This is a genomic window from Rugamonas brunnea (assembly GCF_014042345.1).
Lineage (GTDB): Bacteria > Pseudomonadota > Gammaproteobacteria > Burkholderiales > Burkholderiaceae_D > Rugamonas > Rugamonas brunnea.
In genome coordinates, this window is the sequence record NZ_JACEZT010000015.1 from 54,856 (window position 1) to 112,526 (window position 57,671).

Annotated in this window: 49 protein-coding genes (2 of these 49 only partly in view); 10 read left to right on the forward strand and 39 right to left on the reverse strand. The window is 64.5% G+C overall.

Translation table 11 applies throughout. The features are described from left to right. On the forward strand, positions 1–11 hold the end of the coding sequence (locus tag H3H37_RS19975) for an NAD(P)H-dependent flavin oxidoreductase (RefSeq protein ID WP_182165796.1). 967 nt of this gene lie to the left of the window's left edge; only the last 11 of its 978 coding nucleotides appear in the window; its start codon lies off the left edge, out of view; the stop codon is at positions 9–11. 12 nt (positions 12–23) lie between these two features. Here H3H37_RS19975 and H3H37_RS19980 read toward each other — a convergent pair whose 3' ends face one another. The 3 genes from H3H37_RS19980 to H3H37_RS19990 form a co-directional block, all read right to left on the reverse strand. Further along, positions 24–665: a methyl-accepting chemotaxis protein gene (locus H3H37_RS19980; protein ID WP_229218929.1), complete on the reverse strand. Its 642-nt coding sequence runs from the start codon at positions 663–665 to the stop codon at positions 24–26. Positions 666–872: 207 nt separating this feature from the next. Further along, the gene (locus H3H37_RS19985) at positions 873–1,709 is read right to left on the reverse strand and encodes a class III extradiol dioxygenase family protein (RefSeq protein ID WP_182165798.1); all 837 of its coding nucleotides are present in this window, start codon (positions 1,707–1,709) and stop codon (positions 873–875) included. A gap of 3 nt (positions 1,710–1,712) precedes the next feature. After that, on the reverse strand, positions 1,713–2,069 hold the full coding sequence (locus tag H3H37_RS19990) for a protocatechuate 4,5-dioxygenase subunit alpha (RefSeq protein WP_182165799.1): 357 nt from the start codon (positions 2,067–2,069) through the stop codon (positions 1,713–1,715). A 248-nt stretch (positions 2,070–2,317) separates the two neighbouring features. Between H3H37_RS19990 and H3H37_RS19995 the strand changes: the two genes are divergently transcribed. Next, the gene (locus H3H37_RS19995; protein ID WP_182165800.1) at positions 2,318–3,214 is read left to right on the forward strand and encodes a LysR family transcriptional regulator; all 897 of its coding nucleotides are present in this window, start codon (positions 2,318–2,320) and stop codon (positions 3,212–3,214) included. A gap of 75 nt (positions 3,215–3,289) precedes the next feature. Here the strand turns inward: H3H37_RS19995 and H3H37_RS20000 are convergent, their stop codons facing one another. From H3H37_RS20000 to H3H37_RS20030, 7 genes are all read right to left on the reverse strand, one after another. Next, positions 3,290–4,624, reverse strand: coding sequence for a porin (locus H3H37_RS20000; protein WP_182165801.1), 1,335 nt, complete (start codon positions 4,622–4,624; stop codon positions 3,290–3,292). Between the two features lie 157 nt (positions 4,625–4,781). Then, positions 4,782–6,146: an MFS transporter gene (locus H3H37_RS20005; protein ID WP_182165802.1), complete on the reverse strand. Its 1,365-nt coding sequence runs from the start codon at positions 6,144–6,146 to the stop codon at positions 4,782–4,784. 163 nt (positions 6,147–6,309) lie between these two features. Continuing rightward, positions 6,310–7,179 (reverse strand): amidohydrolase family protein, encoded by an 870-nt coding sequence (locus H3H37_RS20010; RefSeq protein ID WP_182165803.1) that lies wholly within the window; start codon positions 7,177–7,179, stop codon positions 6,310–6,312. An 84-nt stretch (positions 7,180–7,263) separates the two neighbouring features. Then, complete coding sequence (locus H3H37_RS20015) at positions 7,264–9,123, reverse strand: feruloyl-CoA synthase (RefSeq protein ID WP_182165805.1); 1,860 nt, start codon at positions 9,121–9,123, stop codon at positions 7,264–7,266. An 80-nt stretch (positions 9,124–9,203) separates the two neighbouring features. Then, complete coding sequence (locus H3H37_RS20020) at positions 9,204–11,102, reverse strand: acyl-CoA dehydrogenase (RefSeq protein ID WP_182165807.1); 1,899 nt, start codon at positions 11,100–11,102, stop codon at positions 9,204–9,206. A gap of 111 nt (positions 11,103–11,213) precedes the next feature. After that, the gene (locus tag H3H37_RS20025) at positions 11,214–12,668 is read right to left on the reverse strand and encodes an aldehyde dehydrogenase (protein WP_182165809.1); all 1,455 of its coding nucleotides are present in this window, start codon (positions 12,666–12,668) and stop codon (positions 11,214–11,216) included. A 66-nt stretch (positions 12,669–12,734) separates the two neighbouring features. Further along, on the reverse strand, positions 12,735–13,568 hold the full coding sequence (locus H3H37_RS20030; RefSeq protein WP_220456511.1) for a p-hydroxycinnamoyl CoA hydratase/lyase: 834 nt from the start codon (positions 13,566–13,568) through the stop codon (positions 12,735–12,737). A gap of 178 nt (positions 13,569–13,746) precedes the next feature. Here H3H37_RS20030 and H3H37_RS20035 point away from each other — a divergent pair, with 178 nt between their 5' ends. Further along, positions 13,747–14,250: a MarR family winged helix-turn-helix transcriptional regulator gene (locus tag H3H37_RS20035; RefSeq protein ID WP_182165811.1), complete on the forward strand. Its 504-nt coding sequence runs from the start codon at positions 13,747–13,749 to the stop codon at positions 14,248–14,250. A gap of 39 nt (positions 14,251–14,289) precedes the next feature. Then, positions 14,290–15,195: a LysR substrate-binding domain-containing protein gene (locus H3H37_RS20040; RefSeq protein ID WP_182165813.1), complete on the forward strand. Its 906-nt coding sequence runs from the start codon at positions 14,290–14,292 to the stop codon at positions 15,193–15,195. A gap of 163 nt (positions 15,196–15,358) precedes the next feature. Here the strand turns inward: H3H37_RS20040 and H3H37_RS20045 are convergent, their stop codons facing one another. Both H3H37_RS20045 and H3H37_RS20050 read right to left on the reverse strand, forming a co-directional pair. Then, complete coding sequence (locus H3H37_RS20045; protein WP_182165815.1) at positions 15,359–15,820, reverse strand: cache domain-containing protein; 462 nt, start codon at positions 15,818–15,820, stop codon at positions 15,359–15,361. A gap of 80 nt (positions 15,821–15,900) precedes the next feature. Next, entirely contained in the window at positions 15,901–17,601 is a 1,701-nt protein-coding gene (locus tag H3H37_RS20050; protein ID WP_182165817.1) for a tannase/feruloyl esterase family alpha/beta hydrolase, read from the reverse strand. A 490-nt stretch (positions 17,602–18,091) separates the two neighbouring features. On the opposite strand from H3H37_RS20050, the gene H3H37_RS20055 reads away from it, so the two are divergent. Continuing rightward, positions 18,092–18,730, forward strand: coding sequence for a PEP-CTERM sorting domain-containing protein (locus H3H37_RS20055; RefSeq protein ID WP_182165819.1), 639 nt, complete (start codon positions 18,092–18,094; stop codon positions 18,728–18,730). Between the two features lie 100 nt (positions 18,731–18,830). Then, a complete protein-coding gene (gene cueR, locus H3H37_RS20060; RefSeq protein WP_182165821.1) occupies positions 18,831–19,298 on the forward strand; it encodes a Cu(I)-responsive transcriptional regulator in 468 nt (155 codons plus the stop codon). A 78-nt stretch (positions 19,299–19,376) separates the two neighbouring features. Here cueR and pntB read toward each other — a convergent pair whose 3' ends face one another. The 4 genes from pntB to H3H37_RS20080 are packed head-to-tail and all read right to left on the reverse strand — an operon-like array spanning position 19,377 to position 24,328. After that, on the reverse strand, positions 19,377–20,804 hold the full coding sequence (gene pntB / locus H3H37_RS20065) for a Re/Si-specific NAD(P)(+) transhydrogenase subunit beta (protein ID WP_182165823.1): 1,428 nt from the start codon (positions 20,802–20,804) through the stop codon (positions 19,377–19,379). 17 nt (positions 20,805–20,821) lie between these two features. Next, complete coding sequence (locus tag H3H37_RS20070) at positions 20,822–22,405, reverse strand: Re/Si-specific NAD(P)(+) transhydrogenase subunit alpha (protein WP_182165825.1); 1,584 nt, start codon at positions 22,403–22,405, stop codon at positions 20,822–20,824. Positions 22,406–22,448: 43 nt separating this feature from the next. Continuing rightward, entirely contained in the window at positions 22,449–23,219 is a 771-nt protein-coding gene (locus tag H3H37_RS20075; protein ID WP_182165827.1) for an SDR family oxidoreductase, read from the reverse strand. 32 nt (positions 23,220–23,251) lie between these two features. Then, positions 23,252–24,328: a phosphotransferase family protein gene (locus H3H37_RS20080; RefSeq protein ID WP_182165829.1), complete on the reverse strand. Its 1,077-nt coding sequence runs from the start codon at positions 24,326–24,328 to the stop codon at positions 23,252–23,254. A gap of 228 nt (positions 24,329–24,556) precedes the next feature. Here H3H37_RS20080 and H3H37_RS20085 point away from each other — a divergent pair, with 228 nt between their 5' ends. Continuing rightward, a complete protein-coding gene (locus H3H37_RS20085) occupies positions 24,557–25,486 on the forward strand; it encodes a LysR family transcriptional regulator (protein WP_182165831.1) in 930 nt (309 codons plus the stop codon). A 215-nt stretch (positions 25,487–25,701) separates the two neighbouring features. On the opposite strand, the gene H3H37_RS20090 is transcribed toward H3H37_RS20085, so the two are convergent. The 3 genes from H3H37_RS20090 to H3H37_RS20100 all read right to left on the reverse strand — a co-directional run bounded on the left by H3H37_RS20090 (position 25,702) and on the right by H3H37_RS20100 (position 29,312). Beyond that, positions 25,702–27,474: an AI-2E family transporter gene (locus H3H37_RS20090; RefSeq protein WP_182165833.1), complete on the reverse strand. Its 1,773-nt coding sequence runs from the start codon at positions 27,472–27,474 to the stop codon at positions 25,702–25,704. Positions 27,475–27,556: 82 nt separating this feature from the next. Continuing rightward, positions 27,557–28,207 (reverse strand): hypothetical protein, encoded by a 651-nt coding sequence (locus H3H37_RS20095; RefSeq protein ID WP_182165835.1) that lies wholly within the window; start codon positions 28,205–28,207, stop codon positions 27,557–27,559. Positions 28,208–28,331: 124 nt separating this feature from the next. After that, entirely contained in the window at positions 28,332–29,312 is a 981-nt protein-coding gene (locus H3H37_RS20100; RefSeq protein ID WP_229218930.1) for an AraC family transcriptional regulator, read from the reverse strand. 148 nt (positions 29,313–29,460) lie between these two features. On the opposite strand from H3H37_RS20100, the gene H3H37_RS20105 reads away from it, so the two are divergent. Then, positions 29,461–30,954 (forward strand): flavin-containing monooxygenase, encoded by a 1,494-nt coding sequence (locus H3H37_RS20105; protein WP_182165839.1) that lies wholly within the window; start codon positions 29,461–29,463, stop codon positions 30,952–30,954. After that, the gene (locus tag H3H37_RS20110; RefSeq protein WP_182165841.1) at positions 30,951–31,844 is read left to right on the forward strand and encodes an alpha/beta hydrolase; all 894 of its coding nucleotides are present in this window, start codon (positions 30,951–30,953) and stop codon (positions 31,842–31,844) included. The genes H3H37_RS20105 and H3H37_RS20110 overlap by 4 nt, the downstream gene beginning before the upstream one ends. Before the next feature lie 2 nt (positions 31,845–31,846). Here H3H37_RS20110 and H3H37_RS20115 read toward each other — a convergent pair whose 3' ends face one another. The 20 genes from H3H37_RS20115 to H3H37_RS20210 all read right to left on the reverse strand — a co-directional run bounded on the left by H3H37_RS20115 (position 31,847) and on the right by H3H37_RS20210 (position 57,068). Beyond that, positions 31,847–32,506, reverse strand: coding sequence for a TetR/AcrR family transcriptional regulator (locus H3H37_RS20115; RefSeq protein WP_182165843.1), 660 nt, complete (start codon positions 32,504–32,506; stop codon positions 31,847–31,849). After that, positions 32,487–34,070, reverse strand: a complete 1,584-nt coding sequence (locus H3H37_RS20120) for a methyl-accepting chemotaxis protein (protein ID WP_182165845.1) — start codon at positions 34,068–34,070, stop codon at positions 32,487–32,489. The genes H3H37_RS20115 and H3H37_RS20120 overlap by 20 nt, the downstream gene beginning before the upstream one ends. A 27-nt stretch (positions 34,071–34,097) precedes the next feature. Continuing rightward, positions 34,098–34,505: a type 2 periplasmic-binding domain-containing protein gene (locus H3H37_RS20125; RefSeq protein WP_182165847.1), complete on the reverse strand. Its 408-nt coding sequence runs from the start codon at positions 34,503–34,505 to the stop codon at positions 34,098–34,100. A 10-nt stretch (positions 34,506–34,515) separates the two neighbouring features. Beyond that, the gene (locus H3H37_RS20130) at positions 34,516–35,556 is read right to left on the reverse strand and encodes a hypothetical protein (RefSeq protein WP_182165849.1); all 1,041 of its coding nucleotides are present in this window, start codon (positions 35,554–35,556) and stop codon (positions 34,516–34,518) included. A 28-nt stretch (positions 35,557–35,584) separates the two neighbouring features. Continuing rightward, the gene (locus tag H3H37_RS20135; protein WP_182165851.1) at positions 35,585–36,214 is read right to left on the reverse strand and encodes a TetR/AcrR family transcriptional regulator; all 630 of its coding nucleotides are present in this window, start codon (positions 36,212–36,214) and stop codon (positions 35,585–35,587) included. Between the two features lie 34 nt (positions 36,215–36,248). Beyond that, positions 36,249–37,205: a WD40/YVTN/BNR-like repeat-containing protein gene (locus H3H37_RS20140; RefSeq protein WP_182165852.1), complete on the reverse strand. Its 957-nt coding sequence runs from the start codon at positions 37,203–37,205 to the stop codon at positions 36,249–36,251. 10 nt (positions 37,206–37,215) lie between these two features. Beyond that, complete coding sequence (locus H3H37_RS20145) at positions 37,216–39,594, reverse strand: efflux RND transporter permease subunit (protein ID WP_182165853.1); 2,379 nt, start codon at positions 39,592–39,594, stop codon at positions 37,216–37,218. Then, positions 39,594–41,501 (reverse strand): DUF1302 domain-containing protein, encoded by a 1,908-nt coding sequence (locus H3H37_RS20150; RefSeq protein WP_182165854.1) that lies wholly within the window; start codon positions 41,499–41,501, stop codon positions 39,594–39,596. The genes H3H37_RS20145 and H3H37_RS20150 overlap by 1 nt, the downstream gene beginning before the upstream one ends. A gap of 13 nt (positions 41,502–41,514) precedes the next feature. After that, positions 41,515–42,867 carry a DUF1329 domain-containing protein gene (locus H3H37_RS20155; RefSeq protein ID WP_182165855.1) on the reverse strand — a complete coding sequence of 451 codons (1,353 nt, stop codon included), beginning with the start codon at positions 42,865–42,867 and terminating at the stop codon, positions 41,515–41,517. A gap of 205 nt (positions 42,868–43,072) precedes the next feature. After that, positions 43,073–43,729, reverse strand: a complete 657-nt coding sequence (locus H3H37_RS20160; RefSeq protein ID WP_311197564.1) for a TetR/AcrR family transcriptional regulator — start codon at positions 43,727–43,729, stop codon at positions 43,073–43,075. Between the two features lie 122 nt (positions 43,730–43,851). Further along, positions 43,852–45,222 carry an NAD(P)/FAD-dependent oxidoreductase gene (locus H3H37_RS20165; protein ID WP_311197565.1) on the reverse strand — a complete coding sequence of 457 codons (1,371 nt, stop codon included), beginning with the start codon at positions 45,220–45,222 and terminating at the stop codon, positions 43,852–43,854. A gap of 11 nt (positions 45,223–45,233) precedes the next feature. Beyond that, positions 45,234–45,962 carry a hypothetical protein gene (locus tag H3H37_RS20170; protein WP_182165859.1) on the reverse strand — a complete coding sequence of 243 codons (729 nt, stop codon included), beginning with the start codon at positions 45,960–45,962 and terminating at the stop codon, positions 45,234–45,236. Between the two features lie 16 nt (positions 45,963–45,978). Continuing rightward, the gene (locus H3H37_RS20175) at positions 45,979–46,635 is read right to left on the reverse strand and encodes a c-type cytochrome (RefSeq protein WP_182165861.1); all 657 of its coding nucleotides are present in this window, start codon (positions 46,633–46,635) and stop codon (positions 45,979–45,981) included. Continuing rightward, on the reverse strand, positions 46,632–48,128 hold the full coding sequence (locus tag H3H37_RS20180) for a flavin monoamine oxidase family protein (protein ID WP_229218931.1): 1,497 nt from the start codon (positions 48,126–48,128) through the stop codon (positions 46,632–46,634). Before H3H37_RS20180 ends, H3H37_RS20175 begins: the two co-directional genes overlap by 4 nt. A gap of 10 nt (positions 48,129–48,138) precedes the next feature. Beyond that, positions 48,139–48,822 (reverse strand): c-type cytochrome, encoded by a 684-nt coding sequence (locus tag H3H37_RS20185; protein ID WP_182165863.1) that lies wholly within the window; start codon positions 48,820–48,822, stop codon positions 48,139–48,141. Continuing rightward, a complete protein-coding gene (locus tag H3H37_RS20190; protein ID WP_182165865.1) occupies positions 48,819–50,315 on the reverse strand; it encodes a flavin monoamine oxidase family protein in 1,497 nt (498 codons plus the stop codon). Before H3H37_RS20190 ends, H3H37_RS20185 begins: the two co-directional genes overlap by 4 nt. A gap of 368 nt (positions 50,316–50,683) precedes the next feature. Further along, positions 50,684–52,093 carry an efflux transporter outer membrane subunit gene (locus tag H3H37_RS20195; RefSeq protein WP_182165867.1) on the reverse strand — a complete coding sequence of 470 codons (1,410 nt, stop codon included), beginning with the start codon at positions 52,091–52,093 and terminating at the stop codon, positions 50,684–50,686. Next, a complete protein-coding gene (locus tag H3H37_RS20200) occupies positions 52,090–55,236 on the reverse strand; it encodes an efflux RND transporter permease subunit (RefSeq protein WP_182165869.1) in 3,147 nt (1,048 codons plus the stop codon). The genes H3H37_RS20195 and H3H37_RS20200 overlap by 4 nt, the downstream gene beginning before the upstream one ends. Before the next feature lie 13 nt (positions 55,237–55,249). Continuing rightward, entirely contained in the window at positions 55,250–56,431 is a 1,182-nt protein-coding gene (locus tag H3H37_RS20205) for an efflux RND transporter periplasmic adaptor subunit (protein ID WP_229218932.1), read from the reverse strand. Positions 56,432–56,501: 70 nt separating this feature from the next. Then, complete coding sequence (locus tag H3H37_RS20210; RefSeq protein ID WP_182165871.1) at positions 56,502–57,068, reverse strand: TetR/AcrR family transcriptional regulator; 567 nt, start codon at positions 57,066–57,068, stop codon at positions 56,502–56,504. Between the two features lie 258 nt (positions 57,069–57,326). Here H3H37_RS20210 and H3H37_RS20215 point away from each other — a divergent pair, with 258 nt between their 5' ends. Further along, on the forward strand, positions 57,327–57,671 hold the 5' end (the start) of the coding sequence (locus H3H37_RS20215) for a LysR family transcriptional regulator (protein ID WP_182165873.1). It continues 546 nt past the right edge of the window; only the first 345 of its 891 coding nucleotides appear in the window; it begins with the start codon at positions 57,327–57,329; its stop codon lies beyond the right edge, outside the window.

Here is a 57,671-nt window from a genome sequence, read left to right on the forward strand (position 1 = left end):
TGGCGGACTGACGCCACCAGCCCCTATTGCGTCACCGCCTGGCTGACCAGGGTGTCGATCTCGCCGGTGATCTCGGACAGCAGTCCCGCCACCACGGCGAACTCGCGCCCGGCATGGCCGGCGCGGGCGGCGACGATCTGCGCGTTGAAGGCCACCATGCGCGCCTGCTTGGCGATCATCATGATGTCGTTCATCATGGTGTTCATGCGGCGCTTCATCTGCAAGGCGTCGCGCTTGGACAACTCCTCGTACACCTGGGTGATGTGGTTCAGCAGCGGCAGCAACGTGCTGGCGTAGCGCACCAGCTCATCGACCAGGCCGGGGACGCTGCGGAAATTGCTTTCGATGGCCTGCAGCGTACGCTCCGCGTGGTCGACGAATTCCATGATGCGCGCGTGCCCCTGCTCCTTGCCGTGGTAGACCCGTTCCAGTTCCTCGCAAAAGATGCCGGGCATGGTGTCGCTGCCATCGACCAGGATGGTGTGGGCGTCGCGGAACGCAGTGAGGGCCTCGCGCGCGGCGACCAGGGCGGCGGGGTCCGGCCTGGCGGCCAGCACGGCGAACAGGACCAGCCGTTGCGAGGTGAAGCGGCGCCGGCCGGACAGGTTGATCAGGGCGCCGAACACTTCGCCGGACAGGGTGGAAGGAGGTGGGGAGGTAGCCATGGTGCGCACTCGCATGGAAGTGGATGAACGCTTAGTAGCCATGCAGGAAGCGTGCCCGTCACTAGCAGGCAGAAACGCACCACGCTTGCGCATCATGCCCGGTTTGCGTGCCCTCCAGGCAAGAAATATTGCCGGATACACACTAGACAGCACCAGGAAGGGGAAGGCGCGGCGGCGGCGGTCCGCGCACCGCTGCCGCCCTCCTGCTTAGACCGGCTCCAGCAGCATGGTCGCCGCCGCCGTGTTCGAGATCGGGATATGGAAGTTGGAATGCACCACCTTCACCGCGCCGGCCACGGTGCCGCGCGCGATCAGCCAGCTCAGTAATTCCACCCCTTCGTTGCCGGCTTGCTCGACCAGGTCCACATCGGAGAACTGGGTCGCCCACTGCGGATCGTTGACCATGCTGTCCATGAACTTGAGGTCGAACTCCTTGTTGATGAAACCGGCCCGCTCGCCTTCGAGCTGGTGCGACAGGCCGCCCGAGCCGATCACCAGCACCTTGGCGTCCTCCGGGAAGGCGGCGATGGCGCGGCCGATCGCCTCACCGAGCTTGTAGCAGCGGCGCGCCGACGGCAGCGGGAACAACACCGTGTTGACGCACACGGGCACGCTCCGGACCGGCCATTTCTGTTCCGGCCACAGCAGCGCCATCGGCAGCGTGAACGCGTGGTCGACCAGCATTTCCTGGCAGGTGACCATGTCGAACTCATCGCGGATCAGCCGGTCGCGGATATGCCAGGACAGGTCTTCGGCGCCGGGGAAGCTGGGCATGGTGGGGATGCCCCAGCCCTCGTCCTCGCTGCGGTACTCGGGCGCGGCGCCGATGGCGAAGGTGGGCTGCTTATCGAGGAAGAAGTTGAGGCCGTGGTCGTTGAAGCAGGACACGACGATGTCCGGCTTGACCCGGTCCAGCCAGGCGCGGATCGGCGGGAAACCGTCGAAGAACGGTTTCCAGTACGGATCTTGCTGAAGGTTTTGGTGGATCGCCTTGCCGATGGCCGGCACGTGCGAGGTGTTCAGGATGCCTACGATTTTAGCCATGATTTATTTCCCCGCCGCTACAAGTTTCGCTTTGAATTCTTCCTTGCTCATACCGGTCTGCAAGGCGCCGATGTCCTGCATGTCCAGCCCGAGCACGCCGCCGGCCAGCTTGCCGAGGAAGTACACGCCGCCGCCCGCGCGGATCAGCGACAGCACGTCGCGTTCGAGGATGGCGCGGGTCTGTTCCTGGTTGAGGCCGAATTGCTGGCAGTAGGCCCGCTCGTCGCTGACGAAGGCGTCGCGGTTGGCCTTGCTGTTGAACGAATAGCACATCTTGTTGAGCGCGTAGCCCTCACGGGCCGCGTCGCTGTCGAAGATGGGCGCGCCCGGAATCGTGCGCTTCTGCTGACGAGCAGTCATGTTGCGATCTCCTGAATTGGTCGAGGTTGGCGCGCTGCCGGATCATGCGCTGATCCCGCATCGCTATTGCATTATTGAAGCACCAAACCATTAAATACATAGATCATTTATGATGCTATTCATGAGAGAATTTGATGCATTAAGGCTTGCGGGGCGCACAAGCCGGCTATCGCGGTCCGGCATAACAGCTATCGCGCCACGGCCAGCCGCGTGATCGATAAAAGCAACAGATTGGGGAGCATGGACGCATGAACAACGTCGATTACCTGGACCTGGACGGCCGGCTGCTGCGCCTGCTGGTCGCCGTCCACGAGGAAGGTTCCGTGACCCGGGCGGCGCAGCGGCTGGGCATCACGCAGTCGGCCGTCAGCCACATGCTCGACAAGCTGCGCGCCATCGTCGGCGACCCGCTGTTCGTCAAATCGGGCCGTTCGGTGGTGGCCACGGCGCAGGCCGGCGAACTGGCGGCGCAGGCGCGGGGGCTGCTCGACCAGTTGCAGCAGTTCAGCAGCAAGCCCGATTTCGCCCCGGCCAGCCTCGACCGCACCCTGACCATCGCCGCCAACGACCTGCAACGCGACCTGCTGCTGCCGGCCCTGTTCGCGCTGCTCAAGCAGGAAGCGCCCCGGTTGCAGTTGCGCGTGATCCCGTCCAACATCCCCGGCAGCGAGCTGCTGCGCACCGACCGCTGCCAGCTGGCCATCTCGCCACGGCCGCCGGCCGGCAGCGACATCGTGCAACGCCGCCTGTTCAACGACCGCTATGTCGTGTTTTACGATCCGCAAGTGCGCGAAGCGCCGCGCAACCTGAAAGACTACCTCGCCGCCGAGCACGTCACCGTGGTGTACGAACCGCAACGCCACCTCGACATCGACGACCACCTGCAGGGGAAAGGCATACAACGGCGCTTCGCCGTCAGCGTGGCCGGTTTCGCCGGCATCAAGCCCTTCCTCAAGGGCTCGGCCTACCTGGCGACGCTGCCGCACCGCCTGGGCGCCAACCAGCTGGCCGGCTTCTCCCAGACCGGGACGCCCTTCACCTGCCCCGAGATGCCGATGTACGCGATCTGGCACCAGCGCTACCAGCACCACCCGATGATGCGCTGGCTGCTCGACAAGTTGTACCAGGTCAGCGCGGCCATGTAAAAAAAAACCGGGGTCAGGTCATGTAGCGTCGCTACATGACCTGACCCCGGTTTACCGTTCAGGCGTTGCTGCGGATCAGAAGCGGTAACGCAGGCCCAGCATCACGGCCGTCTGCGCGCCGCCGGGTGGTGGCGCGACACCAGCGCCGACCGAAGCCGCGTACTGGGCCTTGGCGCTGTTGTTGATGTGCGCCAGCTGGAAGTACGGCGAGAAGTCCTTGGTGACGAAGTAGAACGCGCGCAGCACGTAAAGGTCGGCATCGCGGTCCTGGTCCTTGTTGGTGATGCGGTGGTAGCCGCCTTCCACCGTATAGGTCTCGTTGAAGCGCCATGCGCCTTCCAGGTAGTAGGCATCGGACTTGACGGTGCCCGACGCCAGTTCGGCCTTGCGGCCCAGCCAGCCGATGCCGATCTTGCCGCCGGCGCCGCCGTTGGCGTTGCCGAGGTTGACGTAGCCGCCCAGGTGGCTGCGCTTGTCGCTGTCCTCCGGCCGCGTGAACGCGATCGGCGCGGCGCCGTTGAAGAAGTTGGCCAGCGCGCCGGTGCCGCCCTTTTGCTCATCGTATGCCGCCGCCACGCCGAAACGGGCGTCGTCGTACTTGGCCATGGCCGACCAGCCACGGCAGGCATTGCTGCCCGCGCCCGGCAGTTCACCGGCGCAGGTGCCGGTGCCGGGTGCGCCGCCGGCCGTGTCGCGCGCCAGGCTGTAGACGGCGCCGAACGAGGCCTTGCCGAACTTGCCGCGCCAGGCCAGCGCATTGTCGTAGCGGGCGTTGGGCAGGTAGGCGTCGAGCGAGCCGAGCGCGTAGATGTTCGGACCCAGCAGGTCAGAATCCATGGCGAACACCAGCATCGAATACTGGCGGCCCATGGTGAAGGCGCCATAGGCCGTCTCGACGCCGGCGTACAGCTGGCGGCCGAACAGGCGACCGCCCTGCCCCAGCGTGCCGCTGTCGAAGTTAAAGCCGGTCTCCAACACGGCCACGCCGTTGATGCCAGGCACCAGCTCCTTGTTCACCTTGAAGCCCAGGCGCGACGCCACGGTGCCGGTGATGTTAGGCATGCGGGTCACGCTGCCTTCGACGGCGCCGTTCTTGACGTCGGTGATGCGCTCGACGCCGCCGTCGAGGATGCCGTAGATCGTCATGCCCTGCGGCAGCGCCGAGGCGCTGGCGGCTTGGGCGGCCGGGGCGGCCGGGGCGGCAGCCACTTTCTGTTCGATGCTGGACACGGCCCGCTGCTGGCTCTCCTGCTGGCCCAGCAGCTTCTGGATCAGTTGGCGCTGCTCGGCCAGTTCGCGGCGCAGTGCGTCGACTTCGCTGTCGGCGTGCGCCGGCAAGGCGCCGGCCAGGCCAAAGGCGGCGATCAGTGCGCCAACGATGGGCTTGGCGGGGTGCTGGAATGCGGTCATTACTTATCTCCTGGTTTTATTGTCATTCCCGCTGGACAAAGCGGGGGCATCCCTCCCGGCGGGCCGGGAAGAAATTCGGTATTCAGCTGGCCGCGCTCAGGCGGCCGGCCGGTGGTTGGGGTATGCCCGGGTGGGCTGGAACAGGGGCGCGGGCGCCTCAGGCATCGGCCGGCTGCAGCAGCACCGGCTTGCGCTCCGGATGGGAGCTGTTCTTGACGAACAGGGCGATGGCGGCGATCAGGCCGGGGATGGCCAGCACCGCGAAGATCTGGTCGAAACCGAACTGGCGGCGCTGCAGCTCAGCCACCAGGAACGGCGCGGCGACGGCGCCGATGCGGCCGATGGCCATCATCCAAGCCACTCCGGTGGCGCGACCCGCGGTCGGGTAGAAGTTGGCCGCCAGGGCCGGCATGCTGCTCTGCGTGGTATTCATCACGGCGCCGGCGACGAACACCATCAGCACCAGCCAGCCCAGGTTACCGGCCGCCTGGCCGATGCCGTACACGCAGACGGCGGTGAGCAGGTAGCCAAACATGATGACGCGGTTGGCGTTGAACTTGTCCATCAGCAGGCCGAAGGCGATTGCGCCTACGCCGCCCAGCGGGAACAGCGAGGTCACCAACACGGCCGTTTTCGGATCGAGGCCGCCGTCCTTGAGCAGGATCGGCATCCAGTTGATCAGCGCGTAGAAGATGACGATGCCCATGCCATAGGTCAGCCACAGCATGGTGGAACCGACCACGTAGGAGCGCGACAGGATCAGCGCGACGCCGGTTTTGCCCGTCTCGGTGGCGCCGGCGCCCTGCGCCTTGTCGCCCATGACGAACGCGCTGGCCTCGCCCACCTTGTCCGAGAAACGCGACAGCACGGCGCGGATGCGGTCGGCCGAACGGCCGCGCGCCACCAGGAACTGCACCGATTCCGGCACCAGGAACAGCATGACCAGCGCCAGGCAGATCGGCAGCACGCCGCCCAGTTGCAGCACGCTGCGCCAGCCCCAGGCCGGGATCATCCAGGCCGACAGGAAACCGCCCCAGGCCGCGCCCAGCGGGAAGCCGGTGAACATGGCGCTGGTCAGCAAGGCGCGGCGTTTGCCGGGGGCGAACTCGTTGGCCATGGTGACGGCCAGCGGCATCGCGCCGCCCAGGCCCAGGCCGGTGATGAAGCGCCAGGCCACCAGTTCGTTGAGGCTGCCGGCGGTCGAGGAAACCAAGCTGGCCAGGCCGAACAGGCCCACGGCGCCGCACAGCAGGAACTTGCGGCCCAGGCGGTCGGCCAGCGGGCCGATGGCCACCGAGCCCAGCGCCAGGCCGGCCAGCGCGGCGCTCAGCACGGGCGCCAGTTGCGGCTTGGTCAGGCCCCACTCCTTGAGCAGCGACGGCGCGATGTAGCCGATGGCGGCGGTGTCGAAGCCATCGAGCAGGATGACGAAGAAGCAGATCGCGAAGATCAGGAAGTGGAACCGGGTGAACTTGCTCTCTTCGACCAACTTGCGTATGTCGATCGTGTTATTGGGCGTCATATTGTGTCTCCTCCACTTGCCGTGGGATGTAGTTGAACCGCTAAAAATTACGTTATTGCATATGACTGATTGTGCAGGCCTGCTATATAGGGTGGAAGAGATCGCGGGCACTAGCAGTTATACCCTTTTGCGATAAGCGCGCAAAATGCGCGCAAAAAATGCACTATTTGGCGCCCAGCCCCAGCAGGCGCATGGCGTTCTGCTTCAGAATCAAGGGCGCGACCTCCGGTTTGAAGCCGGCCTTCTCGAAATCGGCCAGCCAGCGGTCCGGCGTAATCAAGGGAAAATCGGAGCCGAACAATATGCGTTCGCGCAACAGCGTGTTGGCGTATTGCACCAACTGTGGCGGGAAGTAGCGCGGCGACCAGCCCGACAGGTCGATCCACACGTTCGGCTTGTGCAGGCACAGCGACAACGCTTCGTCCTGCCACGGCCAGCTCGGGTGGGCCATCACGATCTGCATGTCGGGGAAGTCGATGGCCACGTCCTCCAGCAACATCGGGTTGGAATTGGCCACCCGCAGGCCGCCGCCGGCGCGCATGCCGCTGCCGATGCCCGAATGGCCGGTGTGGAAGATGGCCGGCAAGCCGTATTCGGCGATCACCTCGTACAGCGGCCAGGCGAAACGGTCGTAGGGCAGGAAGCCCTGCACGGTGGGATGAAACTTGAAGCCGCGCACACCGTATTCCTCGATCAGGCGGCGCGCCTCGCGCGCGCCCATCACGCCCTTGTGCGGGTCGATGCTGGCGAAGGCGATCATCATGTCGCTGTTGGCGCGCGCCGCCTCGGCGATCTCCTCGTTGGGGATGCGGCGCCGGCCGATCTGGGCTTCCGCGTCGACGGTGAACATCACTAGTCCGATCTTGCGCTCGCGGTAGTAGGCCACCGTCTCGGCGATGGTGGGGCGCCGGTCCGAGCCGAAATACTTGTCGGCCGCGCGGTCGAATTCATCGCCGAAATGGTCGTGGCCCTGGCAGCAGGACACTTCGGCATGGGTGTGGAAATCAATGGCGATCAGGTCGTCGCAATGCATGGTGTGCTCCTGGATGTGGTGGTGACGGGGCCGGCGCGCGGCGCCGGCCCGGGGTCGGGCTCGGGCCCGCGCTTTGGCTTGGGCTCAGGCGAGGATGACGAAATCGTCCTGGCCGCGATACAGCGCTTCGATCAGCTCCGCGCGCCGGGCCAGCACGGCGCGCTGGTTGATCGAGCCCTTGTCCGTCACCTCGCTGTGGTCGATCGACGGCGGGGTTTCCAGCAAGCGTATCCAGGCGACCCGGTTGGCCGAGCCGGTGGCCGTGCTGTTGACGCGCGCCAGCAACGCCTGGAAGTGGGCGCGCACGGCCGCATGGGTCATCACCTCGAACAGGTCGGCCCGCTCATCGAGGCCGGCCAGTTGCCGGCATTCGGCCGGACGGGCGAAGATCAGCAGGCCGATCTGGTCGCGGTTCATGCCGGCCACCACCACGTCCTGCACATAGGGCGCGCCGGCGGTGATGACCTTGGCGCGCAGCGGACCGACGCTGACGAAGGTGCCCGAGGACAGCTTGAAATCTTCCGCGATGCGGCCGTCGAACACCAGGCCCAGTTCGGGCCGCGCCGCGTCGACGAACTTGAGCGCGTCGCCGGTGCAGTAGTAGCCCTCGGCGTCGAACACTTCCGCGCTTTGCGCCGGATTGCGCCAGTAGCCAGGCATCACGTGCGGGCCGCGCATGCGCGCTTCCAGCTTGCCGTCGATGGGCACCAGTTTGACCTCGCAACCGGGCGCCGGCAGGCCGACGTAGCCGGCGCCGATCACGCCGCCGGTCGAGAACAGGCAGGACGGCGCCGTCTCCGTCATGCCCAGTCCCACCATCATCCGGATCAAATGGCCGCAATGGGCTTCGGTGACGCGGTCGAGCCGGTCCCAGGCCGCCTGCGACAGGCCGGCGCCGGCGAAGAAGAACAGCTTCAGGCGGGCGAAGAATTTTTCGCGCAACTGGGCGTCGTGTTCGAGCACCACGGTCAGGTCTTCCCACGCCTTGGGCACGTTGAAATAGACGGTGGGCGAAATCTCGCGCAGGTTGCGCAGGGTGGCGTCGAAGCGCTTGGCGGTGGGCTGGCCATCGTCGATGTAGAAGCTGCCGCCGTTGTAGAGCGCGATGCCGACGTTGTGGCTGCCGCCGAAGGTGTGGTTCCACGGCAGCCAGTCGACCAGCACCGGCGGCTCCTCGGCGAAGTAAGGCATGGTTTGCAACAGCATCTGCTGGTTGGCGCACAACATGCGTTGCGTGGTCACCACGGCCTTGGGCAGCTTGGTCGAGCCGGAGGTGAACAGGAACTTGGCGATGGTATCCGGGCCGACGGCGGCGTTGGCGGCATCGACCGTCTTCGGCACCGTCTCCAGCAGGTCCGCGAACGCGATGCTGGGGCGGTCGGGCAGTTCGCCCTTGCCCAGCACGATCTCCACGTCGGCCGCCAGCGCGCCGGCGATGGCCTTGGCGAACGGCGCGCCTTCCGCCGCGTACACCATGCCCGGCGTGACCGTGTCGACGATGTGGCGCAGCTTGCCGTAGTCGGTGGCCACCAGCGAATAGGCCGGCGACACCGACGAATAGGGTATGCCGGCGTACATGGCGGCGAACATCAGCTGGCTGTGCTCAAGGTCGTTCCCGGACAACACCAGCAATGGGCGTTCGACCGACAGGCCACGATCAAGCAGCCACTGGCCGATGCGGCGTACGCGCGCCAGCATGTCGGCATAGCTGATGCGGACCCACTCGCCATCCTCGCCGCGCGCCGCCATCAGCGTGCGCTCCGGGAACTGGTGGGCGCCGTCCACCAGGCGGTCGGTCAGACAGCGCGGGTAGTCGCCCAGCGCTTCGAGCGGGCGGATGTGCCAGACGCCGTCGGCATCGCACCGGATCTCCGCCGGCGGATGACCGATGCTGACGGGCCGGTAGTCGGCTTCCACGATAGCCTTGAATGCTGCGGTATTCATCTTGTCTCCTGTAGTCGTATTGTCTGGCGATAGCGCGCGATGTTCAAGCCACCTTGTTCAGCGCGCCACGCCGTTGGAATTCAGGCCCAGAGGGCGGTGTCCGGCGCCAGGCCGACGCAGGCCGAGGCGGCCACGGTGTCGGCGTGGCCGCGCACTTGCGGCGCATAGGTGGCGAACCAGAAGCTGGCCAGCGCCAGCACGCCGCGCAGGTAGCCGGCATCCTCCGCACCCGCGCCCGGGGCGCCCGCCGGGGCCGATTCAGCCGCCCCTGCTGCCCCTGCTGCCGCTGCCACTCCTGCCACTCCTGCCGCTCCAGTTGCCGCTGCGGCCCCTGCCGACGCCGCTGCGGCCAGCCCGCCTTGCGCCGCGCGCGCCGCCTGGGCCACGCGCCAGCCGGCGCACACCAGTCCCGCCAGATGCAGGAAAGGCACGGCCGCCGCCTGCACGGTGGCGGGATCGCTGCTGCCGTTGGCCAGCAGGAAGTCGGTGGCCCGCTCCAGATCGTCCACATTGGCCGCCAGCGCCTTGGCGTGGCCGGCCAGCTCCCGCACGTCGGCCAGGGCCGCGACGTCGGCGCGGATCTCGGCCACCAGTTCGCGCAGCGTGGCGCCGTTCTCGCGCAGGATCTTGCGGCTGACCAGATCATTGGCCTGGATGCCGGTGGTGCCCTCGTAAATGCGCGTCACGCGCCCGTCGCGGTAGTGCTGGGCGACGCCCGTTTCCTCGACAAAGCCCATGCCGCCGAACACCTGGATCGCGTCGTCGCAAACCAGATTGCCGGTCTCGGTATTCCAGCCCTTCAGCACCGGCATCAGCAGGTCGATGTAACGTCGGCTGCGGGCGGCCGCCTCGGGCGATGGATGGTGGCGCGCCTGATCGAACCACGCGGCAGCCGGATAGACCAGCGCCCGCATGGCGAAAATCCGGGTGCGCATCGCCAGCAACTGGCGTTTGACGTCCGGGTGGCCGGCGATAGGCCGGCCGGCCTCGCCCGCCACCTTGCCCTGGCTGCGCTCATTCGCGTAGCGCAGCGCCATCTGGTAGGCGCGTTCGGCCAGCGCCACGCCGTGCAGGCTGACGCCGAAACGGGCTTCGTTCATCATCACGAACATGTATTCGATGCCGCGATTCAGTTCCCCCACGAGGTAACCAACCGCCCCGCCCTGGTCGCCATAGGCCATGGTGCAGGTCGGGCTGCCGTGGATGCCCATCTTGTGTTCCAGCGAGACGGCGCGCACATCGTTCTTCGCCCCCAGGCTGCCGTCGGCGTTGACGAGGAACTTGGGCACCAGGAACAGCGAAATGCCCTTGATGCCGGCCGGCGCGTCGGGCAGCCGGGCCAGCACCAGGTGGACGATGTTGTCCGTCAGTTCATGGTCGCCGTAGGAAATGAAAATCTTTTGGCCAAACAGGCGATAGCTGCCGTCGGCGGCGGCTTCGGCGCGCATGCGCACGGCCGCCAGATCGGAACCGGCCTGCGGCTCCGTCAGGCTCATATTGCAGGCCCACTCGCCGCTGACGATGCGCGGCAGGTACAGGGCCTTCATGGCCTCATCGGCCGCCACGTCCAGCGCCTCGGTCTGGCCCAGCGTCAGTTGCGGCAGCATGGTGAAGGCCAGGTTGGCGGAGAACCACATCTCCCACACGGGCGCCCAGAGCGCCTTGGGCAAGCCCTGCCCGCCGTACTGCTCCGGCAGCGACAGGCCCAGCCAGCCGCCGGCCACGAATTGGTCCCAGGCCTCCTGCCAGCCGTAGGGCACGACCACGCGGTCGCCATCGAGGCGGCAGCCCTGCAGGTCGCCGGACTTGTTGATCGGCGCCAGCACGCCGGCCGCGAATTTGTCGGCTTCCTCAAGAATGCTGTAGACCAGCTCCGGTTCGGCCGCCTCGCAGCCGGGCAAGGCCGCGATACTGTCGATGCCGACCAGATGGTCGAGGATGAAGCGCATATCGCGCAGCGGTGCGCCGTAGGTGTCCATGTGTTATCCCAAACTGTGGGCGCGGGGCGGGCCCGCGCCGAAATGACTCAAATACTGATCCAGCGGGCCGGCCCTGATCAGGGCCGGCCGCCCGCCGCGGAAGCGACTTTCCTACACCGGGTAGTGGCGGTGCGTGGTTTGCACCGTAATCCAGCGCAGGTCGGTGAACTCGGCCATGCCCGCCTTGCCGCCGAAGCGGCCGTAGCCGGACGCCTTGACGCCGCCGAACGGCATCGGCGCCTCGTCATGCACGGTCGAGGAGTTGATGTGGCAGATGCCCGACTCGATGCGCTTGGCCAGCGCCATGGCGCGCCCGATGTCCTTGCTGAACACGGAGGCCGACAAGCCGTACTCGCTGTCGTTGGCCAGCGCCACCGCCTCGTCGTCGCTGTCCACGCGCAGCACCGAGACCACGGGGCCGAACGCTTCCTCGCGGTACAGGTCCATGGCCTTGGTCAGGCCATCCACCAGCACCGGTTGCAGTAGCGCGCCGTCGGCCTGCACCGGGCCGGTGGCCAGCGTTGCGCCCTTGGCCACCGCGTCGGCCACCAGGCGCTCGACGCGCGCGGCCGCCTCGGGGCTGACCATGGCGCCCAGGATGCAGCCCTCGCTGCCCGGCTTGCCCGCTTTCATGCTCGCCACCTTGGTCGCCAGCTTGTCGACAAACGCATCGGCCACGGAACGGGCGACGATGATGCGATCGGTGGACATGCAGATCTGGCCCTGGTTGAAGTAGGAGCCGAAGGCGGCGGCCGTCACGGCTTCGTCGATATCGGCATCTTCCAGCACCAGCATCGGGTTCTTGCCGCCCAGTTCCAGCACGGCCGGCTTCAGGTATTTGGCCGCCAGCTGGCCGATGATGCGGCCAACATGGGTCGAACCGGTGAAGTTGACGCGCTTGACGGCCGGATTGGCGATCAAGCGCTCGACCAGCGCCGCCGCGTCGGCCGGCGCGTTGCTGAGCACATTGACGACGCCGGCCGGGAAGCCCGCCTCCTGGAACACGTCGCCGATCAGGCGGTGCAGGCCCGGCGTCAGTTCCGACGCCTTCAGCACCACCGTGTTGCCGCAGGCCAGAGGCACAGCGATGGCGCGCGTGCCCAGGATGACAGGCGCGTTCCACGGCGCGATGCCGAGCACCACGCCAGCCGGCTGGCGCACGGCCATGGCCAGGTTGCCGTCCACGTCGGACGGGATCACTTCGCCGCCAACCTGGTTGACCATGCCGGCCGCGTCGCGCAGCATATTGGCCGCCAGCATGGCGTTGAAGCCGTACCACACCGGCGTCGACGCCGCCTCGGCCACGCCCATGGCGATAAAGTCGGGCGCCCGGCGGTCCATCACCTCGGCCGCCTTCAGCAGCAGCAAACGGCGCGCGCTGGGCGCCATCGCGGCCCAGGCCGGGAACGCGGCGGCGGCGGCGGCCACGGCAGCGTCGGCGTCTTCCAGCGTGGCGGCGGCGGCCAGCGTCACCACCTCGCCGCTGACGGGGTTCTTGCGCTCGAACGTGGCGCCGTTGGCGGCGGGACGGCTCTCGCCGCCGATCAGCAATGCAATCTTATTCATCGTCTCCTCCTCGATAGGGTTCCGGCGCCTGCAATGGGCTGCCGGTCGGTGTAGGTTGGTGCCGGCTTATTTGCGCTGGTAGGTTTGCAGGCCGGGCTTGAGGGTCTTGTCATCGAGGAATTGCTTCATGCCTTCCTTGCGGCCCTGCTCTGGATCGCGGCCGATGCACTGGTCCAGCTTGGCGTACAGGTAGTCCTCGCACTGGTCCCAATCGAGTTCGCGGCAACGCTTGAAGCCGTTCTTGGCGTAGCGCAGCACCACCGGATTCTTCTCCAGCAACTTGTTGGCCAGCGCTTGCACTTCTTCGCGCAACTGGGCGCGCGGCACGCTCTTGTTGACCAGGCCCATCTGCGCCGCCTTCTGGCCGCCGAACGGCTCGCCCGTCATGATGTAGTACAGCGATTCGCGGTGACCGACGGTGTCGGCCATGGCCTTGCTCACCAGGTTGCCCGGCGGGATGCCCCAGTTGATCTCGGACAGGCCGAAGGTGGCCTCGTCGGCGGCGATGGCCAGGTCGCAGGCCACCAGCGGCGAGAAACCGCCGCCAAAGCACCAGCCGTTGACCATGGCGATGGTCGGCTTGTTGTACATGCGCAGCAGCTTCCACTGCCATTCGCAGGCGTCGCGGCGCGAACGTTCCTGGAAGATCTCGGGCTTGCCATCCGTTTCGCGGAAGTATTCCTTGAGGTCCATGCCGGCTGTCCAGGAGTCGCCGGCGCCGGTCAGCACCAGCACTGCGGCTTCCTCGTCCAGTTCCAGCGTCTGCAGCACATCGATCATCTCGCGGTTGAGCGTCGGGCTCATCGCGTTGCGTTTTTCCGGGCGGTTCAGCGTGACCCAGGCGATGCCCGCCTCGACTTTGACATCCACACAAGTCCAACGTTGTTCGTACTTAGCCATTCTCAGCCTCCTTAATTGGTTAATATCAGGCTACCTGATACATCAATCATAAAGGATAAAAATAAAAACGCAAGCCTGCGTCAAGCTTTTCCGAAAATAATTCCGATGCCGGCCCCGGTTGCGGTAAGATCTGCAACATATATCAGGCAACCTGCCAACCTTCACACACGGAATCACCATGAACGCACTCCTCAACGACACCGCCGGCGACGAGAAAAACCGCCCGCTCGGTGTCTGCTACCTGATCGGCCGGCTCGACCATGCCGTCAACCGCCGCATCCGCGACGCCCTGACCCCGCTGGGCCTGACGGTGAGCCAGTACACGGCGCTGTCATTCCTTGAGTCACATGCGCAGATCAGCAACGCCCAGCTGGCCGAACGCTCGCTGATCTCGCCGCAATCGGCCAACGAGATGGTCAAGCTGATGGAACAAAAGGGCTGGGTCGAACGCCATCCCGACCCCACCCACGGCCGCATCGTGCGCCTGAGCCTGACGGCCACGGGCCAGTCCCTGCTGGACCAGGCGCACGCATTCGTGGCGCGGCTGGAAGCGGGCATGCTGTCCAAGCTGACGGCCGGCCAGCGCACCGCCCTGCACCAGAACCTGCGCCAGGTGCTGCACGCGCTGAGCGCGATCATGATCGACCCCACGCTGGCCGATGAAGTGAGCAAGGGCCAGTGAGCACACCCGGCGATGACGTTGAGTAAGGAATAGCCACCGATGGACTTGAAACAACTGGAATATTTCGTTCGCGTGGCCGAGCTCGGCAGCTTCACGCGGGCCGCGAGCGTGCTCGACATCGTCCAGCCGGCGCTGAGCCGCCAGGTACGCATGTTGGAACTGGAATTCAAGCAGACGTTGTTGGTGCGCAACGGCCGTGGCGTCGTCACCACCGACGCCGGCAAGCTGCTGCTCGAATACGGCCGCGGCATCCTGTACCAGGTGGAGCGCCTGCGCGAGGAACTGGGCCGCGCGCGCGGCGCGCTGGTGGGCCATGTGGCGCTGGGTCTGCCGCCCAGCCTGCTGAAGATCCTGGCCGTGCCGATCTTCCGCGAATTCAAGGAGCGCTTCCCGGCCGCCACGCTGGCCATCCGCGAAGGCATGAGTTCGGGCATGCACGAATCGCTGCTGTCGGGCCGGCTGGACGTGGCCCTGCTGTACAACGCCTCGCCCCTGCCCGATGTGGACCTGACGCCGCTGCTGGAGGAAGAATTGTTCCTGGTCGCGCCCCAGGGCGACGGCGTGCCGGCCACGCCGGTCGCCATCGGCGAATTGCCGGACTACCCGCTGATCGTGCCCAGCCGCCCGAACGCGATCCGCATGCTGATCGAAGGCGAACTGGCCAACCTGGGTCTGCGCCCCACCATCGCCTTCGAAGTGGACGGCGTGAACGCCATCCTCGATCTGGTGGCCGAGGGCTTCGGTTACGCCATCCTGTCGCAGACGGCGGTGGCCAACCTGGCCAGCGCGCGCCAGTACCGGCTGCGCTCCATCCTCGGCGATGGACTCAAGGCCAAGCTGTCGCTGGCCGTCAATTCGCACCGCCAGGTCACGGCCACCCAGCAGGGGCTGATCGACCTGGTGCGGGAAATGGTGGCCGAGCACCTGGACCGGGCGCCGCTCTAGCCGTTCTAGCCGTTCTAGCCGTTCTAGCCGGTCTAGCCATGTAAGCCGCGCCCGCCGTTCGTCCGGGCCGTCCCGCCCGCCATGCCCGTCCTGCCTGTCCTGCCCGCCCTGCCCTTGCGGGCTCAGGCGGGTTCAGGCGGGCGGGCCCGTCCAGAATTGAAGATTACTTGTAGATCCCGGCGCCGATGATGACGTCGTCCACTTTTTCCAGATACGTGGACTTGCTCTCGATGGCGCCGGTGGCCGGGCTCGGCCACTTGTAATCGACCCAGCCCCGGCCCTTGGTTTCCACGGTATTTACATATTCGCGGAAGATCATCTTGCCATCGACATCCTTGATGCCGGGCGTGGATTTGCCGACCAGCTTGGGATTGGGATGGGCCAGGCCCATGCCCGTCATGTCGAAGGCGACGACGTACATATCCTTGACGCGGAACTGACTGCCCTGCTTGTTGAACTCCGCCAGCGCCTTGTCCCTGCCGTTCTGCTTCCAGTAGGCGACCGCCTTCTTCACCAGCGCTTCCGCTTCGGGCGCCGTGCCCCGGTCCTCGCCGGCCAGGCACAGCGCGGGCAGCAGCAGCGCCACGCCGATGCAGGTCTTGATGGATGGAATGATCGATTTCATGTTTTTATTCCTTGTAAAAATGGACACCATGATTCGCTGGCGCGACCGGGCCGCGCCAGCGCACTGTTTCAACTATCGCTTCACTGGCAACTGAAATTGGCGGCGTCCTCGACGCTGCCGCTGCCCTTGTACTTCGCCACCTTCGGATAGGCGCACAACGGCCGGCTGCGGCTCGCGGACCAGCTTGCCGGCACGTCGGCGTTGACGCCGCCGCTGTTGCCGGGGCCACGCACGCTGGCCGTCACGGCGTCCGGCGCCTGGCCCTTCTCGACCCAGTTGACCAGCGGCGTGAGCATGTCGAACTGGTCGGCCGTCGGGCCGCCGCTGCAATGGTTCATGCCGGGCACGCGGAAGAAGCGGGCAAAGTTGGCCGCATCGCCGCCATTGGCCGCGCGCAGGCTGTCGTACCAGGCGTTGGTGTCGTCGCTGGAGAAGATCGGATCGCTGGTGCCGTGGTAGGCCAGCAGCTTGGCGCCGCGCTTCTTCAGTGCACCCAGGTCGCTGACGTTGGGCGGCAACATGAACGACAGGGCGCTCTCGGTGTAGGTGGCCGTGGTGGCGCCGATCTTGGCCAGCATGTCGTCCAGATTGCCGTTCAGGACGAAGCTGGTGCCATCGAAGCTGGCCGCGTCCTCGGGCGGCGCCTGCCACACCAGGCCCACGGCGCCGGCATCGCGCTGCATCGGGGAGGTGAACTTCCACGAGGCCCAGCCGGGCGTCGCCAGCCCGGCGTCATACGGGAAGCCGGCGTAGATCTTCTTGCCGGTGGCGGTGGTGGCGCCGGCGAACAACTGGCCGATAGCCGTCTTTTGCGCTGCGCTCAGGCAGGTGCCGTCGCGCGCGCCGGCGCAGGTGGGGACGTCGCGTTCCAGGTTGAACGCGGCCTGGCAGGCGGCGCCGTCCTGCACCATGCCATCCTTCACGCCGTCGAGCGCGTCGCACTTGTCCAGCACCGCGTTCGACACCAGCGTGCGCTCGGCGGCCGTGAAGCCGGTGGACAAGTCGCCCGGCGTGCTGGCCAGCGCGGCGTAGGTCTTGCCGCCGGCGATATTGGCCGTGGCCGCGAGCGGCAGCCGGAAGCCCGGATCACCGACCAGGAAACCGTCGTACTGGTCGGCGTAGCGGGCCGCCGCCACCATCGTGTGCCGGCCGCCATTGGAGCAGCCGCCGATGTAGGAACGATCGGGCTCCTTGCCGTAGGCGGTCTTGATCAGCGCCTTGGCCATCGGCGTGAGCTTGCCCACGGCCTGGTAGCCATAATCGAGGCGCGCCTGCGGATCGATGCCGAACGAGGGAATCTGCGAACCGTTGTGGCCGGCATCGGAACTGATGACGGCGAAACCCTGGTTCAGGGCATGGTCCAGCGGGCCGCCGCCGCCCACCGGGCCGGTGGCCGTGGCGACCACGCCGTCGAGGCCGCCGTTGGCCTGGTAGAAGAAGCGGCCGTTCCAGTTGACCGGCAGCCGCATTTCGAAGCCGATCGCATAGCGCTTGCCATCGACCGGACTGACGCGCTGGAACATCTGGCCCGTGACCTGGCAATGCTGCGCCACCGGCTTGCCGGCGACGACCAGCGTGCCGGCGGGAATGTCGTTGGCGGCCGTGATGACCGTGTTGGGATAGGCGATGCGCGTGGCCAGGTCGGCGCAGGAGGATAGGGTCGCGCCCGTGGCGGCGGCCAGTTGCGGCAGGGGCGCCACGCTGTCGCCGCCACCGCAGGCGGCAAGCAGCAAGACCGCGCTGGCGGCGGCGGCGGTTCCGGTCAGTTGTCGACCATTCATTGGTTTGTCTCCGGTTTGATTGTTATGACTGCACATGGTTGGCCGGGCTGCTGGTGGCCACGCTGCCTGACGGCAGGCGGCCCGCCGCGGGGCACCCGGTTTTCTTTCCCGCAGCGTGAAAGCGGTTGGTCCTGGCGCGGACGCGCGAGGGCGGGCATCTCCTTCGACAAGGGCGTACGCCGCCCTGCCTTTCGCATGGATTGATGGGCTGTGAAATGACTGGATAATATCAGGAAGTATATCAAGTTAATTATCAAGTTACCTGATATCTAATATGCTTATAGCGGTTTCCTAAATTGCAACACTCAAGAAAATTTTGATGACCGGGTTTGGCTGGTGCTGGCGTCCAGTAATTGCGGCGATACAACAATGACCAGAAGGAAATGATGGAAAAATGCAAAAATAGTGTTTTTGTGTATAGACAATTTGTTATCATTACTGCTCTTATACAAAACACTGCGGTCAACCGCCATCGTCGAAAGGGATCTCCATGAAATTGAAGCGCATCGCCACCAGCCTGACCATCGCCACCGCCTTCCTGTGCGGCGCAGCCCACGCCGATACGACCTACACCAACACCGGCGTCATCGGCTCCCCGATCTACTCGATGGGCGCCCCCGACACGACCAGCTATGGCGAATTCTTCACCGCGCCCGGCGGCGTCCTGAAGAGCTTCACCTTCCAGGCACTGTCCGGCGTCAGCGGCAATGTCGACCTCACCATTGCCGCCTGGGATGGCAGCAAGCCAGTCGGTCCGGCCCTGTACACCAGCGCACCGATCAGCTACAACGGCGGCGTCCAGTACCTGGGCGCGAATGGCATCAACCTGACCCTGACCGCCGGCACCAACTACATCGCCTACCTGACCGTGGCCGGCGTAGCGTCGCCGATGTCCGAAGTGAGCATCGCCGGTTCGAATTCGGATGGCGGCCTGGGTGGCGGCTTCCGTTTCCTGAATTCGGCCGGCACCGATCCGCTGACTCTGCAAACGCCGTGGTCGAGCTGGTACGTGCCGGCGATGGCCTACACCGCCACCTTCGCCCCCGCCGTCCCTGAGCCTGAAACCTACGGCATGATGCTGGCTGGTCTGGCACTGGTCGGTGTGCTGGCGCGCCGCAAACGCGCCTGATCGTCCCGCTCCCGCACGCGTTACACGCGCTACAATGCGCTTGACCTTCCCATCGCGGGAAGGTGCAGACTGGTGGCCACCACGCTACGGGAGCAGGTCGATGAATATAGGGGAAGTCGCCGCGATCTCCGGGGTCTCGGCGAAAAAGATACGGCACTATGAGAGTATCGGCCTGCTGCCGCAGCCGGGCCGCTCGGATGCCGGCTACCGGCGCTATGGCGACAAGGATGTGGCGCGGTTGCGCTTCATCCGCCATTGCCGCGACCTTGGTTTCGCGCTGGACCAGGTGGGCGAATTGCTCGACCTGTGGCAGAACCGGGAACGCTCCAGCCGCCAGGTCAAGGCGCTGGCACAGGCGCATCTGGCCGAGCTGGATGCAAAACTGCAGGAACTCCAGCAAATGCGCACCGCGCTGGAAAGCCTGGTGAACTGCTGCCACGGCGACGAACGGCCCGATTGTCCCATCATCGAATCACTGGAAGCAGCCGAAGCGGCTGAAGCGGCGCCACCGCCGGCCGCCCTGCCCCTGGCCAGCCTGCCCGTGCAACGCCGCGCCCGGACGCGCTGATCACCCTTCGCATCGCGATAAAAAAAAGGCCAATCCGAAGATTGGCCTTTCGCACATCACATCAACTGCTGCCTGCGATTACGCTGCCGCTTTCAGGGCCGCCAGCACCTCATCCAGCATCTTCTTCGCGTCACCGAACAGCATGCGGTTGTTCTCCTTGTAGAACAGCGGATTGTCGACGCCCGCGTAGCCGGAGGCCATGCTGCGCTTCATCACGATCGAGTTCTTCGCCTTCCACACCTCCAGCACCGGCATGCCGGCGATCGGGCTGGACGGATCGTCCTGCGCGGCCGGGTTGACGATGTCGTTGGCGCCGATGACCATCGCGATATCGGTGTCGCCGAAATCATCGTTCAGTTCATCCATCTCCTGCACGATATCGTACGGCACCTTGGCCTCGGCCAGCAGCACGTTCATGTGGCCCGGCATACGGCCCGCCACCGGGTGGATACCGAAGCGCACATTCACGCCCTTGGAGCGCAGATACTGGGTGATCTCATTCACCGTGTGCTGCGCCTGCGCCACCGCCATGCCGTAGCCCGGCACGATGATCACGTTCTTCGCTTCGCGCAGCATCTCGCTGGTCTCGGCGGCGGTCACGGCCACTACTTCGCCTTCCGGTTGGGCGGCGCCGCCACCACCGGCTGCAGGCTTGGTGGCGCCACCGCCAAAGCCACCCGCGATCACGCTGATGAAGTTGCGGTTCATCGCGCGGCACATGATGTAGGACAGGATCGCACCCGAGGAACCGACCAGCGCGCCGGTCACGATCAGCAGGTCGTTGTTGAGCATGAAGCCGGTGGCCGCAGCCGCCCAACCGGAATAGCTGTTCAGCATCGACACCACCACTGGCATGTCGGCGCCGCCGATGGCCATCACCATGTGCACGCCGAACAACAGCGCGATCACGGTCATCACGACCAGCGGCAGCATGCCGTCGGATACCGATTCGGCGCCCAGGAAACGCTGGCCGACGACGATCACCACCAGCAGGCCGATCAGGTTGAGCCAGTGACGGCCAGGCAGCAGCAGCGGCTTGCCGCCCACGCGGCCCGACAGTTTGCCGAACGCGATCAGGGAACCGGACAGCGTGATGGCGCCAATCAGCACGCCGATGTAGATTTCCACCTCATGGATCGTCTTTTCCGCGCCGGCCAGCTGGGCCGATACGGACGGATCGATGTAGTTGGCGTAGCCGACCAGCGTGGCGGCCAGGCCGACCAGGCTGTGCATCAATGCCACCAGTTCCGGCATTTGCGTCATCTGCACGGTGCGCGCCGCGTACAGGCCCAGCGAGCCGCCGGCGACCATGGCGGCCACGATCCACGACAGGCCGGAGGCCGTCACGTGCGGGCCCAGGACCGTGGCCAGCACGGCGATCGCCATGCCGATCATGCCGTAGGCGTTGCCGCGCCGCGCCGATTCCGGGTGCGACAGGCCGCCCAGGCTCAGGATGAACAGGATCGTCGCCCCCAGGTAGGCGACGGTGGTGAGACTTTCAGACATTGTTAGCCCTCTTCGAATTATTTGCGGAACATCGCCAGCATGCGGCGCGTGACGGCGAAGCCGCCGAACATATTGATCGCGGTCAGCACGATACCGATCATGGCCAGCCAGCGGATCGCATCAGCCGGACGGGCCAGGGCCGCGTCCACCGGCGGTGCGATCTGCACCAGCGCGCCGATGGCGATAATGCTGGAAATGGCGTTGGTCACGCTCATCAGCGGCGTATGCAGGGCCGGCGTCACGTTCCACACCACCATGTAGCCGATGAAGCAGGCCAGCACGAACACCGTGAAGTGGCCGAGGAAGGCGGCTGGAGCGAACGCGCCGATCGCCAGCAGCAGCGCGGCGGCCACGCCGAACATGGCGACCACGCGCCCGGTCGAGGCGGGCGCGGACGGCGCGCCATGGCCGTGCGCCTTGGGCGCCGGGGCGGCCGCAGCCGGCTTGGGGGCCGGTGGCGGCGGCGCCTTGGGCGCTGGCGGCGGCCACGTGACTTCGCCCTGCTTGATCACGGTCAGGCCGCGAATGGCGTCGTCCTCCATGTTGACGTTGATGACGCCATCCTTGGTCTTGCACAGTTCCTCGGTCAGGCGCAGCAGGTTGTTCGAATACAGGGTCGACGATTGCTTGGACAGGCGGCTCACCAGGTCGGTGTAGCCGACGATGGTCACGCCATGCTGCACCACCACCTGGCCCGGCACGGTCAGCTCGCAGTTGCCGCCCTGTTCGGCGGCCATGTCCACGATCACGCTGCCCGGCTTCATGCTGCGCACCATGTCGGCCGTGATCAGCCGGGGCGCCGGTTTGCCGGGGATCAGGGCGGTGGTGATGATGATGTCCACCTCCTTGGCCTGCTGGGCGTACATGGCGCGCTGGGCCTGCTGGAAGCCCTCGCTCATCACCTTGGCGTAACCGCCGCCGCCGCCGCCCTCTTCCTCGTAGTCGACCTTGACGAATTCACCGCCCAGCGACACCACCTGGTCGGCCACTTCGGCCCGGGTGTCGTTGGCGCGCACGATGGCGCCCAGGCCCACGGCCGTGCCGATCGCCGCCAGGCCGGCCACACCGGCGCCGGCGATGAAGACCTTGGCCGGCGGGATCTTGCCGGCCGCCGTCACCTGGCCGTTGAAGAAGCGGCCAAACGCGTTGGCTGCCTCGATCACGGCGCGATAGCCGGCCACGCCAGCCATGGAAGTGAGCGCGTCCATCTTCTGAGCGCGGCTCAGGGTACGCGGCAGCGCGTCGATCGCCAGCACGGTGGCCTTCTTGGCCGCCAGTTGCTGCAGCAATTCGGGGTTCTGGGCCGGCCAGATGAAGGACACCAGCGTGCTGCCTTCACGCACCAGCGCCACTTCCTCCGGGTTCGGACCCCTTACCTTGAAGACGATGTCGGCCTGCGCCCAAAGCTCGGGGGCGCTGGGGACGATGCGCGCGCCGGCGGCGCGGTAGGCATCGTCACTGAAATTGGCGGCATCGCCGGCCCCCGTTTCCACGGCGACCGAGAAGCCCAGTTTAATGAGCTTTTCGACCACCTCGGGCACGGTGGCGACGCGTTTCTCCTGCGGGTAAACTTCACGTGGCACAGCTATCGTTAGTGACATATATTTTTCCTGTTATTCCATGAAAACCTGGGTCAATGGCGGGTCAAACACACAGGTACCCCCCATCGACGTTGAGAACAGCCCCTGTAGTGTAACTCGACGCGGCCGAAGCGAGGTAGAGCACTGTACCTGCCATCTCGGAAGGCTGGGCGGCACGGCGCATCGGCACGTGCGCCAGCAGCTGTTTGAGCACGGCCGGCGACTCCTTCAGCGCGGTGGTGAACTTGGTGTCCGTGAAGCCCGGCAGCAGCGCGTTGCAGCGCACGCCCGCCAGCGCCAGCTCGACGGCGAAGGCCTTGGTCATGGAGATGACGGCCGCCTTGGTGATCGAGTAGATCCCCTGGTGCAGGCCCGGAATGACGCCGTTCACGGACGCCACATTGATGATGGAACCGCCACCATTGGCGGCCATCAGCCTGGCGCCATGGGTGGACATGAAGAAGTAGCCGCGGATGTTGACGTCCACCGTCTTCTGGAACGCGTCGGCGCTGGTGTCGGTGATGGGGCCGAAATACGGGCTGGTGGCGGCGTTGTTGACCAGGATGTCGAGGCGGCCGTGGCGCGCGGCCAGTTGCGCGTACAGGGCCTCGATCTGCGCCATGTCGCCGATGTGGCAGGCCGCCGCTTCGGCCGAGCCGCCGGCGGCCACGATGTCGTCGGCCACGCGCTGGCAGTCGTCGACGCGGCGGCTGGTGACGATCACGTGCGCGCCGCTGGCGGCCAGCAGGCGGGCGACTTCCTCGCCGATGCCACGGCTGGCGCCGGTGACCAGGGCGACCTTGCCGGCCAGGTCGAACAGATTGGATGGGTGCATGCTCGTGTGCTCCTGAAGGTGGGAATGGTCGCTCATCGCACGCTGCCGCCGGTCGTGATCACGGCCCGGCAGCGCTGCCCCAGGTAGCGCACCATCTCGCCGAAGCCGGCGAACTGCGGGTTGGTGGTCTGGCCCAGCGCGTAGCGGCGGTAGATCTGCTGCGCGATCACCATCAGGCGGAACAGGCCGAACACCTCATAGAACGCGAAGTCGCCGATGTCGGTGCCGGTGCGCTCGGCGTAGTAGGCCAGCACTTCGCGCCGCGTCAGCATGCCCGGCGCGTGGGTGGGCTGGCGGCGCGAGGCCAGGAAGGCCGCTTCGTCGCCCGCTTCCACCCAGTAGGCCAGCGAGCCGCCCAGGTCCATCAGCGGGTCGCCGATGGTCGCCATTTCCCAGTCGAGCACACCGATCACGCGGGTGGGATCGACCGGGTCCAGCACAACGTTATCAAAACGGTAATCGTTATGAATCACGCACTGGCGCGTGTCGCGCTGCGGCCGCACGGCGCCCAGCCAGGCCACCACGTCCTCGCAGGCGTCGGTGCCCTCGGTCAGCGCGCGCTGCCAGCGCCCGGTCCAGCCGTCGTACTGGCGCGCCACGTAGCCTTCGCCCTTGCCCAGCGCGGCGATCCCGGGCTGCGACGTATCGACCGCATGCAGTTCGATCAGGCGGTCCAGCACATTGGTGCACAGCTGGCGCACGCCGGCCGTGTCCAGGCCCAGGGTGGGCGGCAGGTCGCGCCGCAGGATGATGCCCGGCAGGCATTCCATGGCGAAGCACGGCGCGCCGACCACGGCGGGATCGTCGCAGCGCGCCAGGATGGCCGGCACGTAGGGATAGCTGGCTTTCAGGGCCGCCATCACGGCCGCCTCGCGCAGCATGTCGTGCGCGCCCGCGCCAGCGGCGCCGGCCGGGGCGCGGCGCAGCACCTGGGCGCGCTCGCCATAGTTGACCAGGTAGGTCAGGTTGGACGCGCCGCCCTGGAACTGGCGGAGCTGCGGCTCCCCTTCCAGCCCGGCGATCGCGCCCTTGAGCCAGGCGTCCAGGCGGGCCATGTCGAGCCGGTCTTCATCGCGCACGGGGCGGGCGTCGGTCATCGCGGTGCTCATGCGTGCTCCTTTCCGGCGGCGTGCCATGGTAAGGGGTTGTTGGCGGCCACGCCGCGCGAGACAGGCGCGCGGCAACGTTCAAACGTCGTGAAATCCATGATGTAAAGTCCAGGCTGTTGTGATACAGCCAGCGTACGCGAATTGAACCCATCCATAAAATGAATATTAGTAATGCAGTACTATAAATGCGGTTAATATGCTGGGAATCGCTCCCCATCCCGCCACATCATGTCCACCGACAACCGCATCGACCTGAACCTGTTCCGCGTCCTCGACGCGATCTACCAGCAGGGCGGCATCACGGCCGCCGCGCGCGCCCTGCACCTGACGCAACCGGCCGTGACCCATGCCCTGAACCGGCTGCGCGAGCACTTCGACGACCCCCTGTTCGTCCGCCAGGGCAACCGCATCGTGCCCACCGAACGCACGCTGGCCGTGATCGACACCGTCCAAAGCCACCTGCACGGCCTGCAAAGCACCTTGCGCAGCGAGGCGGAAGTCCAGCCGGCAACGCTGGACGTGGAGATGACGCTGGGCGCGCGCGACATGCTGGAATCGATGACGCTGCCCGCCCTGGCCACCGCCTTCGCGCGCGAGGCGCCCCGGCTGCGGCTGGCCAGCCGGCGCGTGCCGCTGGACGAAGTCGAACGGGCGCTGGCCAGTGGCCAGCTGGACCTGGTGTTCGAACGCCGCCTGCGGGTGGGCCCGCGCGTGGCCAGCGCCTATATGTTCGACGAAACGCATGTCGTCGTCATGCGCCGCGACCATCCGCTGGCCCACGGCACCCCGACCCGCGACGACTACTTCGCGGCGCAACACGTGAGCGTCTCGACGTTGGGAGAAACCAACACTTTGGACGTCCTGCTCGGCAACGAAGGACGCCATCGGCAAATCCACCTGATCTGCCAGCACCATTTCGCGGCCTGCCAGATCGCCGCCTCCGGCGACCTGCTGCTGACCCTGCCGCGCTTTTACGCGCTGCGCCTGGCCGAATTGCTGCCCATCGTCGTCAAACCGCTGCCGCTGCGGGTCAAGCCCTACCAGATCTTCGCCTACTGGCACGAAATGCGCGATGCCGACCGCGTCCATCAATGGTTCCGCGAACGGGCGATCCAGGTGGTGCGCGAGGCCGCCATGGCCGCGCTGCCCGCGCCGTAACGGCACGGCGCCTGCCCGGCGAACGCGCGAAAAACACCTCAGCCAGTTGGAACGCCGCCATGCGGCCCGGTCGCTCAGTGCTAAGCGTCCAGGGCTGCGCAAGCCAGCGCTGAATCCGTGGCGAACAATGCGTCGCCCGCGCGAGCGCAGCCTCGTATGGAGCGAAGTACGCCGGACGCAACTACGTGCGGCTTCGTTGAAGTCCCGCTCTTCCTTCATCCAGGATGGCGTGGCGCCACGAACGCAAGCGCCTCTTCAAAACTTTGCAGCACCAGATCCACCTGTGCGGCTACCCGCGAATGCTCCACCTCCACGTCCTCGCGCGGACGAACGGTTGCCAGCGGAATATCCGGCAGCGCGGAGCGCAGCTCGGCCACCGCGGCAGCCCAGGTATCAAGATTGCTGTCCACCGGATAGGACACGAACATAGTCGAAATCAGCTGCTCCGCGCCCGGGTCGTCCTCCTCTGCATCGGGCTTGATCACGTAGCTGCGCGCGTCCAGACCTGCCTCGCGAAATACCAGCACCAACAGTTCGCTCACAAACTCTTCGCGCATGCCGGGCAGCGCCGCCGAAAGGATGACTGACCGCGCGGGTACGTCCAGCGGCCCTTGCCAGCGCCCCAGCCTTTCCTCGCGCCGGTGGCGCAGATGGGCGCCAATATTCTCATTCAGCAGGGAGATCCTGCGGCCACGGCCACGACCTTTGGCCTGTCCGGCTGCCAGCGTATCCGCCACCATGGCGACGGTGGCGCGAAAATGATCCACCTGGCTACTGAGCAGGTCAGAGCTGGCAAGCGCCATGCCGGGCAGCAGTACCTTGTCGCAATAGCGCGCCAACGTCGCCTTGCGCAGGAAGGCACGGGCGTCGTCAATGATGGCGTCCGCCTCGCCGCTCAGTACGCGATGGTGGAAACGCTGCGCCGCATTGGCATGGGGCGCCTCCGCAAACAGGATGCTGATGGGTTCCAGGCTCTTGATATAGCGGCCGGCAACCACGATACACAGCGTCAACGGCGTCGACAGCAGCAGCCCCAGCGGCCCCCAGATCGCGCCCCAGAACAAGGCAGACACGATCACCGCCAGGGGCGACATGCCCACGCTATGTCCATAGACGCGCGGTTCGACCACGTGCGCCACCACCAATTCGAGCAGCAGAAACAGCACCATCGCATATGCAGCGAGCGTCCAGCCCGGATCCACCGCCGCCGCGAACAAAGCAATGGCGGCGCCCGCAATCAGCGCCCCGATGTAAGGGACGAAGCGCAGCGCCGCGCATACACTTCCCCACAACGCGGCGTGAGGAATCCCGATCAGCCAGAGCGCCAGGCCGATGACCACACCAAACGTCAAATTCAGCACCAGTTGGGTAAAGAAAAACCGGGACACGCCTTCCGCCGCATCTTCCAGCCCCTGGATGGTGCGGCTGACGTCGCGTTGCCCGACCAGGCGCAATACCCGGTCGCGCAGGTTTTCCCGGTCCAGCAAGATGAAGATCAGCAGTACCAGGACCAGGAAGGCTTCGCCCAAGGGCCCGGAAACCACCCCGATGGTTTTGGCAATCGCGTCTCTGGTACTGGTCCGTTCGCGTATCTCGACCGGCATGGGGCGCGGTCCCGCTTCCGGCAAAGGCCCCGCTGGCACGCTCTCCATCAGGGTCGGCGCCAGGCGTGCCAGCGGATGCTGAACCATCTTTTCCAGCCGCTTGGTCTTGGCGCGAATCTCGGCACTGTATTGCGGCAAATCGGACGACAAGGCCATCACGTTGGCGCCGAGCACCGCCATGGCGCCGACAAAGGCCACGATCACCACCCCCAGCGCGGCAAAGGTGGCATGCACGCGCGACAATCCCATCCGCCCCATCGCACGTATCAATGGCGCCAACGCCAGACTGAGGACAAGTGCCGTCACGATAGGCTGCATGACACTTTGAGAAAAATACAAGATGCCAAGTATGCACGCCGTCGTCACGGCAAAGTTGACTTTCATAATCTCTCCGCTCAATAAAAAAACCCAGCAGCTTTCGAGCCGCTGGGTAAAATCCATCCGGAGACTGGATGGCGGAGCCCCTTTAACTGAGCGTTTGCGGCCTGCTTTGGGTGCGCTCCAAGGCGCAGTATGCATGGTACATAGCAGCACCCAACAAAGACCAGGCCAGCAAGGCGAAGATATAGAACACCACGTGATCGTCGTCACCGGGAATATGGTAGAAGTCGTAGATGCTCGCGATAGTCTGTGCAAAGACCATGGCCAGGATGACGCTCAGTGCCTGGAACTTTTCTCCTGCGCGCACCAGCCTGACGGCAAAGTACACCAGATACATCGAGAACGCCGACCACAGCGCCAAATAGAAATAGGGTTTCGGTTCCTTCATGAAGTCGCCTGCCCAGACCACCACGGTCACCACCAGGCCGAGCGCAAACAGCAGCACGTCGACGAAGGCGGAAGGCTTGAACCGGTGCGAAACGGCCATCAAGCCAGCGATGCCAATGATCGGTATCCCGTAACTCCGGGAGAACGCATCGCAAAACAGCGACACGTTCATATACATCGGTATTTCAGTCAAGGCATTCACCAGCAGGTTAGTCGCCGAGAACGTCACAACCAGCAACTCTCCCCCAAGCAAGAAATTCCGCTTCTTGAGGAACTTGATACCGTAGATAAAAGATGTCGCGATCAGCACGAGATCGGCAAAACAGTAGAGATAATATTTGAGTTCCATGGCGGATTTTGATGGCCGTTGCTAAAGTAGGTACATCGTACCAAATTTAGGACAATAAACCAATTATAGGAAATAAAAAAATGGCAGGAATGGCCTGCCGTTTCATTTCCACCACAAAACCGGATCAGGCATCATCGGACCGGACGACCTTCGCCGCGCGCAGTTCCAATGGCGTCGCGCCGAACCAGAGACGGCATGCACGCGTCAACGCCGACTGCGCGGGGAAGCCCAGCATCAGGGAAATCTGCCCGACCGCCATGCGGGTGCCGCACAAGTATTCCAGCGCGAGCTGCTTGCGCACTTCATCCTTGATTTCCCCGAAGCTGGTGCCCTCTTCCTCCAGCCTGCGCTGCAGGGTGCGCGGATGCAGCGCAAGCAAGGCGGCGATATTGGACTTGTCGCAGTCCGCTGTCCCCAGCGTCCGCCGCAACGCCAGCCGCACCCGCTCCGATGCGCTTTGCTCGGCAACCCCGAAGTTGCGGAAAATGTAGTCTTCCGCCACCTGGTGAAAAGACGCGTTAGCGCCGTGCACATGGGCGTCAAAGGTCTTACGCGAGATATACAGCGTGGCCCCGCAGGGCTCTTCCAGCAGGCGCGCGCCAAAGAAGCGCTCGTAGGCAGCGCGGCTGACGATGGGGGGATGCGACAGCGAGACCGCGCAGAGCTCATAGTCTGCACCCGCAAAAAGACGCAGGAAATTGTGTGCATCCGCAAGACACAAGTCACTGTTCTGGTGCGCGACAATCTGGCCCGGCAGACGAATTTCCACGGAAACGGCCACCGTATTTTCCAGCGTTGACGTGCGATCATCGACCGACACGATAATCCCCGGGCTCTGAACGAACAGATAGCGAATCACATCATTGAGCGCATCGCGCACCGTCGGCGCGTTGCGAATGACGAGACTCAACGGGCCCAGCACGTCGATACTTTGATGGGAAGACATGCGCAGCCCGAAGTCTCCCAGGCCGGTCAGTTCCGCGCTGGCCTCCAGCAAATGCGTGGCGGCGTGCAGCGAGATCAGGGCATCGTCCTGGTCCAACGCCGCTTCGTCAATGTGATAGCGGCGCAGCAGTGGCGCGGGGTCGAAACCAAGCGCCCGCATGAGCGCCTGATATCCATGCAAACCCCTTGCGCGTAAGTTTGGTTTCATGTCCTAGAATGTAAAAAAATAGTCTCGCCGTGTCAAGCGGCTTTTCCTTCCGCTCGCTACAGTCACCACTTCCAACAACTAGATAAAGTGGAGATATTCCATGACACCCCAATTTGACGTATTGATCGTTGGCGCAGGCTTGTCCGGCATCGGCATGGCCTGCCACCTGTCCAAGGAATGCCCCGATAAGCGGGTGGCGATTCTTGAGCGGCGGCAGGCCATCGGGGGCACCTGGGACCTGTTCCGCTATCCCGGCATCCGCTCGGACTCCGACATGATCACCTTTGGCTATTCCTTCCGCCCCTGGGGTGAGCACAAGGTGCTCGCCGACGGTCCCGCGATTCGCCAGTACATCGAAGATACGGCACGCGAACACGGCGTGGACGGCCTGATCCGCTACGGCACGAAGATCGTAGGGGCGAGCTGGTCCACCGAACACCGTTGCTGGACTGTCGCCGCGCACGATGAAACTACCGGCAAACAGCTCACCTTCACCTGCAAACAGCTGGTTTCGTGTACCGGCTACTACAACCACGACCAAGGCTTCCAACCCAAGTTTCCGGGCGAAGAACACTACCAAGGCTTGCTCATCCATCCCCAGAAATGGCCGGAAAAGCTCGACTACCGTGGCAAGCACATTGTCGTCATTGGCAGCGGCGCGACCGCCGTCACGCTGATTCCAGCCATGGCCAACCAGGCGGGCCATATCACGATGCTGCAACGCTCGCCAAGCTATGTCATGACGGTGCCTGGCTATGACAAGCCTGCCGCCTTCCTCAGCTACTTCTTGCCGCGGCGCTGGGTCTACGGCATCGCGCGCTGGCGCAATCTGCGCTTGCAGCAGCTGGTGTACAAGGCCGCCCGGCGCTGGCCGCGCCAGGTCCGCTCCTGGCTGCTGAATAACGTGCAAAAGCAGGTCGGACCGGACGTCGACATGCAGCACTTCACGCCCAAGTACAATCCATGGGACGAGCGCTTGTGCGCCGTTCCGGATGGCGACCTGTTCCGTGTCATCCGCGAAGGCAAGGCCTCGGTGGTCACCGACAAGATCAAGACATTCAAGGAAAAAGGCGTCCTGCTGGAGTCCGGCAGATTCCTGGAAGCCGACATCATCATCACTGCCACCGGTCTGCAACTGCAATCGCTGGGCGGCATGGTCCTGACGGTGGACGGGCATAAGGTTGAGCCGAGCAAGCAACTCACCTACAAGGGCGTGCTGCTGGAAGACATTCCGAATTTTTCCTATCTGTTCGGCTACACCAACGCGCCCTGGACCCTGAAAGTCGAAATGTCGGCAGACTATCTGTGCCGTCTGTGGCGGCACATGGACGCTGTGGGCAGCGACGTGATGACGCCCCGCGCCCCCGCCGGCGAAAAGCTGGAGGAATCCGTTCTGGGCTCGCTGCAATCGGGCTACGTCCAGCGCGGAGAACATACGCTGCCACGCCAGGGCCGTTCGCTGCCGTGGCGTGTGCTGAACAACCTGAAGGCCGACCGCACCATGTTGCTGCATGATCCAGTGGCAGACGCCTGGCTGGAACTGCGCGGCCCCACCCCGTCCCGTGCCGTGCCACTGGCACGTCGTGCAGCATGACCGCGCATAGCATCGCATCTGATTTCGAGAGCGAGGGCGAGACCTGCGCCGGGACACTCCTGCTCCCGGCACAGGTGTCGCCACCGCCCGTGGTGGTCATGGCCAATGGCTTCGGCGGCACCCGTGCCGCCGCATTGCCCGACATCGCACGGCATTTCGTGGCGGACGGCTATGCCGTCTACCTGTTCGACTACCGTAACTTCGGCGACAGCGCAGGACAACCGAGGCATTGGGTCAGCCCGCGCCGGCACTTGGCCGACTGGAAGGCGGCGGTCCGGCACGTCCGCAACCTGCCGGGCGTGGATCACGACCGCATCGTTCTATGGGGTACCTCGTTTTCCGGCGGCCACGTGATCGAAACCGCAGCGCGCGATCCCGGCATCCGCACCGTGATTGCCCAGGTGCCCCACGTCAGCGGCGTGGCCAGCGTGCTTCAGGTACCACTGCACATCAGCTTTTGCCTGATGCTCGCTGCGCTGCGCGACCAGCTCGGCCGCGCCTTTGGCCGGCCGCATTACAGCCGCATTGTCGGCCGCCCCGGTGAAGTGGCGGCCCTGTGCAGCGCGGAATGCTGGGACGGCTATGCACGCCTGATCCCTCCCGGAGAGCGCTGGGAAAACAAAGTGCTTTCCCGCATTTTCCTGGAGCTGCCATTCTACAGCCCTGCCCGATCGGCCAGGAAGGTGAAGGCAGCCACCTTGATCATTGCAGGCGAACGCGACTCGGTGACCCCGGCCGCCGCCGCACGGCGCGCCGCCAGACGCATCGCGAACTGTGAATTTCACCTGCTCGATGGCAATCACTTCGAGCTTCACCTTGCCAGCGAAGCCGTTTGCCGGCAAAGCATCGCGTTGCAACTGGCGTTCTTAAGACGACAGTTCGCGCCTTAAGTTCACAGCAACTCCACCCGGGAAGGTGCGATCGCGTCTTGATGGTCCGGAGCGTGTCGCCGCTCGGCACACGCTCCGGCCGCACTGAGCATCAAACGAAAGCGCGCCATCGTGCAACGCAAGGCATCAGCGTTGTTAAAAAACCTGACCTCATGGTGCAGGACGACGGTCAGACCATAGATATCGTCGGCCAGTTGCGTCGGGTCAGTACAGGCGGCCAGTTGCCGCGCCGCCATGGCATCACTCACGCAGGCAGCCAGCCGATTGCGCCAGGCGCACAAAGCCTTGAGCCACTGTTGACTGGCCAATACAGCCAGTTGCGCTGGTTCGCCGGCGCCGCAGAACGGCTGGACTTCCAGCCACGTTCCCGCAGCGATGTGCCCACACCAGTTGGCAAATATGGCACGCAAACGCGGCAGGCCCGGCGGCACCGCCAGGACCGCACCAAATGTCTGCCGTGCAAACCATTGGCAATAGGCGTCGACCACCTCCAGCTGTAGTGCGCTCAGCGAACCAAAGTGCGCGTAGACGCCGCTCTTGCTCATGCCAAGCCGGTCCGCCAGCACGCTGAAACTGAGTCGTTCCATCCCTTCCTTGCAGGCAAAGCGTATTGCCCGGCGAATGATCGCAGCATGGGTGCGCTCATGCTTGTCGGACCGCATCGGGACCTCCAATCCGGGCCACCGGCCTGCGCGCGGCCGTGGCGAGCGCCATGCGCGCGTCCAGCCGGAACACCGCCAGCGCATCGGTCAATTGCGCGGTCAGGTCCGACAGCGACCCGGCGGCGGCTGATGCGTCCTCGACCAGCCCCGAATTCTGCTGCGTCATCCCGTCAATACTGGCGATGGCCCGGCCGATTTGCTCAATGCCGCTGGCCTGGCGCCGCCCGGCTGCGCTGATGTCGCCCATGATGGTTTCCACTTTGCGGATCGACCCGACAATTTGCCGCATCGTGCCCCCGGCCTCGTCCACCAAGGCGCTGCCTGCCGCCACTTTGGCTGCCGAATCGGCAATCAGGACCTTGATCTCTTTCGCAGCGGTGGCGCTACGCTGCGCGAGGTTGCGCACCTCGCCCGCCACCACCGCAAAGCCGCGTCCCTGCTCGCCTGCGCGTGCCGCTTCCACCGCCGCGTTCAACGCCAGGATGTTGGTTTGAAAGGCGATGCCATCAATGACGGAGATGATGTCGACGATCTTTGCCGCCGAGGCGTTGATGGCGCCCATCGTCACAACGACGCTGTCGACCAGCTCGCCGCCGCGCGTTGCCACCAACGTTGCATCGCCTGCCAGCTGGCTGGCATCGCTGACGTGCAGGATATTCTGTTCCACCGTACCAGTCAGCTCGCGCATGGAGCGGTTGGTAAAATCCAGATCCTCCACCTGCGCCTGTGTGCGGCCAGCCAATTCGGTACTGCCACGTGCAATGTCGGCACTGGCTGCGGCAATCGTCTCGGCCGAGCCCTTGATGCCGGCCACCAGCGTGGCGAGGCGTTCGCGCATCTCGCCCAGTGCGGCCAGAACACTGTCACTGCAGTCGGTACGGATCTGCATCGACAAGTCGCCGCGCGCGACGGCTTGCGCAATCGCGCGGGCGTATTCCGGCTCGCCGCCCAGTTGCCGCCAGATCAGCCTGACCACAACCCAGGAGGCCAGTGCCAGTCCTCCCGCGACCAGCAACGCGGCCGCCAGCATCGTGCCTAGCACCTGCCGCACACCGTCGCCGCTGCGTTCGATCCCCGACTGGAACTGGCGTTGCGCGTCCGCCCCCGTCCGAACCAGGTCCGCCTGCAGCTGCCGTTGCGCATTCTGCATCGCCTCCATCGAGGCTTGAAGATCGCCCTGCTCCAGCTTCAGCATCATCCGCGTCGCCGCGAGCGCCGGACGGAAGTAGGCATCGAATTCCCGGCCCAGCCGGCTAGCGGCGGGCCCCTGCCCATCCAGGGCGGCCAGTTTGGCGAGCCGGCCACGGACCCGGGCCGCCTGCTCCGCGATCGGCGTAAGGCGGCCCTGCTCCCCTTCACTGACGGCATCGCGCAGGCCGTCGGTGATGCCTCCAATGTCCTGCCGGAGATCCTTGACCAGGTCCAGCAGCGGATAGTCCACCCGGGCGGTGCGGTCAATCGCATGCAGGGCGCCGCTGGCGATCAGCGCGCTGCCACCAACGCCGAGGCCAAGGACAAGAATGGAGATGACGGGCAGCGCCCAGATAGTGCGTTTGATGCTCATGATGGCCTCGGAATACGGTGGTCCGGATCAGGGAAGCGTGCAGATCACCTTCACCGTGGCGTCGACGGCGCTCTTGTCGATGTAGCCGATCGCCTTGGGATTCGCCAACACGGCCTTCTTCACGTCGGCGTTGCTGGCCACTTCTTTGGGCGGCATGGCCTTGCCCGTGAAGACCAGTTTGGCCCACAGCGCCCGCGTCTGCGCCAGGTCCTTGTTGGCGACCTTCTGGTAGAACTCCGAGCGGATGGTGGCGCTCTCAGGCTGGTCGATCGGTGCGAACGCTTCGGCCTTGCCGAGGAAGTACTGGGCCACCTGCTCTTTCGTCAGCGACGTCTCCGCCGCGTTCGGGTTGACGACAACAACCACTTCGGCCTGGGCCGATATTGCGCTGCACGCCATGGCGGCCAGCAGGGATAAACGGAATAATTTGCGCATGATCGCCTCCTTAGAATACAAAATCAACGCCGACGGCGCCGACAGTGACCGGGCCGTGGAAAGCTGGTCCGGGCTGATTGAACAGGCCCCCATCCTGCGGTTTCACACGATCGAGCTGGAACTTGATATCGGCCGAACGGAACGCATCCCAGCGCACGCCGACGCTGTCGGTGGTCTGGGCGATAGCGCCCGTCATCTTGCTGTGGCTGACGAATGGCAGCAGCTTGCCGAAGCGGTAGCCAGCCATGGCATACCAGGCCTTGGTGTCGGCTCCCGGCGCCTGCGCCTTGGTAAATTCGGACTGGACGACGAGATTGCGCCAGTCCAGCGAAAAGCCCAGCGCCGTGAACGACACTTTGACCTTCGGCAACGCGAAGCTGCCCTGTTCCAGCGCCAGCGTAGCCTCGTCGCGGCCCAGGCGCACCACGAACGGGCCCTGATCGAGAATAAGGTTCAGCACCTTGGCATTAGTGAAGGTAAGGGTCTCGCCGGCCACCTTGGCGCTCGAACGGCCATATGCGAACTGGGTGGTCAAGGTGGACGCGCCCAGATCCTGGCGCCAGTCGATGTCGGCGCCATCGAGGCTGTCGTTGGGCACCTGCGCATACACTTCCTGCGACGGCCGCAGCATGGTGTTGGCATAGCCCACGTTGCGGTAGTCGGACACCAGGAAGACGGCCAGCGGCACGCGGCCGGCGCGCACGCTCACGTTATCCGACAGCTTAGCCTTCGCGAAGGCCAGCGTTCCGGTCGCGCTGTAGGTATCGGTTTCCAGCTTGCGCACCAGCCCCTGCCCGGTCACGGACAGCCAGTCATTGATGCCGGCATCGACTTGCAGGCCGACGTTGGAATCGACACCGGTCCGGGGCTTGGTGCCCACGCCGCCAGCCTGCAATGGCCGCGAGAACAGCGCGTCGCTGGTATTGGTCCATGTCAGGGCGCCGGTGCCGAAGCCGCTGACCTTGATTTCCGGCGCGGCCAGATCGTCGGCCCTTGCGCTCGAGAGCACCAGCGGAATCGCCAGCAATGTAGTAAGAGTTTTCGTTTTCATGATCTTGATTGAGTGAGTTGAAACATTTTTAGTACAAACTACCAAACAGCAACTGATTGACGGCCGCCAGAAAGCGCCGCTCGATGCCGCGCAGATCGGCCCGATTGCGCCGCCGCACGCCGGCCCGCATGCTGACGCCCTCCATCAGCGCGATCAGCAGCATCGCTGTCGCCCTGGTCTCGACCAGCGTCAGCCGGGGATTAAGCGCGGCGATCAAGCCGACCAGCTCGTTCGTCACGCCCGCGTAGCACTCGTCCAGCATCTGGCTCGCAACCGGATCGATCGCGACCAGCGACAGGAAATGGCACCACAGGGCCGAACTCTCGGCATCCTTGGCATCGCGCATCACCTTGGCCACCAGCAGGCCTAGCATGTCGCCCGGCGCGCCGCCCTTTTCCATGGCGTTGCGCAGCTCACGCGTATAGCTGCCGAGCACAGGCTCGAATACGGCCCGCAGCACCGCCAGCCGCGTCGGAAAGTAATACTGCAGATTGCTGATGCTGATCCCGGCGCGCTGCGCGATCTCGCGCAGCGTGAATTTGAGGCTGCCGTTTTGCAGCAGCAACGAACGCGCCGCCCCGACAATTGCCAGCCGGGTCCGCTCGCCCTGTGCCCGCAAGACGCTGTGCGCGCCTCGCGGAGAAGCCGGTTTTCGCATGCAATCCTCCACGCGGCGAAGGGCAACGCGCAGTTCAGTGCGCTACCAGCCCCGCCAACGACAGAAAAATCGGCGGCTTGCCTGCCGCCGCGATCACAGCGGTAAGCGGCTCACGCTCCGGCCGCTGCGACGGCGTGAACGTGGCGCCACCATCGCTGCTGCGCAACACGGTCCCGGACATACCCGCGACCACGACGCTGCCATCCGCCAGCTGCGCGATGCCGGTCAGGGACTGGGTGGTGTCCGGCCGTAATTCTTGCCAGCTCTGGCCGTCGTCGCGGCTGCGGTAGAGGTGTCCGCGCATGCCGCACACCAGCAAGCTGCCGTCCGCCAGCGCCGTGCCATACCACAGCGAACCCTTGCCGCCGACAGCGGCCACGCTCCAGCTCGCGCCGCCATCGCTGGAGCGGTACATCGTCCCGGCCTCGCCCGCCACCAGCAGCGTGCCCTGGCGCGATGCGAACACGTGGTACAGGTGGCGGTCGGCATCGTCACCGCTGCCGAGATGGCGCTCGGCCCAGGTATGCCCACCGTCATGGGTTTCGATGGCCCAGCCATACAGGCCCACCGCAAAGCCATGTTCCGCATTGTCAAAGTGCAGCGACAGAATGGGCTGCTCAAGGCCGGGCGTGGCGCGCAGCAGGCTCCAGGTCTCGCCGCCATCCTGCGTGCCCAGCACCACGCCATCGTGGCCAGCGGCGTAGCCGCGCCGCGCGTCGAGGAACTGGATCGTCGTCAGCATGGCGCGCACCGGAACGCCCCTGGCCTGACGGAAGTTCGCGCCATCATCGGACAGCAGCACGACGCCATGATCACCTACCGCGACGATGCGCTTCCCCGCGCGCGCCGCCGCCAGCAGCGGCGCCTCCGCCGCATTGGCCACCCGCTGGGCAGGCAGCAGGGATGGCCAGCGCTGGGGTTCGGCTGCTGTCGCCCCGCAGGCGACCCGCAGTACGATCAGGATCAGAATCAGTTGTCGGAAAAATTTCATGGCAGCTCTTCTAGTGTTGTAAGGCGGCGGGCATGCGGACCGGCCCGGTGCGCGGAATCAGCCATTCCAGGACGGCGGCAAAAGCAGGCAGCAAGGTAATCGCCATCACCATATTCACCAGGAACATGAAGGTCAGCAGCGCGCCCATATCGGCCTGGAATTTCAGGCTGGAGAAAGTCCAGGTAGCGACGCCCACCGACAGGGTGATGGCGGTGAACACGGTGGCCTTCCCCGTCTCCGTCAAGGCCAGCTCCAGCGCCCTGGTGAATGGGCGTCCGTGCGACAGCTGCACCTGCAGGCGGTTGTAGATGTAGAACGCATAGTCCACGCCGATCCCCACCGCCAGCACCATGACCGGCAAGGTCGCCACGGTCAGGCCGATCTCCAGCTCCTTCATGAACCAGTAGCCGATCCAGGTGGCCACCGTCAGCGGCAGGCAGCAGGCGATCATGGCGCGCCAGTCGCGGTACACCAGGAACACCAGCACCAGGATGGCGGCGTACACATACAGCATCATCGGCGTTTCCGATGCCTCCAGCACTTCGTTGGTGGCGGCCTGCACGCCGGCATTGCCGCTGGCCAGACGCAGCTTCACGCCATCCAGATGATTGGCATCGCGGAAGGTCTTGACCACTTCCACCACCCGCTTGATGGTGGTGGCCTTATGATCGGGCAGGTACAGGTTGACGCCCTGCACCCGGCAATCGCCGGACGACAGGCCCGCAATCCGGTTGTTCACACCAGCGAACTGGGAGCCCAGCCCGCGCGGATCGCGCGTCAAGGTGGCCAGCTTAGGATTGCCCTCGTTCAGCCCCGCGTTGTACAGCTTGAGCTGCCCGGCCAGCGAATCGGCCGACACCACGCCCGGCACGCTGCGCATCAGCCAGGTGAATTCGTCGATGTAGAGGAACTGGTCGGCGCGCGAACAGACTTCGCCCGGATGGTCCGGCGTGGCTTCGAACACCACCGTCAGCCAGTCCAGCCCCACATCGAAGCGGTCGACGATGGCAGCGGCGTCGCGGTTGTAGCGCGAGTCGGCGCGCAGCTCCGGCGCGCCCGGCTGCAGGCTGCCAATATGGCGGCCCTGGCTCTGCCAGAACGCCAGGGCAAAAATGCCCGCGCCGAACAGCGTCACGATCAGGGCATTGCGCGGCCTGGCGATGCGCGCCACCGCCTGCAGCCAGCCGCTTTGATTTTCCCGCCGCGCCAGCGCATCGCGGGCAAATGCCGGGCTAAAGCGGAAGAACGAGGCGGCAACCGGCAGCATCATCAGGTTGGTGAGGATCTTGTAACCCACGCCGATGGCCGCCGTGATGGCCAGCTCGCGGATCATCGGGATGGGAATCAGGATCAAGGTGATGAAACTCACCAGGGCGGTGATCAGCGCCAGCGATCCGGGAATCAGCAAGCCGGTAAAGCTGCGCCGCGCGGCGGCCACCGGATCGGCGCCATTGGCCACCTCGCGGATGATGAAGTTGATTTGCTGGATGCCGTGCGATACACCGATGGCAAACACCAGGAACGGTACCAGGATCGCCAGCGGATCCAGCCCGAAGCCCAGCAGCTGCAGGGTGCCGAACTGCCACACCAGCGAGGTCAGCGAGCACGCCAGCGGCAGCAAGGTCAGGCGGATCGAGCGGCAATACCAGTACACCGCCACGCCGGTCAGCAGGAAGGCCACGGCAAAGAAGCGCGTCACTTCGTCCGAACGGTCGGCAATGTCGCCGATCTGCTTGGCGAAACCGATGATCTGGATTTCCACCTTGGCGTTTTCAAACGGGCGCCGGATCTTTTCCTCCAGCAGCCGGTTGAACTGGATGTAGTCCAGCTTCTTGCCCGTACGCGGGTCGGTGTCGGACAGTTCGGCGGTGATCAGCGCACTGCTCTGGTCACGCGCCACCAGGGTGCCGATATGGCCGCCCGCCGTGGCGCGCTGGCGCATCTGCGCGATCACTTCGCTGTTGAGCTTTTCCGGCACGATGTCGCCGCCCGCCACCGGCTCGGCGCGGAAGCCGTCTTCCGTGATCTCGGTAAAGAACACGTTCGGCGTCCACAGCGAGGTCACGCTGGTGCGCTCCACGCCCGGCAGATAGGTGACGGCGTCGGTCACCTTCAGCAGTTGCGTCAGCGCCTCCGGATTCCAGACGTCGCCCTGACGCGCGTGGACCGCAATGGTCAGGCGGTTGGCGCCAAACAGCTGCTCGCGGTACTTTTCGAAGGTCTGGATGTACTCGTGGCCTTGCGGCATCTGCTTTTCAAAACCGGCTTCCAGGTGCAGCCGGCTGGCGAGCACGCCCATCAGGACAGTGAACGCCGCCAGCGTCAGGAGGAAGATCCGGCGGTGCCCGAACAGGGCCGCTTCCAGGCGGGTGATGAGATGGGAGAGCATTAGAATGACGACGCCAGGCTGATGGACATGAAATTGCGATCGCGCTGCAGATTGCTTGCGCCACCGCCCCAGTTCTGCGTGAAATCGACGCGCAGCTTCAGCTCCGGCTTCACCTTGAAGTCGATGGTGGCGCCCACGACGGCAGCGCCAGCACCCTTGATGAAGCCCGGCAGCGCCGTGGCCGACACACCGGACAAGCCTTGCGAGATCGCGATATCCGGCGCCAGCGATGCGCGCGTGCCAAACACGTTCGGATAGGTCAGCGAACCGGCCAGCACCACGCCCCACGAAGCCTTGGTCGGCAGCGTGTAGTCAGCCGTGACGGCATACGGCACGCTGCCGTCCAGCTTGAGCTTGGGGTAGTACGCCGCCGCCGTCTCCGCCGTGATGCTGCCCTCGCTGGCGCCCAGCGCACGCAGCACGCCGCCCAGCGAGCCCGATGGCGACATGATGTGGATGCCGGTCAGGTGCAGCTGATAGTGCTGGGTGTCGACCCAGCCGCGGCAATACGAGCCCACCGGCGTCGCCGAGAAATCGGCCAGGACGTTGCAGTAATGGGCATTGCGCGGGTCGATGACGGCAGTCGGGTCGATCGCGACGCCGTCACGCGGGCGGAACGACAACTCGGTGCCAAAGGCCCACTCGCCCGCCTGGAAGTTGTACGACACACCGAACAGGTTGCGGTTGGTGCCATAGTCCAGCATTCCCTCCAGGCCGAACGGATTGCTCGCCGTGCTGCTCACCCGATAGCTGACGAAGGGAACCTTGTCGTCGTAACGGGTGAAGTACAGGCCCAGCTCGTCGCCCGAGTCGGGCAGCTGGTAGCGCAGCGCAATGCCGCCCTGGCCATTGTGCGGCGTGCGGTCGCCGACGCGCGGGATGACGGTGCCCGTGCCCAGGATGGCGCCCGCCGGGTTGGCGGCGGGATCGGCCAGTTCGCCAATGCCGAGGCGGCGGTCGTAGGGCAGGCCGCTGGCTGGATTGGGTCCGGTGACGACGGTGGCCGTATTGCCGATCGTCCCCGCCGGGAATGGTCCCAGGCCGTATGGCGCGACCCCGGCATTGAGCACCGAGGTGGGCAGGTAGATGGCGCGGCCGCCCTTGCCCGCGAAGTTATTGGTCGAGAAGAACGTGCCCGGCGCGTCGAACACGAAGCTGTTCCACTTCCATTGATAGAACGCCTCCATCCCCAGGCCGTGGGCCAGCGAGGTGCTGAACGACACCATGGGCGCCGGAATGAACAGATTCTTCAGCGGCGTGCCTGGCTGGTGCGCGGCGGGCAGGTAGATCGGGTTGATCGAATTCACACCGCCTGCGATGAAGAGGTCCTCGCCCCAGCTCAGCACCTGATTGCCGACACGGACGCGGGCCTGCTGGGCGCCGATGTCGAACTCCTTGGTCACGTAAGCGTCCAGCCAGCGCGGATTGCTGGTGGCGAAATCCTTGGCGTCGCGGTCGAGCGGGCCGTTTTTGGTGTGATCGATGGCAAAGTCCTGGTTGACGACACCACGCAGGATGCCGCTCCAGCCATCGGTGCCTTTCACATACAGGTCGGCCGTGTATTGCAGATTGGCCGACACCACTTGCCCGCTCTTGTAATGCAGATTGCCCAGGTCCTGGTTCAGGCGCAGGATGTCCAGGTTGGTCGCGTAAGCGGCCAGGTTGGATGCCTGCAGCGGGGTGATCGCATCACCCACGCAGCCGCCGTTATCGTTGCCGATGTTGCGGCAGTCCGGCTTCGAAGTGCGCACCACCGCGCCGAACGATACGGTCGAATCCAGGTTAACCGTCCAGCCGTTCTCCAGGGGCCATTCCGCCGCCCCTGCAGATCCGGCAATCACGCCCAGCACAGCCAACCATGCCTGCTTCGGGACCAGACGCACATTCACTGCTTTTCGCGTTTTCATGGTCGTTTCCTCCTCAGCGCGTCGTGGCCCGACGCAGGCCGTCCGGTTCGAACGTACCCGCTTTCAGGCGGCCCTCGCGGGCGGCCAGCCAGTCGGCTTCCTTGCCGCCAGCCTGTACGCGGTCGATCAGGGCACGGCCCGCCACGTGGTCGTAGCTGATGTTGGCCGACCACACGCAGGCGGGAACTTCCCATGCCATGTAGGGGCCCATCTCGGTGGTGCGCCAGACCTTGCCCTGCGCGTCATACATGTCCTCGACCAGGATGGTCCAGCTGTCCTCGTCGATGTAGAAGGTACGCTTGGGGAACATATGGCGCATGCCTTCTTTCAGCGTGGCCTCGACCACCCACATGCGGTGCAGCTCGTAGCGGGTCAAGTCGCGGCTGAGGAACTTCGGCTTGACCACGTCGGCCACCTTGTTCGCGGGCGAATTCAGGCGATAGGTGTTGTAGGGGACGTACAGCTCCTTCTTGCCGGCCAGTTTCCAGTCGTAGCGGTCGAGCGGACCGTTAAACTGCAGATACTGGTCCACGATCTGCAGGTTTTCCGTATTGAGAATGGGGGCGTCGTACTGGTAGGTCGGCGCGCGACGCACGCGGCGCTGGCTGGCAAAGTACAGCCAGACGTCGTTCGGCTTGCCGAAGTTGTATTGCCCCAGCGTCGCATCGCCTGCGATGGACGGCGGGCTGGTGTACACATTGAGCAGCTGGTATTCAATGCTATGGGCGTCGGCAATGCCCTTGTTCGACGGCGACCACATCGGCGCCAGCTCCCATTCGTCCTGGGTGATCGCTTCGCCAATGCTGTCGCTGCCCTTGGGTGGAATATAGGTGGAAAAGTGCTGCTGGAAGCCCTCCCCGCGCCAGCTCAGCTTGTGGTTCCAGATCGCTTCCGCGCCGCTGTGCGGAATCGGGAACGGCACCGCCGCCCCGATGGCTTCAGCCATGTCGTGACCGTTGGGTGCCATCTTTGCGCTGACGGCATTCTTCCTGGTGCGCTCGTAGAAGAACTCCGGATAGCCGCAGGAGCGGTGGGTCGGGTAGACGTCCATCCGGTAACCGGGGATGTTCTTGATCATCTCGACCTGGCCAGCCGCCAGCTTGTCCTTGTAACGGTCGACGTTGGAGGCGTCGATCGAGAATTGCCGCTTGTCGCCGGCATAGGGATCGGGACGCAAAGCGCCCGGCTTCCATCCGGCTGGCGGTGCCATGTCGCCGCCGGTCCATGCGGGGATGGTTCCCTCCTTGTTACCCGCGCGTTCGGCCCCCACCGGCGTCAATGCCTTGCCAAGCTTGGCGGCCTCCTGCTCGCTGGCAGTTGCACTGAGCGCTGTGCTGACCAACAGCGCCGTCCCGAAAAATGTCATCTTGATGCCCACCTTCGCCTCCCTGTGAATGAGTGCCGGGTAACAAGCCGGCCCTTGCTACGTCATTGTTAGGTCATAATACTAAATATAGGTCAAAGAGACAAATAAGGAAATGAGAAAAACAAGGACTCTGTGGTATTTCAGGGCAAAAAAAAACGACAGGGTTTTCCTGTCGTTTAGGGGGATGCCAGCTTTGCTGCTGTGCTTACGGATTCGCTGTCAACGGCGCCTTCAGCAGGCAATCGAGTGCAGCCATCAATTTCGCGTCAAGGCCTCGGGTATAACTGCGCTTGCGGCGGCCGGCACCGAGTTGATAGTTCAGTCCGTCCGTGATGGCAATCAGTATGGTGGCACGGTGCAGACAGTCCGCCGCACTGTAGGCGGGATAGGCAGCGCGGATCAGTTGGGCCACTTCGCGCGTCAAGGTCTCGTACCAGTCATCGAGCAGCCGCGAACACTCCTCGTCGATCACGGCAAACGATACGAAGTGCCACCACAGGGCCGAGGACTCGGGGTTCTTGATTTCCCGCAGCGACTGCTCGGCAAGTGCGATGACGCGTTCCTGGGGCGGCAGATTGTTGTTTACGGCACTGCGCAACTCGCTCAGATAAGTTTCGATCACCGGCTCGACCACGGCACGCAGCACCGCCAGCCTGGTCGGGAAATAGTACTGCAGGTTGCTGATGCTGATCCCGGCCCGGGCCGCAACCTCACGCAGTGAGAACTCCAGGCTGCCGCCTTCCAGCAACACCGCCTTGGCAACTTCAACAATCGCGTTGCGGGTACGCAGGCCTTGGGCACGCAGTCCACCCTGCCCAGCCTCGCTGGCGGCCGGGCTGACCGTGCCGCGCTTCTTGCGCACGGGCTTTTCGTCGGACTCTTTTACGTTTGTCATCGTCGTAAGGAATTAAGAAAACACCAGATTGTTTGGTATGTATACCAAAAAGTCAATGTCATACGACGACGCCCTTGATCGAAACGCGATTACGCCGCCCGCGCCTTACGGTTGGTGCGTCCGTCCAGGATGCCTACCAGGCCCAGGGCCGCCTTGGTCGCGCACCACTGCAGCGGTTCCGGCAGAATCGGCGCGACCTTGCGCTGCAGCGCCGCCAGGAAGGGATGGTCGGCGCCGAGTATGCGCCCGGCCAGCAGGTGTCCGACCAGCGACTGGGGCGCCAGTCCGTGGCCGGAACAGCCGGCAGTGTAGTAGACGTTCCGATGCGCGCCGGTCACGCCGACGATCGGCAGGGCATCATTGGCTGCGCTGACATAGCCGCTCCAGCAGGCGCGCACCGCGATGTCTTTCAAGCTCGGCAGGCGGTCATGCAGGGCGCCCCTGAGCTCACTGTACGAGTCGTAGGCCGGCACGTTGGGCGTTTTCGATCCATAGGGAGACTGCAACCGCTTGGTGGTCACCAGCAGCGAGTTATGCGGCGTCAGCCGGAAACTCTCCATGATCCAGTGCGCCGTCATGATGCCTTCGCGTCCCGGCCAGCCCAGGGATTTCAACTGCGCAGCGGACAGCGGCTCGGTCTCGATCGCCGAAACCCGCACTGGCACGATTTTATCGGCAAGCAGCCCGTTCTGCGGCGTATAGGCGTTGCTGGAAAACAGCATCACCGGAGCACTGACGCTGCCGCGCGGCGTCTCCACCTTGATCATCGCGCCCTCGCTGTAGGACAGCATCGGCGTGTTTTCATACAGCTTCACCCCGGCCCGGATCGCCGCGCGGCGCAAGCCCATCACATACTTGCCCGGATGGAGGGTGCCGCCGTGCGCCGTGTATTCACCAAACAGGAAGGCGGGCGGAATGCCGCGCGCGTGCATCGCGGCCTGGTCCAGGAAGATGGACTTGAAGCCCAGTTCGGCGCCTATCCGCATCCCTTTGCGCAACCGCCCTTCCTGGGAGGGATGAATGGCGGCGCGGATAATCCCCGACCGCAGGTAATCGCATTCGATGCCATATTCCCCGAGCTTGCCTTCGACAAAGCTGACCGCGTCTTCATAAAAGCGGACGATCTGGGCGCCTGTCCCGGCGCCGACCTTCTTATGAAACAGCTCGTATTCGATCCCGATGGCGCCCGCCAGGTAGCCGGCGTTGCGGCCGCTGGCACCAAAGCCCGCAAACTCGCGCTCCAGCACGACCACCCGGGCGCCCTTGTCGGCCAGTTCCAGTGCGGCAGAGAGTCCGGCATAGCCAGCACCAATGATGACCACGTCCGCACTGACGGCGCCTTCCAGTGGCGCCTGCATGTCGTCCGGCTTTTCCACCCAGCCGCCCAGCGTACGGTACTTTTCCAGGTCGGCCTTGGCTTTGGCTTCCTCGGCCGAGAAGGCGTATCTTTTGGTATGCATATGTTCTCTCCTCATCCCTGGCGAGCAGCAGGATAATGGGCGACCCGAACCAGATCGGAATCACGCAGCAGGGTGATGCCAAACAGCAGCAGCCACAGCGGATGAATCACCAGGGTGGCCATCTGGACCGTTTCGCCCAGGTCGCGCCAGCCGCCGAGGTTGAACATGAATTCAATGGCGAACAGGCAAAGATCGAACGTGAGCAAACGGCCGAAGCCCCACTTCTCGGCGCGCAGGAAGCGTGCAGCGGCGGTTCCCCACAGCAGCAGGACCGGCGCCTCGGCGTTCCACAGCCCTTGTGCACCGCTTTGCAAGGTGATCCACAAGGCTTCAGCCGTTGTTTTGGCCGCAGGATCGTGCGCAGCCAGTTCCGCCACGGGCGTCAACGTGAGATTCAGCAGGCCCGCACCGGCGATCCCCAGTACCGCGTAGACCACCAGCCCGGCCAGGCCAATGTCGGCCAAGGCACCCAGACGCTGGCGCATGGGCTGCCACAGGTAGCCGCCCACGGCCAGGAAGGGCAAATACCAGCCCAGGATGTCGGCCCACATCGACAAGCGATAGAGGTTCTGCGACTGCGCCGAGTAGGCCAGCATCATGGCCGGGCGATCAAGAACGTCAAAATCGAACTTGGCGGCGCCCGCCACCAGGACGGCCATCAGCCAGGCCAGTGTCGCGCCGATCACTGCCAGCCAGCCGACAAAACGGCGCGGGTCCATTGCATTGCTTGTTTGTGTCATGTTCCTGCTCCTTCTGTTATCGGCTTGCGAGGAATTGCGCAAGGTCCTCGAGGTCCGTTGGCGACAGCGCATTGACGACCGCTGGCATCATGCCCGCCGCGTCCCGGCGCTTGCCGGTCTTGAAGTTGGTCAGCTGATCGACCAGGTAGTTGTAGCTCTGTCCGGCCAAGCGCGGATACTCGCCCTTGCCCTCCAGCTGCTGGCCGTGGCACGACGCGCAATTGTTGGCCTTGGCCAGCGCTTCGCCGCGCGCCACGCGCCCCAGGTCGGCATGGAAGCTTGCATTCGGCTGCGCCTTCATCCGGGAGAAGTTCGTCACCATCGCCTCGAACTCCTTATCCGTCAGGCTCAGCGCAAATGGCGTCATGGTCGGATCGTTGCGTTCGCCGCTGGCAAAGGCCTTCAGCTGCTTGCGCAAATAGGCTTCCTGCTGCCCCGCCAGGCGCGCATACAGCTGGGTGCCCGCATTGCCTTGCGGACCGTCGTGGCAGTACAGGCAGGAGTCGGTGGCGCGCGGCCATGGCCCTGCCAGTTGTGCGTTTTCACGGGCAACGGCATCGATCTCATGGCTCACCCGCAGCAGGCCATACAGATCCGGGCCATAGTACAAGCCGGCCGCCAGCAATCCGATCCCCAGCAGGGCGCCCGACCGCTTCAAAAATTTACCCATCATGCCCTCCCCGAGGCGACGGCCCGCAGTGCCTGCAACGCGGCCTTATGGCCCGAACGCACCGCGCCATCCATGTAGCCGGCCCAGATATCGGCCGTCTCCGTGCCGGACCAGATCAGGCGCCCGACCGGCGGATGCAGGGCTTCGCCATACTTGGTCAGGAAGCCCGGCGGCATCGGCGAGACGCAGCTGAGGGTCCAGGGGTCGGCCTTGCGCCAGTCCTGTTCGTGGTAGGCCAGCGGATGCAGCGCTTCGTCGCCGAACGCCTGGGCGTAGATGCGCGACAGCTCGGCCTCGGCCGCCTTCTTATCGGACGGCAGCATGCTGATTTGCACGAAGGCGTTGATCACGCCAAAAGACAGGTCTTCCGGCGAGTTGTCGTAGGCCCACAGCACCGCACCACCCGTCTGGAAGATCCAGCCGTTCAAGCCCTTCTCGCGCCAGAACGGCCTCTTGTAGACGTGCGCCGTCTTGCGTCCCGGCGCAAAGGCCGGCCAGCGCCGCTGCATTTCGCGGCGCTGCTCAGGCAGCGGTGGGTCGTAAGCGATCTGCTGGCACAGCGCGGGCGACAGCGCCATGATCACGTGGCGGGCGCGGATCACCCCCTTTGCCGTGTGAATCGCAACCGGTCCGTTCTGCCACTGCTCGATGCGCTGCACCGGGCTAGACAGGCGAACCTTGTCGCCCAGCGCCTCGGCCATCTTGATCGACAGGATTTGCGAGCCGCCCGAAATGCGGGTCTCCTGCGCGCCGCCTTTGACGGCTTCCAGACGGTCGTAATTGCACTCGGCCGAATTAACCATCGACAGCCAGTGCAGCAGCGACAGCCGCGCCGGCGAGGCGCCGCCGGTGATCGCCAGACCTGTCGACCAGCCGACCTGGTCAGCCGGCTCAATGTTCTTCTTGGCCAGCCACTCGCCCACCGACATGCCGTCGAACTCGGCGGCACGGGGCGACTTCCACGGCGCCCCCGAGGGCACGCTTCTGGCCAGTAGTTCGAGTTCGTGCGCGATCTTGGGATCGGTGCCAAAGCCGCCTTCGGTATCGACTGCGGCGCGGGCGCCCTTGGCCAGGATGGTGGACTTGCCCTGGTAGTAAGTGGGGAAGGTTCCGACACCAAGCTCTCGGGCCAGGTCGGCGACAGCCGTCTGGCCCGGGCCGATCCACTGCCCGCCCGCTTCCGAGAAATAGCCCTTACCCAGGTCGTGGTTCAGGGTGCGGCCGCCGACGCGGTCGCGCGCCTCCAGCACCACGAAGGATTCGCAGCCGGCGCGCCGCAAGTCGCGTGCCGCCGTCAGGCCGGCCAGGCCGGCGCCGATGATGGCGACATCGAGCACGTCGCGCCCATCGCCAGCTGCCACGGCGGCGCTGGCGGCCTCGGGCAGGACTGCAGCGGTGGCCGCCGCCGTCATGGAGGCGGCCATGCCGAGGAAGCCGCGTCGGCTGACCCGCCCCTGCCCCATGCCCCCGCCTTCAGTTATTACGTCATCGTCCATTACGTTTTCCTTATTGGCTCGCGATGAATTGCGCCAGATCGTCGATATCCTGGGACGACAGCGCCGCCACCACCGCCGGCATCGCGCCGCTGGCGTCACGCCGCACACCGCTCTTGAAGCGCGTCAGCTGCGTCTGCAAATAGCCGTAGCCCTGTCCGGCCAGGCGCGGAAACGCGTCCTTGCCCTCCAGTTGCTGGCCGTGACAGGCCGCGCAGTTGTTGGCCTTGGCCAGCGCTTCGCCGCGCTTCACTTGCGCCGGATCGGCATGGAAGGTCGCGTTGGGCAAGAGCTGCATCTTGGCGAAATGCGCAGCCAGCCCGTTGAGCTCACCTTCCGACATGCTCAGCGCCATTGGCGTCATGGTCGGATCGCTGCGCTCACCGCTGACGAAGGCCTGCAGCTGCTTCTTCAGATAAGCTTCCGGCTGCCCTGCCAGGCGCGGATAAGTCTGGGCCTGCGCATTACCGTTAAAGCCGTGACAAGACACGCAGGCTTCGCTGGCGCGCGGCCAAGGTCCGCCGACGCGCGTGTTCTCGGCGGAGATTGCGTCAATCTGCTTGCCCAGCTGGATCAGGCCCAGCAATTCAGGGCCGTAGAGGATGGCGCCGGCCGCCGTGGCCGCGAGCAGCAGGCCACCCGTCAGAAGCAGGATGCGTTTGCCGAGGCCGCGCGGTTTGGATGCATTACTCATCATGCCTTCCTCCCTGCTACGGCTTGCAGCGCCTGCAGGGCCGCTTTATGGCCGGAGCGGATGGCGCCGTCCATGGTGGTGATCCAGATTTCGGCGGTTTCCGTGCCCGCCCAGATCAGGCGACCAATCGACGGATGCAGCACATCGCCATACTTGGTGAGAAAACCGGGCGGTATCGGCGAGGTGCAGCTCAGCGACCATTGATCCGCCTTGCCCCAGTCGTGGTCGTGGTAGGCGATGGGATGCAATGCCTCTTCGCCGAAAGCCTTGGCATAGATGCGCGACAGTTCGACCTCGGCCGTCTTCTTATCGGACGACAGCACACCGGGATTAATGAAGGCCGAGATCACGCCAAACGAGACGTCCTCCGGGGAGTTATCGAAAGCAAATTGAACCGGACTATTCAGCGGAACGATAGCACCGTTGTAGCCTTTCTCACGCCAGAACGCCTTCTTGTAGACGTGCGCCGTCTTGCGCATCGGCGCAAACGCGGGCCAGCGGCGCTGCATTTCGCGACGCTTTTCCGGCAGCGGCGGGTCGAAGGCAATCTGCTGGCACAGTGGCGGTCCGAGCGCCACGATCACGCTGCGCGCACGGACCACACCTTTGGCCGTGTGGATGGTGGCCGGTCCGTTTTGCCAGTTCTCGATGCGCAGCACCGGGCTGGACATGCGCAGCTTGTCGCTCAGCGCCTCTGCCATCTTGATGGACAGTATCTGCGAGCCACCCACGAGACGGCTCTCCTGCGCGCCGTCCTTGACGGCCTCCAACCTCCGGTAGTCGCAACCGGCAGAATTGATCAGCGAGAGATAGTGCAGCAAAGAGAGCTTGTTGGGCGTGGTGCCTGTCGTCAGCTGCGCGCCCAGCGCCCAGCTGAGTTGATCTTCCGGGCTGAGATTCTTCTTCGCCAACCAGTCAGCCAGTGACATAGAGTCGAACTCGGCTGCACGCGGCGAGGACCACGGCGCAGCAGTCGGCACGCTGCGTGCCAGGTCCTCCAGTTCCTTGCGCAATGTCGGATCCGTGGCAAAGCCGCCATCGCATTCGACGGTGGCGCGCGCATCACCCGCCAGCATGACGATCTTGCCTTGCCAGTAGGTGAGGAAGGTGCCAACGCCCAGCTCGCGGGCCAGGTCGGCAACAGCCGTCTGGCCCGGGCCGATCCATTGCCCGCCCGCTTCCGAAAAATAGCCGTTGCCGAGGTCGTGGTTCAGCGTACGGCCGCCGACGCGGTCGCGCGCTTCCAGCACCACGAAGGATTCGCAGCCGGCGCGCCGCAGGTCGCGTGCCGCCGTCAGGCCGGCCAGGCCGGCGCCAATGATGGCGACGTCGAGGACGTCGCGTTCATCGCCTGCTGCCATCGCGGCGCCCGCCACCTTCGGCAGCACCGCTACCGTCGCGCCCGCCGTCACCGACGCTGCCATACCGAGAAAACCACGACGGGAGAGCGTTGCCTTCTCCGGCGCTTCATCCCGTTTGCTATCAATATCGTCCATGCTGCCTCCTAACGAAGTTGGGTTATTCATCATCACCAAGCTGGGCATCATTACCGGATCGCCCTCTTATTAGTACAGATTACCAAACTTAGGTCATGAAGACAATTAAATCCTGAAAAATTTCCAGGTGGGGATTTGTCTGTCGCTTTTCGCGCAAACGGAGGGCGGTGCGGCGGGCACGGAGACGGGCAGGCGTTGACCGCGCGCGACGGATGGCGCGGGGTCAAATATTTCAAAACGGAAATTGATTGCTGCGATAACCGCCCACGGGATGGGCCGCAGCGGTACGGGGGAAATGCCGGCATCAGTGCACGACGGATGCCGGCGTCAGACAGCGAGCGAGGCGCCTGCGCCTCGCTCAGCGATGGTTACTGCCACCCTCCCCCTAGCGTCTTGTACAACGCCACCTGGTTGCTGATGCGATCCAGGCGCGCCGTGATCAGGCCCTGCTGCGCGGCGTACATCGCCCGCTGCGAGACCAGCGCGCTCAGGTAGGATTCCGCGCCCTGCCGGTAACGCTCCTCATGGATCCGGTAGCTCTTTTCAGATGCTGCAACGAGGGCGGTCTGCGACGCCAGGCGTTCCGTCAATGTCCCGCGCTGGGCAAGGGCATCGGCCACTTCCCGGAACGCTGACTGGACGGCTTTCTCATATTGCGCCACCGAGATATCACGCGTGACTTCCGCGATCTCCAGATTCGCCTGATTGGCGCCGCCCGAGAAGATCGGCAGATTCACTTGGGGACTGAAGGTCCATGTCCGGGAACCGGTCTTGAACAGGCCGGACAAATCGCTGCTGGCACTGCCTGCGGAAGCCGTTAATGAAATACTGGGGAAGAAGGCGGCACGGGCCGCGCCAATATTTGCATTCGCGGCCTGCAGTGCACGCTCAGCCTCCAGCACATCCGGACGACGCTGCAAGACAGAGGACGGGATGCCCTCTTCCAGCTCCGCCAACCGCGCGACGGTTCCCAGACTCGCTTGCGGAAGCAGCTCCGGGGGAACGGAACGCCCAACCAGCAGCGCCAGGGCGTTCCGGTCGGCCGCCACCTGGGCCTGGTAGACCGCCACGTCATTGCGCGCCGCCTCGACGCTGGACTGCACCTCGTACACATCCAGGCTGGATGCGCTCCCCAGTTGCATCCGGCGTTGCGATAGCGCCAAGGTACTTTGCTGACTGATCAACGCTGCTTCCGACAACTGCAAGCGTTGTTGGTCGGCCGCCAGCGTCAGCCACGCGTTCGTTACTTCCGCCACCAGCGCTATCTGCTGCGCACGGCGCGCCTCCACCGTGCCGAGATAACTTTGCAGCGCGCTTTCGGACAGGCTGCTGACACGGCCGAAGAAGTCCAGCTCAAACGCCGTGATCGCCAAGCCGGCACCGTACTGGCGGGCGACATACCCATCACCGGTGGCGGACAGCCGCGACGGAACCCGGCTTGCCGCTTGTCCCAGATTGGCATCGATATGCGGAATGCGGTCAGCACGTTCCAGACCGTATTGCGCACGTGCCCGATCGATATTCAGGCTGGAGATGCGCAGGTCCCGGTTATTCGCGAGGGCCACGTCGATCAGCTTGCGCAGGTCCTCATTGACGATGAATTCGCGCCATCCAAGTGCATACGGTTCCGGCTTTGCCGCCAGCGCCACCGGACGCGGAGCGGCATCGCCATCAGGCCAGTGCGGCGCAACGGGCATCGCCGGCCGCACATAGACGGGAGCTAAGCTACAGCCGGAGAGCAGTGCCACGACCGCAAGTGAGATCAAAGATTTTTTCATGATGAATGTGCCTCCTTAACGAGGGCGCCAGGTTCCGGCACCGGCGCTTGAACAAACCAGCTGCGCACCAGGACGAAGAAAACGGGAACGAAGAAGATGCCAAGGAAGGTGGCGCTCAACATACCGCCAAGCACACCAAAGCCAATGGCGTTCTGACTGCCAGCGCCAGCGCCCGTTGCCAGCGTCAACGGCAAGACGCCCAGTCCGAACGCGATGGACGTCATCAGGATCGGACGCAAACGCATTTGGACGGCAATCAGTGTGGCTTCGCGCAGCGCCGTACCTGCCTCCTGCAATTCTTTGGCGAATTCCACGATCAGGATGGCGTTCTTCGCGGACAAACCGACCACGGTGAGCAAGCCCACCTGGAAGTACACGTCGTTTGCCATGCCGCCGCCCCACGTCGCCAGCACGGCGCCGACCACGCCAAGCGGGATCACCAGCAGCACAGAGAATGGCACCGACCAGCTCTCGTACAGGGCCGCCAGGCAGAGGAACACCACCAGGGCGGACAGGACATACAACATCGTCGTCTGGGCGCCAGATTCGCGCTCCTCCAGCGACAGTCCCGTCCATTCAAACCCTATGCCGGGCGGAAGTTGGGCGATGTGCTTTTCCATCTCCAGCATGGCGTCGCCGGAGCTCACGCCGGGTGCGGGGCTGCCCTGGATATTCACCGAAGAACTGCCGTTGTAGCGCTCGAGGCGCGGCGAAGCGTAGCCCCACTCGCCGCCGGCGAACGCGGAAAACGGCACCATGTTGCCATCGGCATTGCGAACAGACCATTTGTCGAGATCCTCCGGCGCCATGCGCGATTCAGCCCGTCCCTGAATGAACACCTTCTTGACGCGGCCGCGATCAATGAAGTCATTGACGTAGGCCGAGCCCCAGCCCACCGAGAGCACCTGGTTGATGTCGGCGAGGTTCAAGCCGAGCGCACTAGCCTTGTGCTGATCGATCGTGAGCCGGTACTGCGGCGTGTCGTCCTGCCCGTTGGGACGTACACCCGCCAATTTGGGATTGCTCCCCGCAGCGGCCAATAGCTGGTCGCGTGCCGCCATCAGCGCTGCGTGGCCAAGGCCGGCCCGGTCGGTCAGCTGGAGGTCGAAGCCGGCTGCGTTGCCCAGCTCCATGACGGCCGGCGGCGTGAAGGTGAATACCAGCGCGTCGCGCATCTGCATGATCGCTTCCATGGCCCGGCCAGCGATACTCGCCGAATGGTTTTCCTCCCCCGGCCGCTTGGACCAGTCCTTGAGCTTGACGAACGCCATGCCGTTGTTCTGGCCATTGCCGCCAAAGGAAAAGCCGGCAACCGAGAATACGGACTCCACGTTGGATGCTTCTTTCGTCATGAAGTAGTGCTCGACTTCCGAGATCGTTTGCAGCGTGCGTTCTTGCGTTGCGCCAGTCGGCAGTTGAATCTGTGCGAACACAACGCCCTGGTCCTCCTCCGGCAGGAACGACGTCGGCAAGGACGTGAACAGCACCGCCAGGCCGGCCAGCAGGCCGAGGTAGACCACCATCGTTTTCATCGTGCGACGCAGCAGCGCGCCCACCATCCCCTGGTATTTTTTGCTGCTGCGATCAAAGGTGCGGTTGAACCAGCCGAAAAAACCACGGTTGGCCAACTGATGACCTTTGTGCACAGGTTTAAGGAAGGTGGCGCACAAGGCCGGGGTGAAGACCATTGCCACCAGCACCGACAGCACCATGGCCGACACGATCGTCACCGAGAACTGGCGATAAATGACGCCGGTGGAACCCTCGAAAAACACCATGGGAAGGAACACGGCCGAGATAACCATCGCGATGCCGACCAAGGCACCGGAGATCTGCCCCATCGACTTCAGCGTCGCATCCTTCGGCGACAGCCCCTCCTCCGACATGACACGCTCAACGTTCTCGACCACGACGATGGCATCGTCAACGAGCAGGCCGATGGCAAGCACCAGGGCGAACATCGTCAGCGTATTGATCGTGTAACCCACCGAGGACAGCACCGCGAACGTTCCGAGCAACACGACGGGAACAGCCATGGTGGGGATCAGGGTGGCACGGAAGTTCTGCAGGAACAGGTACATGACGACGAATACCAGGGCGATCGCTTCCACCAGGGTCTTCACGACCTCTTCCAGCGACAGTTCAACGAACGGGGTTGTGTCAAACGCGACCACGGACTTCACCCCTTGCGGAAAGCCCTGCTCAAGCACGGCCAGCCTGGACTTCACCGCCTCCGCCGTTTCAAGGGCATTGGCGCCGGTGGCCAGCTTGATGGCAAGGCCGGCGGCCGGCTTGCCGTTCAGGCGCACGACGGCGCCGTAGTTCTCGCTCCCCAGTGCGACTTGCGCGACGTCGGCCAGACGGACCTGGGCGCCATTCGCGCTGGTCTTGAGCAGGATGGCGCCGAATTGCTCGGCCGTTTGCAGCCGGCTCTGCGCCGTCACGGTGGCGTTGAGCTGCTGGCCACGCACGGCGGGCGCCGCGCCGAACTCGCCGGCCGACACTTCGGCGTTCTGCGCTTGCACGGCGGCGATGACGTCGCTTGGAGTCAGCTGGTAGCTCTGCAACTTGATCGGGTCCAGCCAGATGCGCATCGCAAACTGCGTGCCGAAATGCTGGATGTCGCCCACGCCCTGGATGCGCGACAACGGCTCCACCACTTGCGACGCGACGTAGTCATCGAGTTCCGCGTTTTGCAGCTTGCCGTCTTCGGACATAAAGCCCAGCACCATCAGGAAATTTGCCGTCGACTTGGAGACGACCAGGCCCTGTTGTACGACCTCGGCCGGCAGCGTTGGCGTCGCCAGTTGCAGCTTGTTCTGCACCTGGACTTGGGCAATGTCCGGATCGGTGCCATTCTTGAAGGTCAGCGTGATGCTGACCGCGCCCGTCGTATCGGAAGTCGAACTGATATAGCGCAGGCCATCAATGCCCTTCATTTTTTGTTCGATCACCTGGGTCACCGCATCTTCCACCGTCTTGGCCGAAGCGCCCGGATAGCCGCCGGTGATCTGGATCGTCGGCGGCGCAATATTGGGGTACTGCGCGACAGGCAATGCCTTGATGGCCAATAGCCCGCCCAGCATGATGACGATGGCGATGACCCACGCAAAGATGGGCCGTTGAATGAAAAATTTTGCCATGATGATCGTGTCCTTACTGCGCCGGGTTGGGCTTGACCGCTGCCGCGCTCTTTGCCGGCGCGACCGAGGCCGGCGCGCCTGGCTGCACCTTCTGCAGACCTTCCACAATCACGCGGTCGCCTTCATTCAAGCCGGATTTCACGATCCACTGGTCCTTCCATGTGCCCGACGTCGCGATCGCGCGCTGTTCGACGATGCCTTTCTGATTCAGCACCAGGGCCGTCGCCTCGCCCTGCGGATTGCGGGTCACACCTTGTTGCGGCACGACGATGGCGTGTTCATCCATGCCGTTCTCGATCACCGCGCGCACAAACATCCCCGGCATCAGATCGTGTTTAGGATTGGGAAAAATCGCCCGCAGCGTGACGTTGCCAGTGCCGGGATCGACCCGGGCATCGACGAATTGCAGACGGCCTTCCTGGGCGTAGGTACTGCCATCCGGCAGCTTCAAGGCCACCCGCGCCTGGCCAGCCGCCTTCTTCATGGCGCCGTCTTGCAGGGCTTTTTTCAGACGCATCAGTTCCTCGCCGGACTGGGTCAGATCGACGTACATGGGATCGAGCTGCTGGAGCGTGGCCAGCGCGCTGTCCTGGCCCGCCGTCACCAGCGCGCCGGCCGTCACGTTTGAGCGCCCGATGCGCCCGGCGATCGGCGCCGTGACCTTGGTGTAGGCGAGGTTGATCCTGGCACTCTCCAATGCCGCCTTGGCGACCGCCACGTCAGCCCGCGCCTGTGCCTCGGCGGCCTGCGCCTCCTCCAGCTCCTGCCGACTCACGCCTTCCACCGCGAGCAACTCCTTGTAGCGCCGCGCTTTGGGCGCCGCAGTCAGCAGGTTCGCCTCGGCGCGCTCCAGGGTGGCTTTCGCCGCGCCATGTGCGGCCTGGTAACTTGCCGCGTCGATCAGGTACAGCGTCTCGCCGGCTTTCACATCGGCGCCCTCGGTGAATGCGCGCGTCCTGATGATGCCGCTGACCTGGGGACGCACCTCGGCCAGTTGGAACGCCGCCGTGCGGCCCGGCAGCTCCGTGCTCAGCGCCAAGGGCCGGGCCTGTACCGTATAAATGCCGACTTGCGGCGGCGGCGCCACGGCCGGCGCCGGTTGAGGGGACTCGCATCCGGCGATCAGCATCACCGTCGATGCGAGGAAAACGACGCCCGCTGGACGCGCCAGCAGAGCCATTGATTTGTTTCTCATTTGAGTTTCCAAGTTAGGTTTTGATATTTCGTTACGCAAGTACTCACTCATTTAATGAGCAAAAAAAAAGTTAATCGAGGAACATCCGTTGAAACGCCTTGAAGCCGCTGATCTTGTAGGCCTCAGCGCGGTTGGGCTCCATGGCAGCGAACTGGATGGTCACATCGGCAATCGCCACCAGCAATGCATCGCCAAAGCGCGGGCTATTGCCTGCGAGGATCTCACTACTCGCAAGCGCCTCCGCCAGGCCGACGTCCGGAAACATCGCGACATCGGCGGCGCGCGTCTCTTCCGTCAGGATTTCCGTCACGCTCAATTGTGCGGTCGCACGGTGCCAACTCCGGTTCGCCAATCCCCAATCGATATAGCGGTCCCAGATTGCCCTCGCCCGCTGCGGCAAGGGCTGTGACGCTTCGAATGCCTGGCTCAAGGCCTGGGTCATCTGCTCGCACAGGAACAGATAAGTCTCATTTAACAACGCTTCTTTGCTGGGAAAATAGCGGAACAAGGTGCCTTCGGCAACACCGGCCATTTTGGCGATCAGGGCTGTCGAGGCGCCAACACCCCGCTCCGCCACTGCCGCCGCAGCAGCTTCAAGCAGATGCTTTCTCTTTTCCTCACTTTTTGGGCGTGCCATATGCGATCTTCCGAACCCTCCATAACGGAGTGATCACTCATTTTAGCACAAGAGCGTCGCGATTCGGCAAGCCGGGAGGAAATTTACGCCGCGCGCGTCGTGGTATCGTAGAAATATAGCTTGCGACTGCCGATACGCTCAGGCTCGAACCCGTCCAATACGGCATCTATGCAAGTTTGCGCTACCGTTATGAATTTCGAGCATAAGCAATCATTGCGCTAACCGTATAATGAGCTTGGGTTACGGAGGTTGGTTTTCATGGACATCAAATGGCTGGAAGACTTCTTAAGCCTTGCACAAACACGCAATTTTTCGAGATCGGCCAGTGACCGCAACGTCACGCAGTCGGCCTTCAGCCGACGCATCCAGGCGCTCGAAGCCTGGGTTGGCGCCGACCTGGTTGACCGTAGCAGCTATCCTTTAGTCCTGACCCCGGCTGGCAAGCTATTTAGTAGCTCAGCCACAGAAGCGATGCGCCAATTGAATGATGCGCGTGCCGTATTACGGGTTGAGGAAAACAAGGGGCAAGTCCTGCGCGTCTCCGCAGGCCACGCCCTGGCACTGAATTTCTTCCCGAATTGGCTCAACTCGTTGCAGATGCCT

Bases quoted from the DNA above. Each gene is read 5' to 3' on its own strand.
- H3H37_RS19980 (WP_229218929.1), bottom strand. From the start codon at position 665: ATGGCTACCTCCCCACCTCCTTCCACCCTGTCCGGCGAAGTGTTCGGC.
- H3H37_RS19985 (WP_182165798.1), bottom strand. From the start codon at position 1,709: ATGGCTAAAATCGTAGGCATCCTGAACACCTCGCACGTGCCGGCCATC.
- H3H37_RS19990 (WP_182165799.1), bottom strand. From the start codon at position 2,069: ATGACTGCTCGTCAGCAGAAGCGCACGATTCCGGGCGCGCCCATCTTC.
- H3H37_RS19995 (WP_182165800.1), top strand. From the start codon at position 2,318: ATGAACAACGTCGATTACCTGGACCTGGACGGCCGGCTGCTGCGCCTG.
- H3H37_RS20000 (WP_182165801.1), bottom strand. From the start codon at position 4,624: ATGACCGCATTCCAGCACCCCGCCAAGCCCATCGTTGGCGCACTGATC.
- H3H37_RS20005 (WP_182165802.1), bottom strand. From the start codon at position 6,146: ATGACGCCCAATAACACGATCGACATACGCAAGTTGGTCGAAGAGAGC.
- H3H37_RS20010 (WP_182165803.1), bottom strand. From the start codon at position 7,179: ATGCATTGCGACGACCTGATCGCCATTGATTTCCACACCCATGCCGAA.
- H3H37_RS20015 (WP_182165805.1), bottom strand. From the start codon at position 9,123: ATGAATACCGCAGCATTCAAGGCTATCGTGGAAGCCGACTACCGGCCC.
- H3H37_RS20020 (WP_182165807.1), bottom strand. From the start codon at position 11,102: ATGGACACCTACGGCGCACCGCTGCGCGATATGCGCTTCATCCTCGAC.
- H3H37_RS20025 (WP_182165809.1), bottom strand. From the start codon at position 12,668: ATGAATAAGATTGCATTGCTGATCGGCGGCGAGAGCCGTCCCGCCGCC.
- H3H37_RS20030 (WP_220456511.1), bottom strand. From the start codon at position 13,568: ATGGCTAAGTACGAACAACGTTGGACTTGTGTGGATGTCAAAGTCGAG.
- H3H37_RS20035 (WP_182165811.1), top strand. From the start codon at position 13,747: ATGAACGCACTCCTCAACGACACCGCCGGCGACGAGAAAAACCGCCCG.
- H3H37_RS20040 (WP_182165813.1), top strand. From the start codon at position 14,290: ATGGACTTGAAACAACTGGAATATTTCGTTCGCGTGGCCGAGCTCGGC.
- H3H37_RS20045 (WP_182165815.1), bottom strand. From the start codon at position 15,820: ATGAAATCGATCATTCCATCCATCAAGACCTGCATCGGCGTGGCGCTG.
- H3H37_RS20050 (WP_182165817.1), bottom strand. From the start codon at position 17,601: ATGAATGGTCGACAACTGACCGGAACCGCCGCCGCCGCCAGCGCGGTC.
- H3H37_RS20055 (WP_182165819.1), top strand. From the start codon at position 18,092: ATGAAATTGAAGCGCATCGCCACCAGCCTGACCATCGCCACCGCCTTC.
- cueR (WP_182165821.1), top strand. From the start codon at position 18,831: ATGAATATAGGGGAAGTCGCCGCGATCTCCGGGGTCTCGGCGAAAAAG.
- pntB (WP_182165823.1), bottom strand. From the start codon at position 20,804: ATGTCTGAAAGTCTCACCACCGTCGCCTACCTGGGGGCGACGATCCTG.
- H3H37_RS20070 (WP_182165825.1), bottom strand. From the start codon at position 22,405: ATGTCACTAACGATAGCTGTGCCACGTGAAGTTTACCCGCAGGAGAAA.
- H3H37_RS20075 (WP_182165827.1), bottom strand. From the start codon at position 23,219: ATGCACCCATCCAATCTGTTCGACCTGGCCGGCAAGGTCGCCCTGGTC.
- H3H37_RS20080 (WP_182165829.1), bottom strand. From the start codon at position 24,328: ATGAGCACCGCGATGACCGACGCCCGCCCCGTGCGCGATGAAGACCGG.
- H3H37_RS20085 (WP_182165831.1), top strand. From the start codon at position 24,557: ATGTCCACCGACAACCGCATCGACCTGAACCTGTTCCGCGTCCTCGAC.
- H3H37_RS20090 (WP_182165833.1), bottom strand. From the start codon at position 27,474: ATGAAAGTCAACTTTGCCGTGACGACGGCGTGCATACTTGGCATCTTG.
- H3H37_RS20095 (WP_182165835.1), bottom strand. From the start codon at position 28,207: ATGGAACTCAAATATTATCTCTACTGTTTTGCCGATCTCGTGCTGATC.
- H3H37_RS20100 (WP_229218930.1), bottom strand. From the start codon at position 29,312: ATGCGGGCGCTTGGTTTCGACCCCGCGCCACTGCTGCGCCGCTATCAC.
- H3H37_RS20105 (WP_182165839.1), top strand. From the start codon at position 29,461: ATGACACCCCAATTTGACGTATTGATCGTTGGCGCAGGCTTGTCCGGC.
- H3H37_RS20110 (WP_182165841.1), top strand. From the start codon at position 30,951: ATGACCGCGCATAGCATCGCATCTGATTTCGAGAGCGAGGGCGAGACC.
- H3H37_RS20115 (WP_182165843.1), bottom strand. From the start codon at position 32,506: ATGCGGTCCGACAAGCATGAGCGCACCCATGCTGCGATCATTCGCCGG.
- H3H37_RS20120 (WP_182165845.1), bottom strand. From the start codon at position 34,070: ATGAGCATCAAACGCACTATCTGGGCGCTGCCCGTCATCTCCATTCTT.
- H3H37_RS20125 (WP_182165847.1), bottom strand. From the start codon at position 34,505: ATGCGCAAATTATTCCGTTTATCCCTGCTGGCCGCCATGGCGTGCAGC.
- H3H37_RS20130 (WP_182165849.1), bottom strand. From the start codon at position 35,556: ATGAAAACGAAAACTCTTACTACATTGCTGGCGATTCCGCTGGTGCTC.
- H3H37_RS20135 (WP_182165851.1), bottom strand. From the start codon at position 36,214: ATGCGAAAACCGGCTTCTCCGCGAGGCGCGCACAGCGTCTTGCGGGCA.
- H3H37_RS20140 (WP_182165852.1), bottom strand. From the start codon at position 37,205: ATGAAATTTTTCCGACAACTGATTCTGATCCTGATCGTACTGCGGGTC.
- H3H37_RS20145 (WP_182165853.1), bottom strand. From the start codon at position 39,594: ATGCTCTCCCATCTCATCACCCGCCTGGAAGCGGCCCTGTTCGGGCAC.
- H3H37_RS20150 (WP_182165854.1), bottom strand. From the start codon at position 41,501: ATGAAAACGCGAAAAGCAGTGAATGTGCGTCTGGTCCCGAAGCAGGCA.
- H3H37_RS20155 (WP_182165855.1), bottom strand. From the start codon at position 42,867: ATGACATTTTTCGGGACGGCGCTGTTGGTCAGCACAGCGCTCAGTGCA.
- H3H37_RS20165 (WP_311197565.1), bottom strand. From the start codon at position 45,222: ATGCATACCAAAAGATACGCCTTCTCGGCCGAGGAAGCCAAAGCCAAG.
- H3H37_RS20170 (WP_182165859.1), bottom strand. From the start codon at position 45,962: ATGACACAAACAAGCAATGCAATGGACCCGCGCCGTTTTGTCGGCTGG.
- H3H37_RS20175 (WP_182165861.1), bottom strand. From the start codon at position 46,635: ATGATGGGTAAATTTTTGAAGCGGTCGGGCGCCCTGCTGGGGATCGGA.
- H3H37_RS20180 (WP_229218931.1), bottom strand. From the start codon at position 48,128: ATGGACGATGACGTAATAACTGAAGGCGGGGGCATGGGGCAGGGGCGG.
- H3H37_RS20185 (WP_182165863.1), bottom strand. From the start codon at position 48,822: ATGATGAGTAATGCATCCAAACCGCGCGGCCTCGGCAAACGCATCCTG.
- H3H37_RS20190 (WP_182165865.1), bottom strand. From the start codon at position 50,315: ATGGACGATATTGATAGCAAACGGGATGAAGCGCCGGAGAAGGCAACG.
- H3H37_RS20195 (WP_182165867.1), bottom strand. From the start codon at position 52,093: ATGAAAAAATCTTTGATCTCACTTGCGGTCGTGGCACTGCTCTCCGGC.
- H3H37_RS20200 (WP_182165869.1), bottom strand. From the start codon at position 55,236: ATGGCAAAATTTTTCATTCAACGGCCCATCTTTGCGTGGGTCATCGCC.
- H3H37_RS20205 (WP_229218932.1), bottom strand. From the start codon at position 56,431: ATGAGAAACAAATCAATGGCTCTGCTGGCGCGTCCAGCGGGCGTCGTT.
- H3H37_RS20210 (WP_182165871.1), bottom strand. From the start codon at position 57,068: ATGGCACGCCCAAAAAGTGAGGAAAAGAGAAAGCATCTGCTTGAAGCT.